General features: G+C 46.3%; 58 protein-coding genes (1 of these 58 only partly in view). 34 read left to right on the top strand and 24 right to left on the bottom strand.

Annotated elements, in window-relative coordinates:
• Both atpD and atpC read left to right on the top strand, forming a co-directional pair.
• Positions 1-350, top strand: the final stretch of a protein-coding gene (gene atpD, locus BC343_RS21445) for a F0F1 ATP synthase subunit beta (protein ID WP_078349831.1). Its footprint begins 1,156 nt before the window's first position; 350 of the gene's 1,506 nt are visible here — the last part of the coding sequence; its start codon lies off the left edge, out of view; the stop codon is at positions 348-350.
• Between the two features lie 83 nt (positions 351-433).
• Complete coding sequence (gene atpC, locus BC343_RS21450) at positions 434-682, top strand: ATP synthase F1 subunit epsilon (RefSeq protein WP_078349832.1); 249 nt, start codon at positions 434-436, stop codon at positions 680-682.
• Between the two features lie 69 nt (positions 683-751).
• Here atpC and BC343_RS21455 read toward each other — a convergent pair whose 3' ends face one another.
• The gene (locus tag BC343_RS21455) at positions 752-1,672 is read right to left on the bottom strand and encodes a DUF6263 family protein (RefSeq protein WP_078349833.1); all 921 of its coding nucleotides are present in this window, start codon (positions 1,670-1,672) and stop codon (positions 752-754) included.
• Between the two features lie 538 nt (positions 1,673-2,210).
• Here BC343_RS21455 and ilvD point away from each other — a divergent pair.
• The 11 genes from ilvD to ilvA all read left to right on the top strand — a co-directional run bounded on the left by ilvD (position 2,211) and on the right by ilvA (position 15,274).
• Positions 2,211-3,920: a dihydroxy-acid dehydratase gene (gene ilvD / locus BC343_RS21460; protein ID WP_202909839.1), complete on the top strand. Its 1,710-nt coding sequence runs from the start codon at positions 2,211-2,213 to the stop codon at positions 3,918-3,920.
• Between the two features lie 140 nt (positions 3,921-4,060).
• Positions 4,061-5,845 (top strand): biosynthetic-type acetolactate synthase large subunit, encoded by a 1,785-nt coding sequence (gene ilvB / locus BC343_RS21465; protein ID WP_078349834.1) that lies wholly within the window; start codon positions 4,061-4,063, stop codon positions 5,843-5,845.
• 27 nt (positions 5,846-5,872) lie between these two features.
• Positions 5,873-6,475 carry an acetolactate synthase small subunit gene (gene ilvN / locus BC343_RS21470; protein WP_078349835.1) on the top strand — a complete coding sequence of 201 codons (603 nt, stop codon included), beginning with the start codon at positions 5,873-5,875 and terminating at the stop codon, positions 6,473-6,475.
• A gap of 176 nt (positions 6,476-6,651) precedes the next feature.
• Entirely contained in the window at positions 6,652-7,710 is a 1,059-nt protein-coding gene (gene ilvC / locus BC343_RS21475) for a ketol-acid reductoisomerase (RefSeq protein WP_078349836.1), read from the top strand.
• Positions 7,711-7,794: 84 nt separating this feature from the next.
• Positions 7,795-9,210 carry a 3-isopropylmalate dehydratase large subunit gene (gene leuC / locus BC343_RS21480; RefSeq protein ID WP_078349837.1) on the top strand — a complete coding sequence of 472 codons (1,416 nt, stop codon included), beginning with the start codon at positions 7,795-7,797 and terminating at the stop codon, positions 9,208-9,210.
• On the top strand, positions 9,207-9,797 hold the full coding sequence (gene leuD, locus BC343_RS21485) for a 3-isopropylmalate dehydratase small subunit (RefSeq protein ID WP_078349838.1): 591 nt from the start codon (positions 9,207-9,209) through the stop codon (positions 9,795-9,797). Before leuC ends, leuD begins: the two co-directional genes overlap by 4 nt.
• A gap of 74 nt (positions 9,798-9,871) precedes the next feature.
• Positions 9,872-10,672 carry a methyltransferase domain-containing protein gene (locus tag BC343_RS21490; RefSeq protein WP_078349839.1) on the top strand — a complete coding sequence of 267 codons (801 nt, stop codon included), beginning with the start codon at positions 9,872-9,874 and terminating at the stop codon, positions 10,670-10,672.
• A gap of 52 nt (positions 10,673-10,724) precedes the next feature.
• Positions 10,725-11,795 carry a 3-isopropylmalate dehydrogenase gene (leuB, locus tag BC343_RS21495; protein WP_078350106.1) on the top strand — a complete coding sequence of 357 codons (1,071 nt, stop codon included), beginning with the start codon at positions 10,725-10,727 and terminating at the stop codon, positions 11,793-11,795.
• A 161-nt stretch (positions 11,796-11,956) separates the two neighbouring features.
• On the top strand, positions 11,957-12,715 hold the full coding sequence (locus BC343_RS21500) for a class I SAM-dependent methyltransferase (protein WP_078349840.1): 759 nt from the start codon (positions 11,957-11,959) through the stop codon (positions 12,713-12,715).
• A 138-nt stretch (positions 12,716-12,853) separates the two neighbouring features.
• Positions 12,854-14,020 (top strand): 2-isopropylmalate synthase, encoded by a 1,167-nt coding sequence (locus tag BC343_RS21505; RefSeq protein ID WP_078349841.1) that lies wholly within the window; start codon positions 12,854-12,856, stop codon positions 14,018-14,020.
• Positions 14,021-14,023: 3 nt separating this feature from the next.
• A complete protein-coding gene (ilvA, locus tag BC343_RS21510) occupies positions 14,024-15,274 on the top strand; it encodes a threonine ammonia-lyase IlvA (protein WP_078349842.1) in 1,251 nt (416 codons plus the stop codon).
• A 356-nt stretch (positions 15,275-15,630) separates the two neighbouring features.
• Here the strand turns inward: ilvA and BC343_RS21515 are convergent, their stop codons facing one another.
• Positions 15,631-17,109, bottom strand: a complete 1,479-nt coding sequence (locus BC343_RS21515; RefSeq protein WP_078349843.1) for a phytoene desaturase family protein — start codon at positions 17,107-17,109, stop codon at positions 15,631-15,633.
• A gap of 70 nt (positions 17,110-17,179) precedes the next feature.
• Here BC343_RS21515 and BC343_RS21520 point away from each other — a divergent pair, with 70 nt between their 5' ends.
• From BC343_RS21520 to BC343_RS21535, 4 genes are read left to right on the top strand one after another with little or no spacing between them, the layout of a single operon-like run.
• A complete protein-coding gene (locus BC343_RS21520; protein ID WP_078349844.1) occupies positions 17,180-18,013 on the top strand; it encodes a phytoene/squalene synthase family protein in 834 nt (277 codons plus the stop codon).
• 7 nt (positions 18,014-18,020) lie between these two features.
• Positions 18,021-18,587 (top strand): hypothetical protein, encoded by a 567-nt coding sequence (locus BC343_RS21525; RefSeq protein WP_143822300.1) that lies wholly within the window; start codon positions 18,021-18,023, stop codon positions 18,585-18,587.
• A gap of 1 nt (position 18,588) precedes the next feature.
• Positions 18,589-19,266, top strand: a complete 678-nt coding sequence (locus tag BC343_RS21530) for a lycopene cyclase domain-containing protein (protein ID WP_078349846.1) — start codon at positions 18,589-18,591, stop codon at positions 19,264-19,266.
• Complete coding sequence (locus BC343_RS21535; RefSeq protein ID WP_078349847.1) at positions 19,263-19,499, top strand: cytochrome b5 domain-containing protein; 237 nt, start codon at positions 19,263-19,265, stop codon at positions 19,497-19,499. The genes BC343_RS21530 and BC343_RS21535 overlap by 4 nt, the downstream gene beginning before the upstream one ends.
• A 224-nt stretch (positions 19,500-19,723) precedes the next feature.
• On the opposite strand, the gene BC343_RS21540 is transcribed toward BC343_RS21535, so the two are convergent.
• The 4 genes from BC343_RS21540 to BC343_RS21555 all read right to left on the bottom strand — a co-directional run bounded on the left by BC343_RS21540 (position 19,724) and on the right by BC343_RS21555 (position 23,572).
• Positions 19,724-20,260: an RNA polymerase sigma factor gene (locus tag BC343_RS21540; RefSeq protein ID WP_078349848.1), complete on the bottom strand. Its 537-nt coding sequence runs from the start codon at positions 20,258-20,260 to the stop codon at positions 19,724-19,726.
• Positions 20,261-20,530: 270 nt separating this feature from the next.
• Positions 20,531-21,550: a UDP-N-acetylmuramate dehydrogenase gene (murB, locus tag BC343_RS21545; RefSeq protein ID WP_078349849.1), complete on the bottom strand. Its 1,020-nt coding sequence runs from the start codon at positions 21,548-21,550 to the stop codon at positions 20,531-20,533.
• A 402-nt stretch (positions 21,551-21,952) separates the two neighbouring features.
• Positions 21,953-22,609, bottom strand: coding sequence for a hypothetical protein (locus BC343_RS21550; protein ID WP_078349850.1), 657 nt, complete (start codon positions 22,607-22,609; stop codon positions 21,953-21,955).
• A 9-nt stretch (positions 22,610-22,618) separates the two neighbouring features.
• Positions 22,619-23,572, bottom strand: coding sequence for an ArnT family glycosyltransferase (locus BC343_RS21555; protein ID WP_143822301.1), 954 nt, complete (start codon positions 23,570-23,572; stop codon positions 22,619-22,621).
• Between the two features lie 175 nt (positions 23,573-23,747).
• On the opposite strand from BC343_RS21555, the gene BC343_RS21560 reads away from it, so the two are divergent.
• A complete protein-coding gene (locus tag BC343_RS21560; RefSeq protein WP_078349852.1) occupies positions 23,748-24,320 on the top strand; it encodes a hypothetical protein in 573 nt (190 codons plus the stop codon).
• Positions 24,317-25,099 (top strand): hypothetical protein, encoded by a 783-nt coding sequence (locus BC343_RS21565; protein ID WP_078349853.1) that lies wholly within the window; start codon positions 24,317-24,319, stop codon positions 25,097-25,099. Before BC343_RS21560 ends, BC343_RS21565 begins: the two co-directional genes overlap by 4 nt.
• An 8-nt stretch (positions 25,100-25,107) precedes the next feature.
• Here the strand turns inward: BC343_RS21565 and BC343_RS21570 are convergent, their stop codons facing one another.
• A complete protein-coding gene (locus tag BC343_RS21570; protein WP_078350107.1) occupies positions 25,108-26,088 on the bottom strand; it encodes a glycosyltransferase in 981 nt (326 codons plus the stop codon).
• A gap of 111 nt (positions 26,089-26,199) precedes the next feature.
• On the opposite strand from BC343_RS21570, the gene BC343_RS21575 reads away from it, so the two are divergent.
• Both BC343_RS21575 and BC343_RS21580 read left to right on the top strand, forming a co-directional pair.
• A complete protein-coding gene (locus BC343_RS21575) occupies positions 26,200-27,492 on the top strand; it encodes a sugar MFS transporter (protein ID WP_078349854.1) in 1,293 nt (430 codons plus the stop codon).
• 181 nt (positions 27,493-27,673) lie between these two features.
• A complete protein-coding gene (locus tag BC343_RS21580; RefSeq protein WP_078349855.1) occupies positions 27,674-28,270 on the top strand; it encodes a hypothetical protein in 597 nt (198 codons plus the stop codon).
• Between the two features lie 38 nt (positions 28,271-28,308).
• Here BC343_RS21580 and BC343_RS21585 read toward each other — a convergent pair whose 3' ends face one another.
• From BC343_RS21585 to BC343_RS21605, 5 genes are all read right to left on the bottom strand, one after another.
• Positions 28,309-28,755: a sterol desaturase family protein gene (locus tag BC343_RS21585; RefSeq protein ID WP_078349856.1), complete on the bottom strand. Its 447-nt coding sequence runs from the start codon at positions 28,753-28,755 to the stop codon at positions 28,309-28,311.
• A gap of 78 nt (positions 28,756-28,833) precedes the next feature.
• Entirely contained in the window at positions 28,834-30,237 is a 1,404-nt protein-coding gene (gene lpdA, locus BC343_RS21590; RefSeq protein ID WP_078349857.1) for a dihydrolipoyl dehydrogenase, read from the bottom strand.
• A gap of 150 nt (positions 30,238-30,387) precedes the next feature.
• On the bottom strand, positions 30,388-31,002 hold the full coding sequence (locus tag BC343_RS21595) for a hypothetical protein (RefSeq protein WP_078349858.1): 615 nt from the start codon (positions 31,000-31,002) through the stop codon (positions 30,388-30,390).
• 121 nt (positions 31,003-31,123) lie between these two features.
• Positions 31,124-32,170: an alpha/beta hydrolase gene (locus tag BC343_RS21600; protein WP_078349859.1), complete on the bottom strand. Its 1,047-nt coding sequence runs from the start codon at positions 32,168-32,170 to the stop codon at positions 31,124-31,126.
• A gap of 324 nt (positions 32,171-32,494) precedes the next feature.
• The gene (locus BC343_RS21605) at positions 32,495-33,343 is read right to left on the bottom strand and encodes a helix-turn-helix domain-containing protein (RefSeq protein WP_078349860.1); all 849 of its coding nucleotides are present in this window, start codon (positions 33,341-33,343) and stop codon (positions 32,495-32,497) included.
• Between the two features lie 853 nt (positions 33,344-34,196).
• On the opposite strand from BC343_RS21605, the gene BC343_RS21615 reads away from it, so the two are divergent.
• From BC343_RS21615 to BC343_RS21625, 3 genes are all read left to right on the top strand, one after another.
• Positions 34,197-36,059: a CocE/NonD family hydrolase gene (locus BC343_RS21615; RefSeq protein ID WP_078349862.1), complete on the top strand. Its 1,863-nt coding sequence runs from the start codon at positions 34,197-34,199 to the stop codon at positions 36,057-36,059.
• 236 nt (positions 36,060-36,295) lie between these two features.
• On the top strand, positions 36,296-37,951 hold the full coding sequence (locus BC343_RS21620) for a M1 family metallopeptidase (RefSeq protein WP_078349863.1): 1,656 nt from the start codon (positions 36,296-36,298) through the stop codon (positions 37,949-37,951).
• Between the two features lie 83 nt (positions 37,952-38,034).
• Positions 38,035-38,739 carry a head GIN domain-containing protein gene (locus BC343_RS21625; RefSeq protein ID WP_078349864.1) on the top strand — a complete coding sequence of 235 codons (705 nt, stop codon included), beginning with the start codon at positions 38,035-38,037 and terminating at the stop codon, positions 38,737-38,739.
• Positions 38,740-38,866: 127 nt separating this feature from the next.
• Here BC343_RS21625 and trxA read toward each other — a convergent pair whose 3' ends face one another.
• Entirely contained in the window at positions 38,867-39,187 is a 321-nt protein-coding gene (gene trxA / locus BC343_RS21630) for a thioredoxin (RefSeq protein WP_078349865.1), read from the bottom strand.
• Between the two features lie 181 nt (positions 39,188-39,368).
• On the opposite strand from trxA, the gene BC343_RS21635 reads away from it, so the two are divergent.
• Both BC343_RS21635 and BC343_RS21640 read left to right on the top strand, forming a co-directional pair.
• Entirely contained in the window at positions 39,369-39,698 is a 330-nt protein-coding gene (locus tag BC343_RS21635; RefSeq protein ID WP_078349866.1) for a hypothetical protein, read from the top strand.
• 2 nt (positions 39,699-39,700) lie between these two features.
• Complete coding sequence (locus BC343_RS21640; protein ID WP_078349867.1) at positions 39,701-40,036, top strand: hypothetical protein; 336 nt, start codon at positions 39,701-39,703, stop codon at positions 40,034-40,036.
• 43 nt (positions 40,037-40,079) lie between these two features.
• Here BC343_RS21640 and BC343_RS21645 read toward each other — a convergent pair whose 3' ends face one another.
• Together BC343_RS21645 and BC343_RS21650 are read right to left on the bottom strand one after the other, a co-directional pair.
• Complete coding sequence (locus BC343_RS21645; RefSeq protein ID WP_078349868.1) at positions 40,080-40,364, bottom strand: type II toxin-antitoxin system RelE/ParE family toxin; 285 nt, start codon at positions 40,362-40,364, stop codon at positions 40,080-40,082.
• A complete protein-coding gene (locus tag BC343_RS21650) occupies positions 40,364-40,591 on the bottom strand; it encodes a hypothetical protein (RefSeq protein ID WP_143822302.1) in 228 nt (75 codons plus the stop codon). The genes BC343_RS21645 and BC343_RS21650 overlap by 1 nt, the downstream gene beginning before the upstream one ends.
• 162 nt (positions 40,592-40,753) lie before the next feature.
• Here BC343_RS21650 and BC343_RS21655 point away from each other — a divergent pair, with 162 nt between their 5' ends.
• The 5 genes from BC343_RS21655 (at position 40,754) to BC343_RS21675 (ending at position 45,498) form a co-directional block, all read left to right on the top strand.
• Positions 40,754-42,049: a nucleotide sugar dehydrogenase gene (locus BC343_RS21655; protein WP_078349870.1), complete on the top strand. Its 1,296-nt coding sequence runs from the start codon at positions 40,754-40,756 to the stop codon at positions 42,047-42,049.
• Between the two features lie 273 nt (positions 42,050-42,322).
• Positions 42,323-43,258, top strand: a complete 936-nt coding sequence (locus BC343_RS21660; protein ID WP_078349871.1) for a KpsF/GutQ family sugar-phosphate isomerase — start codon at positions 42,323-42,325, stop codon at positions 43,256-43,258.
• A 6-nt stretch (positions 43,259-43,264) separates the two neighbouring features.
• Positions 43,265-44,005 (top strand): 3-deoxy-manno-octulosonate cytidylyltransferase, encoded by a 741-nt coding sequence (gene kdsB / locus BC343_RS21665; protein WP_078349872.1) that lies wholly within the window; start codon positions 43,265-43,267, stop codon positions 44,003-44,005.
• Positions 43,992-44,771 carry a 3-deoxy-8-phosphooctulonate synthase gene (gene kdsA, locus BC343_RS21670; RefSeq protein ID WP_078349873.1) on the top strand — a complete coding sequence of 260 codons (780 nt, stop codon included), beginning with the start codon at positions 43,992-43,994 and terminating at the stop codon, positions 44,769-44,771. The genes kdsB and kdsA overlap by 14 nt, the downstream gene beginning before the upstream one ends.
• Positions 44,772-44,898: 127 nt before the next feature.
• A complete protein-coding gene (locus BC343_RS21675; RefSeq protein ID WP_143822303.1) occupies positions 44,899-45,498 on the top strand; it encodes a hypothetical protein in 600 nt (199 codons plus the stop codon).
• A 150-nt stretch (positions 45,499-45,648) separates the two neighbouring features.
• Here the strand turns inward: BC343_RS21675 and BC343_RS21680 are convergent, their stop codons facing one another.
• Positions 45,649-46,236 (bottom strand): thymidine kinase, encoded by a 588-nt coding sequence (locus BC343_RS21680; protein ID WP_078349875.1) that lies wholly within the window; start codon positions 46,234-46,236, stop codon positions 45,649-45,651.
• A gap of 76 nt (positions 46,237-46,312) precedes the next feature.
• Here BC343_RS21680 and BC343_RS21685 point away from each other — a divergent pair, with 76 nt between their 5' ends.
• Positions 46,313-47,590: a hypothetical protein gene (locus BC343_RS21685; protein ID WP_078349876.1), complete on the top strand. Its 1,278-nt coding sequence runs from the start codon at positions 46,313-46,315 to the stop codon at positions 47,588-47,590.
• Here BC343_RS21685 and rodA read toward each other — a convergent pair.
• From rodA to purH, 6 genes are all read right to left on the bottom strand, one after another.
• Entirely contained in the window at positions 47,581-48,855 is a 1,275-nt protein-coding gene (gene rodA, locus BC343_RS21690) for a rod shape-determining protein RodA (protein WP_078349877.1), read from the bottom strand. The two genes, BC343_RS21685 and rodA, sit on opposite strands and share 10 nt — an antisense overlap.
• Positions 48,848-50,848 carry a penicillin-binding protein 2 gene (mrdA, locus tag BC343_RS21695; RefSeq protein ID WP_078349878.1) on the bottom strand — a complete coding sequence of 667 codons (2,001 nt, stop codon included), beginning with the start codon at positions 50,846-50,848 and terminating at the stop codon, positions 48,848-48,850. The genes rodA and mrdA overlap by 8 nt, the downstream gene beginning before the upstream one ends.
• On the bottom strand, positions 50,845-51,363 hold the full coding sequence (locus BC343_RS21700) for a rod shape-determining protein MreD (protein ID WP_078349879.1): 519 nt from the start codon (positions 51,361-51,363) through the stop codon (positions 50,845-50,847). The genes mrdA and BC343_RS21700 overlap by 4 nt, the downstream gene beginning before the upstream one ends.
• Positions 51,356-52,192 carry a rod shape-determining protein MreC gene (mreC, locus tag BC343_RS21705; RefSeq protein WP_078349880.1) on the bottom strand — a complete coding sequence of 279 codons (837 nt, stop codon included), beginning with the start codon at positions 52,190-52,192 and terminating at the stop codon, positions 51,356-51,358. Before mreC ends, BC343_RS21700 begins: the two co-directional genes overlap by 8 nt.
• Before the next feature lie 91 nt (positions 52,193-52,283).
• Positions 52,284-53,306: a rod shape-determining protein gene (locus tag BC343_RS21710; RefSeq protein ID WP_067054626.1), complete on the bottom strand. Its 1,023-nt coding sequence runs from the start codon at positions 53,304-53,306 to the stop codon at positions 52,284-52,286.
• Positions 53,307-53,513: 207 nt separating this feature from the next.
• Positions 53,514-55,040: a bifunctional phosphoribosylaminoimidazolecarboxamide formyltransferase/IMP cyclohydrolase gene (gene purH, locus BC343_RS21715; RefSeq protein WP_078349881.1), complete on the bottom strand. Its 1,527-nt coding sequence runs from the start codon at positions 55,038-55,040 to the stop codon at positions 53,514-53,516.
• Between the two features lie 186 nt (positions 55,041-55,226).
• Between purH and BC343_RS21720 the strand changes: the two genes are divergently transcribed.
• Positions 55,227-55,661: a lipocalin family protein gene (locus tag BC343_RS21720; protein ID WP_078349882.1), complete on the top strand. Its 435-nt coding sequence runs from the start codon at positions 55,227-55,229 to the stop codon at positions 55,659-55,661.
• 53 nt (positions 55,662-55,714) lie between these two features.
• Positions 55,715-56,263, top strand: a complete 549-nt coding sequence (locus BC343_RS21725) for an STM3941 family protein (RefSeq protein ID WP_078349883.1) — start codon at positions 55,715-55,717, stop codon at positions 56,261-56,263.
• A 79-nt stretch (positions 56,264-56,342) separates the two neighbouring features.
• Here the strand turns inward: BC343_RS21725 and purN are convergent, their stop codons facing one another.
• Together purN and BC343_RS21735 are read right to left on the bottom strand one after the other, a co-directional pair.
• Complete coding sequence (gene purN, locus BC343_RS21730; protein WP_078349884.1) at positions 56,343-56,921, bottom strand: phosphoribosylglycinamide formyltransferase; 579 nt, start codon at positions 56,919-56,921, stop codon at positions 56,343-56,345.
• A 45-nt stretch (positions 56,922-56,966) separates the two neighbouring features.
• Positions 56,967-57,476 carry a hypothetical protein gene (locus BC343_RS21735; protein WP_078349885.1) on the bottom strand — a complete coding sequence of 170 codons (510 nt, stop codon included), beginning with the start codon at positions 57,474-57,476 and terminating at the stop codon, positions 56,967-56,969.
• Between the last annotated feature and the right edge of the window lie 68 nt (positions 57,477-57,544).

Below are 57,544 nucleotides of genomic sequence, written 5' to 3' on the forward strand. Positions count from 1 at the left end.
GCGACGAGCACTACAACACTGCTCAGCGCGTTAAAGAAACCCTGCAACGTTACAAAGAGCTTCAGGATATCATCGCCATCCTGGGTATGGACGAGCTATCTGAAGAAGATAAATTAGTTGTAGCACGCGCACGCCGTGTTCAGCGTTTCCTTTCTCAGCCATTCTTCGTGGCCGAGCAGTTCACCGGCTTAAAAGGTGTATTGGTTGATATTAAAGATACCATCAAAGGCTTTAACATGATCATGGATGGCGAAGTAGATGAGTACCCTGAGGCTGCATTCAACCTGGTGGGTAGCATTGAAGACGCTATTGAAAAAGGCAAAAAATTATTAGCTGAAGCTAATTCTTAATAGAATTAAGAAATAAGAGTCAAGAATCAGGACAGGAAAATAAATCTTGCATCTTGATTCTCGACTCTTGAATCTAACAATACATGACTTTAGAAATTCTTACTCCCGATAAAAAAGTTTTCGAAGGCGATGCTACCTCGGTTACATTGCCCGGTGCTTTAGGCTCTTTCGAGATACTGAACAACCACGCCCCTATCATCTCTACCCTGAATGATGGTAAGCTAACCGTAAGAGAAGGCGGTAAAGAAGATATCTTTTTTATTAAAGGCGGTGTGGTAGAAGCTTTAAACAATAAAGTAACCGTACTGGCAGAAGGCATTACCCACAAGTAATAGTTTTTGCACTAATATTGAAAAGGCCCGAACGAATGTTCGGGCCTTTTTTTGTTTTCCTTTTTCAGCTTACTTATCACTCCCCGTAAACTTCATTGCTATTTTCATCGGGTACGATAATTCCACCGGCCCGGTCGCAGTTTTCTTAGCTTGCATAGTCGCCGATATATTTTTGGTGATATGGCTTTCGGTAACCCAACCTGTAGTTTTATCTATTTTCAGTTTAGCGGTGTAATTGCCGGTTGCCTGTGTAAGGCGCATAAAATACCCATTTGACTGTTTAAACGCAGGCACTTTATCAGGTGTGATCACTGCGGCACCGCTAACCTGGTAATACTTATCGGTAATAGCATCAAGCGTATATTTGGTCAAGGTTTTTACAGATATAGCGGCCGCGTCCATAGTGGTTAATGTTGTCCACATTCCCGTAACTGATACCGGCGCCTTTGGGAATATTACAAATGTTTCCTGCAAGTTACCCTTAATGCTTTTCTCGCCGAACGACTGCTTCATTTGCGCCATTATTTGTGTTAACTGCAGCTCGCCCACTTGAGGAAACTCTTTGGCCATACCCGAAAACAGGCTGTCGATATTCTTAACCTCTACAATTTGCCCTCTCTTACTCATGGTAATAATGAATGGTTTATTGATCATTATCTTTATTACTTTAGACATCAGGTCGTCTGCTCCTGCCTCGCTGCTAAAACCCATCTCTTTATCTCCCATTTGTATGTGCATACCTAATTTTTTGTAGGTAACCTCCATTTCATAAAGGGTATCTTTTATTGCGGTTACTTTATGGGCAGTTGTACCGGTCACCGTTGTTTTTACTAATTGATGTGCACCGTTCAGCAATTGGTCTATATCCATATCGGCAGCCACGCTTAAAAGGTAAGTACTATCTTTCTGAAGGTTCAGTTCGAGTTTTGCCTTTTGGGCGTAAGTGTGCAGGCCGATGAACAGCAGCGATAAGGTTAGGATCTTTTTCATTTTTATGTTTTGTTAAATATGCTGGAGGTTTTCGAGATGGTCAACAGTCTTTCTGTTTATTATACCCCTCCCGCCTATTCGTAAATAAAAAATTCCATTAAATTTGGCTTAAGCTATTCAGAGCATGGATCATTCGGTAAACGATATAGTGGTAATGGCGCAAGTGGTTATTTGTACATAAACTTTTATACTGATCATATAAAGGGCCCGGTCAGTATTGTTCGGGTTTTTTTATGAACTTTTTTGGGCAAGGCCCCTGTTTCAGGCAGAATTTCGGCAACTTATTATGCATGCATAAAAACTGTACCGAATACCGTTTTTAACTTTGGTATAAATTGATAAAAATTAAATTTTATTAATTAATATATTTGCAAACTTTAATTCTTTAAAATAAAATTTTAAAATACATTATACTTTTTAAAAATATTTTTATAAAGTATTGCCATTCGCGATCGCTATATCTACCTTACATAAACCGATCGCAACCTAATTATATATAAACAAATTCAGCGTTTACGTTCAGCGTAAAATTTATAAAATGAGTTCATCAGCAGACACCACAGCAGCTATAGAATTAAACAAGTATAGCAAAACCTTCACCCAAGACCCTACACAGCCTGCCGCACAGGCCATGTTGTATGGTATTGGCCTTACCGACGAGGACATGCAAAAAGCACAAATCGGCGTGGCCAGCATGGGTTACGATGGTAATACCTGCAACATGCACCTTAACGATTTGGCCAAACTGGTTAAACAAGGTATTTGGGATCAGGACCTGGTGGGCCTTATTTTTAACACCATTGGCGTGAGCGATGGTATGGGCAACGGTACCCCGGGTATGCGTTACTCGCTGATAAGCCGCGACGTTATTGCCGACTCGATAGAAACCGTAGTAGGCGCCCAATATTACGATGGCGTTGTTACCCTGCCCGGCTGCGACAAAAACATGCCAGGCTCAATTATAGCCATGGGCCGCTTGAACCGCCCTTCAATAATGGTATATGGTGGTACCATTGAACCCGGCCATTGGAAAGGCGAAGACCTTAACATTGTTTCGGCGTTTGAAGCCCTGGGCAGAAATATTGCCGGCACCATTACTCCGGAAGATTTTAAAGGCATCATCAAAAATGCCTGTCCAAGCGCAGGTGCCTGCGGTGGTGTATATACTGCTAACACTATGGCTGCTGCCATTGAGGCTTTGGGCATGAGCTTGCCTTACTCATCAAGCAACCCCGCGTTAAGCGACGAGAAAAAAGCAGAATGCTTAGCCGCCGGTAAAGCCATCAGGCATTTGTTAGAAAAAGATATTAAGCCAAGCGATATCATGACGCGCAAGGCCTTTGAAAACGCAATGACCGTTATTATGGTTTTGGGCGGAAGCACCAACGCTGTACTGCACATGATAGCCATGGCAAAAAGTGTGGATGTACCGCTTACGCAAGATGATTTCCAGGAAATAAGCAACCGCATACCGGTACTGGCAGATATGAAGCCAAGCGGTAAATACATGATGACCGACTTACACCATGTTGGTGGTGTACCTGCGGTAATGAAATACTTATACGCGCAAGGTTGGTTGCATGGCGATTGCCTTACCGTTACCGGCAAAACATTGGCCGAGAACTTAGAGGAAGTAACTCCGCTTGATTTTAGCAAGCAGGATATTATATGGCCGGTTGAAAAACCGGTTAAAGCTACCGGCCACTTACAAATACTTTACGGCAACCTTGCCGAAGGTGGCAGCGTGGCCAAAATTAGCGGTAAAGAGGGCGAGCGTTTCTCGGGCCCGGCACGCACATTCAACAGCGAGGCCGAACTGATGGACGGTATCATGACAGGCAAAGTAAAAGCCGGCGACGTGGTGGTTATCCGTAACGTAGGCCCTAAAGGAGCACCGGGCATGCCCGAGATGTTGAAACCAACATCGGCCATTTTTGGTGCGGGCTTAGGTGCATCGGTAGCGTTGATTACCGACGGCCGCTTTAGCGGGGGTACCCACGGCTTTGTGGTAGGCCATATTACACCTGAGGCTTACGAAGGTGGTGCAATAGGTATAGTACAAGATGACGACCTGATAGAGATAGATGCTATCAGCCGCACCATCAACCTTAAAATAAGCGACGAAGAACTGGCCGCACGTAAAGCAGCATGGCTGCAACCGCCGCTAAAAGCAAGCAAAGGCCTGCTATATCGCTACGCAAAAACCGTACGCTCTGCAGCAGAAGGTTGCGTAACGGACGAGTTTTAGTCATAGCCCCCTAACCCCGTTAAGGGGAACTTATATCGGATAATAAATCGGTGAAATCGAATACAAATCGGTGGAGTCGGTGAAAGCAAAATAAACTAATCGGTGAAATCATAAGTAATCGGTGTAATCATAACAACAAAATGGCAACAGAAACAATCACACAAGAGATCGAGCCGCAATCGGTGGAATCCGCAAAAGAGATCAGTGTAATCGAACAAAAAGCAGTGGAATCGGTCAAAGAAGTCTCTGGTTCGGTCGCTTTGCTGGAAGCTTTGATCGTGGAGGGTGTGGATACCATTTTTGGTTACCCCGGTGGCGCTATTATGCCTATTTATGATGCCCTTTACGATTACAGCGAACAGTTGAACCATATCCTGGTTCGCCATGAACAGGGCGGTATACACGCCGGCCAGGGTTATGCCCGTACGTCAGGCAAAGTGGGTGTGGTATTTGCTACCAGCGGCCCCGGCGCTACCAATTTAGTTACCGGTTTGGCCGATGCACAAATAGACAGTACTCCTTTGGTATGTATCACCGGGCAGGTATTTGCGCACCTGTTGGGTACCGATGCTTTCCAGGAGACGGATGTGATCAACATCACCACCCCTATCACCAAATGGAACTACCAGGTAACTGATGCGAACGAAATACCCGAGGTTATTGCCAAGGCATTTTATATTGCTAAAAGCGGCCGCCCGGGCCCTGTACTTATCGATATTACCAAAAACGCCCAGATACAAAAATTCAACTACCTGGGTTATACAAAATGTAACCATATCCGTAGCTACAGGCCAAAACCTATTGTTCGCCCGCAGTACATACAAGAAGCCGCCGAACTGATCAACAGCGCTAAAAAACCATTCATTATTTGGGGCCAGGGTGTAATATTAGGCAGTGCCGAAAAAGAATTTAAAGCCTTTGTTGAGAAAAGCGGTATCCCCGCAGCATGGACCGTTTTAGGTGCAGGCGCTATCCCAACAGACCATCCGCAAAACGTGGGTATGCTGGGCATGCACGGCAACTACGGGCCAAACGTTTTAACTAACGATTGCGACGTGCTGATTGCCATAGGTATGCGTTTTGACGACCGTGTAACCGGCCGCCTTGATAAATATGCCAAACAGGCAAAAGTGGTGCATTTAGATATTGACCCTGCCGAGATAGACAAAAACGTAATGTCGACAGTACCGGTATGGGGCGATTGCAAAGAGACCCTGCCCATGCTTACCGCTTTAGTTGAGCAACACGACCACAGCGAATGGCTGCAGGTTTTTGCCGACCATACCAAACAGGAAGTTGAATCGGTTATCCATAACGAACTGAACCCAACCGGCGAACAAATGACCATGGGCGAGGTAATAAAACACCTTAACGAAATTACCGGCGGCGACGCAGTTATAGTTACCGACGTGGGCCAGCACCAAATGGTGGCCTGCCGTTACGCTAAACTGAACAAAACCCGTAGTAATGTTACCAGCGGTGGTTTGGGTACCATGGGCTTTGCCCTACCGGCTGCCATAGGTGCTAAATTTGGCGCGCAGGAACGCGATGTTGTAGCTATTATAGGCGACGGCGGTTTCCAGATGACCTTACAGGAGTTGGGTACCATTATGCAAAGCAAGGTTGATGTAAAGATCATCATCCTAAACAATAGCTTTTTGGGCATGGTGCGCCAATGGCAGGAGTTGTTTAACGAGCGCCGTTACTCGTTCGTGAACATCGAAAGCCCTGATTTTGTAATGGTGGCCAAAGGCTACGGCATTGAGGGCCGCTCGATAGACCAGCGTACCGATCTTGTGCCTGCCCTTACCGAAATGATGAACCACAAAGGCGCTTACCTTTTAGAAGTAATGGTAACCAAAGAGAATAACGTATTCCCGATGGTGCCACAAGGATGCAGCGTAAGCGAGATCAGATTAAAGTAAGCCTAACCCTTTCAAAGAAGCAACAACATGGAAACCATCAACCAGAAGCAGGAGTTTAATATAACGGTATATACCGAGAACCAAATTGGGTTACTTAACCGAATTGCTATTATATTTACACGCCGAAAAATAAACATCGATAGCCTGAATACTTCTCCATCGGAGATAGAAAGCATACATCGTTTCAACATCGTGATAACCGAATCTGAAGAGGTAGTGCGCAAGCTTACCCGCCAGATAGAGAAACAGGTGGAAGTATTAAAAGTATACTACCATACCAACCAGGATGTGGTTTGGCAGGAAATGGCGCTTTATAAAATGAGCACCGATGTAATTGCCGAGAAAGTAAGCGTAGAGCGTTTGCTGCGCGAGAACGGCGCACGTGCGGTAGTTATCCGTAAGGACTACACCGTATTTGAAACTACCGGCCACCGCGAGGAGACCGATAACCTGATCAAGATACTTCAGCCATACGGGCTGATAGAATTTGTTCGCAGTGCACGCGTGGCCATTATCAAAAAAAGCGATGGCTTCAACAGCAAGCTCCGCGAATTTGAAAGGCTTGAACCGGGCGAAGATGTGGTGGAAAACGAATATTTGAATAAAGGGCAGAAAGTGTTTACGATGTAAGTGTTTCTGAACCATGATTCGCCTGATTTAAGGATTATCCGATGCAAATCAAGTAAATCCTAAAATCCAACAAATCAAGGTTCAGAAAAATCGGTGAAATCAAAAAATTAAAATAAAACATCAATCGGTGGAATCACCCCTAATCGGTGGAATCACAAAAATCAAAAATCAATACAATGGCAAAATTAAATTTCGGCGGTACTGAAGAAAATGTAGTAACCCGCGAAGAGTTCCCACTATCAAAAGCTCAGGACGTTTTAAAAGACGAAGTTGTAGCAGTAATTGGCTACGGCGTACAAGGCCCGGGCCAGGCGCTCAATCAAAAAGACAACGGCATTAACGTAATTGTTGGCCAGCGTAAAAATTCAAAAACCTGGGATAAAGCTATTGCTGATGGCTTTGTACCCGGCGAAACCCTTTTTGAAATTGAAGAAGCTTTAGAGCGTGGAACCGTTATTTGCTATTTATTGAGCGATGCTGCACAGATAGCTTTATGGCCAACCGTTAAAAAACACTTAACCCCGGGTAAAGCATTATACTTTTCTCACGGTTTTGGTATCACTTTCAACGAGCAGACCGGCATCGTTCCTCCTGCAGATGTTGACGTATTTTTGGTTGCCCCTAAAGGTTCGGGTACTTCATTGCGCCGCATGTTCTTACAAGGCCGTGGCTTGAACTCAAGCTACGCTATCTTCCAGGATGCAACAGGCAAAGCTTTCGAGCGTGTTATCGCTTTAGGTATCGCTGTAGGTAGCGGTTACCTGTTCGAAACTGACTTCCGTAAAGAAGTATTCAGCGATTTAACCGGCGAGCGTGGCACTTTGATGGGCTGTATCCAGGGTATTTTTGCTGCTCAGTACGAAGTATTGCGCTCAAAAGGCCACTCTCCATCGGAGTCGTTCAACGAAACTGTTGAAGAGTTAACTCAATCGTTGATGCCATTAGTTGCAGAGAACGGTATGGATTGGATGTACGCCAACTGCTCTACTACTGCACAACGCGGTGCATTAGACTGGTGGAAAGCCTTCCGCGATGCTACTAAACCGGTATTTGAAGACCTGTACAACAGTGTTGCAACCGGTGTTGAATCACAAAAATCTATCGATAGCAACAGCAAACCAGATTACCGCGAGAAACTGGATGCCGAATTAGCTGAATTACGCGAAAGCGAATTATGGCAAGCCGGTAAAACCGTACGCAGCTTGCGCCCTGAGAACCAGGCTGTAGAAGCATAATTCCAAGTATTAAGTCTTAAGTCGCCTGTAGTAAGTCCTATTGGCGGCTTAAGACTTAAAACTTTTATACTAAAGACTTAAAAAATGGCACAGACATTATTCGACAAAATTTGGGATGCGCACGTCGTCAGTAGCAGCGAGGGTTTCCCCGATATTTTATACATCGATACACATTTTATACACGAGGTAACCAGTCCGCAGGCATTTGATGGTTTGCGCAAAAGAGGGCTACCCGTTTTCAGGCCAAAACAAACTGTTGCCACGGCCGACCACAACGTCCCCACTTGGGACCAGCACCTCCCCATTAAAGAAGAACTTTCCCGCTACCAGGTAGATATGCTCACCAAAAACTGTGCAGAGTTCGGCATCGAACTTTACGGTTTAGGGCATCCGTACCAGGGTATCGTCCACGTTATAGGCCCCGAACTGGGCATCACCCGTCCGGGTGGTACTTATGTTTGCGGCGACAGCCACACCTCTACGCATGGTGCGTTCGGCGCTATTGCCTTTGGCATTGGCACCTCGCAGGTAGAGCAGGTTTTGGCTACACAATGTTTACTGCAATCGCGCCCTAAAAGGATGAAGATAGAAGTGAACGGCAAATTACAGGCAGGCGTTGGTGCAAAGGATATCATCCTTTACATTATTGCCCAAATTTCTGCAGCAGGCGGCACAGGCTACGCGGTAGAATATGCCGGTGATACTATCCGTGGGCTGAGCATGGAAGGCCGCATGACCATCTGTAACATGAGCATCGAAATGGGTGCCCGTTGCGGATTGATCGCTCCTGACGAAACCACCATCAACTACGTAAAAGGCCGCGAATTTGCCCCTAAAGGCGAAGAGTGGGATAAGGCAGTTGCTTACTGGCAAACTTTGTACTCTGATGAAGATGCAGAATTTGATGCCGTATTAAGCTACCGTGCCGAAGATATTGAACCAATGATAACCTACGGTACTAACCCGGGTATGGGCATTGGCGTTACACAACACGTTCCGGAAACCGCATCATTCGAGCACAAGGAACAGGCATCATACAAAAAAGCCCTCGATTATATGGGGCTGCACGATGATGAGCAATTATTAGGCAAACCTATCGATTATGTTTTCATTGGCAGCTGCACCAACAGCCGCATTGAAGACTTGCGCCAGGTAGCCGATTTTGTAAAAGGAAAACACAAGGCCGATAACGTAACGGTATGGGTTGTACCCGGCAGTAAGCAGGTACAAGAACAAGCCATCCGCGAAGGCCTCGACAAAATATTCAACGCCGCAGGCTTCCCGCTGCGCGAACCGGGCTGCAGCGCTTGCCTGGGCATGAACGAGGATAAGATACCTGCAGGCAAATACTGCGTATCAACCTCTAACCGCAACTTCGAAGGCCGCCAGGGCCCCAACAGCCGCACCTTTTTGGCCAGCCCGCTAACGGCAGCCGCCAGTGCGATAACGGGTGTCGTTACTGACATTCGCGAATTTCTGAAAGAGGAGGAATTAGTATGAGTACCAAAATATTCAAACACGTACAAACCAGCGTAGTGCCGCTGCCTATCGAGAATATAGATACCGACCAGATAATACCGGCCAGGTTTTTAAAGGCCACTACCCGCGATGGTTTTGGCAACAACCTCTTCCGCGATTGGCGCTTTGATAACGACGGCAACCCGAAAGCAGATTTTGTGCTGAACGAACCTATCTACAGCGGCAAAATACTGGTGGCTGGCAAAAACTTTGGTTGCGGCAGCAGCCGCGAGCACGCCGCCTGGGCTATTGCCGATTATGGCTTTGATGCTGTAGTAAGCAGCTTTTTTGCCGATATTTTTAAAGGCAACGCCCTTAACAATGGCTTACTACCCGTACAGGTTAGCGAAGATTTTTTAGCAAAAATATTCGATGCAGTTTATGCCGATGCTCACGCTGAGGTAGAGATAGACCTGGAAGGCCAGTACATCAAAATAGCCGGCACCGGCGAGCAGGAAAGCTTTGAGGTGAACGCTTACAAAAAAGCCTGCATGATAAACGGGTACGATGATATCGATTACATCCTCAGCCAAACCGAAAAGATAGAGGAGTTTGAGGAAGCGAGATAGTGAGTGGTAAATAGAGAGTGGTGAGTGATTAGATATTCTGACCATTCAAAATGACTCAATGACCTAATGACTCAATGACAACAAATCAAAAAGAGATAAAACGCGAAGGCAAGGGCACTGCAAAACTATTCGATGAGCGTAGTTTGGAGATAGATTATGCTACCCTGCCACCGCTGCTGCAACCGGGCTGGAAAGTGTTGGATGTGGGCTGCGGTACCGGCGCTATCTCTAAAGGTATTGCATTAGCCGTTGGCGAAGAAGGGCATGTAACGGGTATTGATAACACCGCCTACTTTGTGGAAAGCGGTAACGAAACCTATGCCGATATCCGCAACCTGAAGTTGGAGCACGCCAGCCTGTATGATTACCAGCCCGAAGAAAAGTTCGATCTGGTAACATCGGCACGTACGCTGCAATGGCTGAGCACGCCGCAGAAAGCAGTGGTAAAGCTGAAAACCCTGCTGAAGCCCGAGGGCATATTATCTGTTTTGGATTATAACCACGAGGCATTAGAATGGCAGCCCGAGCCACCTGCAAGCATGCGTAAGTTTTACGCCACATTTTTGCGCTGGCGTGGAGATGCAGGCATGAACAACCACATTGCCGAAGACCTGCCGGAGTATTTTGCCGAAGCAGGCTTAAGTGATATAGAAGTATTGGAAGCTAACGAGGTTTACAAAAAAGGTGACGCCAACTTCGAGCACAAAATAGGCATCTGGTCGTCTGTGGCGCAGATGACGCAGATGGTAGACGAAGGCTACATCAGTAACGAAGACCGCCTGCTGGCTATAGAAGAATATAACAACTGGATAAAAACCGACGCGCAACTGATGGTAATGAAACTAAAAGAAGTGCGCGGGATCAATAAAATATAAAAACAAAAAAGTCCCCCCTTCAGGGGGTTAGGGGGCTAAAGATTATATGGGCATTCAAAAACACATCTTAATAATACCGGGCGACGGTATAGGCCCCGAGGTTACCACCTGGGGTAAAGCAGTTTTAGAGAAGATCGGCGAAAAATACGGCCACGAGTTTACTTTCGACGAGGCACTGATGGGCCACGCAGGTATCGAAGCAACAGGCAGCCCGCTGCCCGATGAAACTTTGGAAAAAGCCAAAGCCAGCGATGCTATTCTTTTCGGCGCTATCGGCCACATTAAATATGATAACGACCCATCGGCAAAGGTTCGCCCGGAGCAGGGTTTGCTGAAGATACGCAAAGAGCTTGGCCTGTATGCCAACCTGCGCCCTATTATGCTTTTCGATGAATTATTGGATGCATCGAGCCTGAAACCGGAAATATTAAAAGGTACTGATATTCTTTTCTTCCGCGAATTGACCGGCGACGTATACTTCGGCGAGAAAAAACGCAGCGAAGACCGCAACACCGCATCCGACCTGATGGTTTACAGCCGTTACGAGGTTGAGCGCATCGCCATAAAAGCTTACGAAGCAGCAATGGTGCGTGGCAAAAGGTTATGCTCGGTTGATAAAGCCAACGTACTGGAAGCATCGCGCCTGTGGCGTGAGGTGGTGCAGGAAATTGCCAAACAATATCCCGAAGTAGAAACCGAGCACATGTTTATTGATAACGCGGCCATGCAACTGGTTAAAAACCCTAAAAAGTTTGATGTGGTATTAACCGCTAACCTTTTCGGCGATATCCTTACAGATGAGGCCTCGCAAATTGCGGGCTCTATGGGTATGCTGGCTTCAGCTTCAGTTGGCGATGGTACGGGCTTCTTCGAGCCTATCCATGGTTCGGCACATGATATTGCAGGACGAGACAAAGCTAACCCGCTGGCCTCTATCCTATCGGTTGCCTTGATGCTGGAAATTAGCTTCGGCCTGAAAGATGAAGCAAAAGCCATTACCGATGCTATAGACAAGGCACTAAAAGACGGCTACCGCACCGGCGACATTGCCGATGCCCAAACCGACAAAGCCAAAATATTAGGCACAACCGCCATGGGCGAAAAGGTGTTGAGCTACTTGTAGGCGAAGCCCCCAAGCCTCCGCTGGTTAGCGGAGGAGCTTTTGAGAGGCAAGACTATTAGAAATCAAGAACCAAGAAAAATCGGTGGAATCATCGCTGAATCGGTGGAATCCCCCCAAATAAAATCGGTGGAATCAATCCCCATCGGTGTAATCAAAAAAATATGAAATGGAACGCTGAATTATACGACGACAAACACTCCTTCGTGTTTCAATACGGAGAGAACGTGTTGGAACTGCTGGACGTTGCGCCGGGCCAGCGTGTTCTTGATCTGGGTTGTGGTACCGGCTACTTAACCAGCCAGATACAACAAAAAGGCGCGCAGGTTACGGGTATTGATGCCTCGCCCGATATGATAGCTAAAGCGCAGGCAACCTACCCCGAGGTAGATTTTTTTGTGAAGGATGGTACCGATTTTCATTTCGATGAAAAATTTGATGCGGTATTCTCTAACGCTACCCTGCATTGGATAAAAAATGCAGATGCGGCCATTAAATGCGTTTACGATGCGCTTAAACCCGGCGGCCGCTTTGTTGCCGAAATGGGTGGCAAAGGCAACGTACAAAAACTAATAGCCGCCACCCGCCAGGTATTGCGCAAACACGGCTACAACCGCCAGGCCGAAACCGAAGTATGGTACTTCCCGTCGCTGGCAGAGTACACCAGCCGTTTAGAAGCACAGGGCTTCCGCGTAGCTTTTGCGTCGCACTTTGATCGTAAAACACCGCTGCAGGATGGCGACGAAGGCGTGGCCAAATGGATAACCATGTTTGCCCCGCTATATTTGCTGGGCATACCGCAAAGCGAAAAACAGGAGCTGTTAAAAGAAATAACTACCTTGCTTGAACCGGCTTATAACGAGAACGGGCAATGGTATGCCGATTACGTACGTTTAAGATTTATAGCAGTAAAAGAGATTTGAGTATTGCGATGTGAGATATGAGATTTCGCCCCCAAACTCAATTGAAATAATAAAATAATAAAACCGATGCAGGATCTGAGATCGGCAGGCTTCAAAGAGTCTCCTATCGCAGATCTAACATCTCAAATCTAAGAGTATATGTTACACGATCCCAACCGCGTTTATGTTTTTGATACCACGCTTCGCGATGGCGAGCAGGTACCGGGCTGCCAGTTAACAACACCCGAAAAAGTTGAAATTGCCCGCGAGCTGGAACTGCTGGGCGTGGATATTATAGAGGCAGGCTTTCCGGTAAGCAGCCCCGGCGATTTTATGAGCGTGGTAGAAATATCAAAAGCTGTAAAAGAGCCCACCGTTTGCGCCCTTACCCGCGCCAACAAAATGGATATCGATGTTGCGGTAGAGTCGCTGAAGTATGCAAAACATCCTCGTATTCATACCGGTATTGGCTCGTCGGATATGCATATTAAGCATAAGTTCAACAGTACCCGCGAGGAGATATTAGAACGCGCTGTAGATGCCGTTAAATACGCCAAGAAGTCGGTAGAAGATATTGAGTTCTATGCCGAAGATGCCGGCCGTGCGGATGTGGTTTACCTGGCGCAAATGGTTGAAGCCGTTATTGCTGCCGGTGCTACGGTAGTAAATATCCCTGATACCAACGGCTACTGCCTGCCCGACCAGTACGGAGCGAAGATCAAATTCCTTAAGGAGAACGTAAAGAATATTGATAAGGCTATTATTTCGGTACACTGCCATAACGACCTTGGTTTGGCTACCGCTAACTCTATCGCCGGTTTACAAAACGGTGCCCGCCAGATAGAAGGTACCATTAACGGTATTGGCGAACGTGCCGGTAACACCGCCATTGAAGAGGTAGTGATGATCCTGAAAACACACCAGGTATTGGGCTTACATACCAATATCGATTCGAAGAAATTCTTCGAGTTGAGCCACATGATACGTACGCAAATGCGTATGCCGGTACAGCCTAACAAAGCTATTGTGGGTGCCAACGCCTTCGCACACAGCTCGGGCATTCACCAGGACGGCTTCCTGAAAATGCGTGAGAATTACGAGATTATTCGCCCGGAAGATGTGGGCTTCCCAAGCGCAACTATTGTGTTGACCGCCCGCAGCGGCCGCCATGCTTTAAAATTCCATTTGGAAAGGCTTGGCCACAAATTAGATAAAGACGAACTATACGAAGCGTATAAACGCTTTTTAACACTGGCCGATGCCAAGCTCGACATAAACGATGATGACTTGCAGCAACTGATGGCAGAACCACTGGTAAAGAACTAATTAATGGATACCGAAACGCAAAGCCATTTGGATTTTGAAGGGGCATATGAGCGATTGAGTGGTGTGGTAAAACACACACCCTTAGAGCATAACGAGCGCCTCTCGGCAAAATACGAATGCGAGATATATTTAAAACGCGAAGACCTGCAGGTGGTGCGCTCTTACAAATTAAGGGGCGCCTACAACATGATAAGCAGGCTGAATACCGAACAACTGAGCCGCGGCGTGGTATGCGCCAGTGCGGGTAACCATGCCCAGGGCGTAGCATTCTCGTGCCGCAAACTGGGCACCAAGGGCGTAATTTTTATGCCCGAAATTACCCCCAAGCAAAAGGTAAAGCAAACTGAAATGTTCGGCAACGGCAACGTAGAGCTGGTGCTGGTAGGCGACACCTTTGACGATTGCCTGCGCGAAGCACTTGCCTACACAAAGGAACATAACATGACCTTCATCCCCCCTTTTGATAATGAACAAATTATTGAAGGGCAGGGTACGGTAGGCGTAGAAATATTTGAGGCATTGCCTGATGTTGATGCCGTTATTATGCCCGTAGGTGGTGGCGGTTTAGCAGCCGGTGTAGGTACTTACCTGCGCCAACAAAACCCTGATGTGTTGCTGATAGGTGTTGAACCCGAAGGTGCCCCATCCATGCTTACCGCTATTGAAAAAGGCGAACCCGTTGCCTTAGGCAATATCGATCGCTTTGTTGATGGCGCTGCCGTAAAACGCGTGGGCGAAAAAACCTTCCGCGTTTGCCGCGACATATTGGACGATATGCTCACCGTAGCCGAAGGCAAGGTTTGCACAACCATACTAAAGCTTTACAACGAAGATGCCATTGTGGTAGAACCGGCCGGTGCCTTATCGGTAGCTGCGCTGGATGCGGTAAAAGACCAAATAAAAGGCAAAAATGTAGTTTGTATCGTTAGCGGTGGCAATAACGACATCGAGCGCATGGCAGAGATAAAAGAAAGGTCGCTGCTGTATGAGGGACTGAAGCATTACTTCATCGTCCGTTTCCCGCAACGCCCTGGTGCTCTGAAGTTATTTGTAACCAATGTGCTTGGCCCCGGTGATGATATCACCCGTTTCGAATTCATCAAAAAAACGGCTAAAGAGAATGGGCCTGCACTGGTAGGTATTGAGCTTAGCAATGCCGGTGATTATGATGCTTTACTGAAACGCATGGAAGAGAACCGTTTTGAGGTAATTGAGATAAATAAGGACGCAACCTTGTTTGAGTATTTGGTGTAAGATTTATTTTAACCGCGGAGAAAGCAGAGGTTACGCGGAGGTTCACAGAGATTTTTAAGAGACGCGATGGCACGCGTCTCTTTTTTTATGCCCATATATCCCACTTTGTCATTGCGAGGAGCAGCGCAGGAATCGTGCGGGAGAGCGACGTGGCAATCTCGTTATAAAGCATTACCGCAATGTATCACCGTCTACTTTGCACACTTCAATGTCCTATGAGATTGCCACGTCGCGCCCTCTCTCTACCCAGTCCTTCTGCTCCTCGCAATGACATAGTTTGTTATTTAACCGCTCATTGCTCACGCAAGCTTCCCCGCTTGTAGGCCGCATGCAAGGTAATCAACATGCAGATCAGCCTACTCCCCCATCATCTTCATTGCTTCCATCGCCGCAACCTGCCCCGATATCAGCGCAGGCGGCACACCCGGACCAGGAACGGTTAGCTGACCTGTGTAAAGCATATTCTTCACATGCTTGGCCCGCATAGAGGGTTTAAAAAACGCGGTTTGGGCGAGGGTATTGGCTAAACCGTAAGCATTGCCCTTAAAAGAATGATAATCGGCTTTGAAATTATCCATGGCGTAGCTGCGTTTTACTACTATACTATCGCGCAGGGGTTGGCCGGTCACCTGCTCAAATCGGTCTACCATTATATCAAAGTATTTTTCGCGCAGGGCATCGCTATCCTGTAAACCCGGAGCCAGTGGCATTAAAAAGAAAAGGTTTTCGCATCCTTCGGGAGCCGCACCCGGGTCGGTTTTAGATGTGCAGCAAACGTAGAATAGCGGCTTGGTGGGCCATTGCGGATCGGTGTATATCTCGTTGGCGTGTTGCTCAAAGTCCTCATCAAAAAATAAGTTATGATGCTGAATACCCTCTATTTTTTTATTCGTGCCGATGTAAAATAATAAGCTGGATGGCGACATTACACGGCTATCCCAATACTTTTCGGTGTAGTTGCGATGCGGTTGATCAAGCAGATGCTGGTCGCCGTGGTTGTAGTCGGCACCGGTTATTACAAAGTCGGCTTTTATATCACCTTGCGTGGTTTGGATGGTGTTTACCTGCTTGCCGGCTACTTCTATTTTGGTTACTTCGGTATTCAGCCTGATATCCACACCATAACTCTCGGCAATGCTAACCATGGCTTTTACAATTTCATTCATGCCACCCATAGGGTACCAGGTGCCGAAGGCAAGGTCGGCGTAGTTCATCATGCTGTACATGGCTGGCGTATCCTGCGGGCGGGCACCAAGAAACAGCACCGGGAATTCAAGTAGTTTGATCAGCTTCGGGTTTTTGAAATATTGGCGTACATGCTTACTCATATTGGTAAGCAATTGCATACTAAAGCTTTTGCGGATGAGGTTAAGATCAATAAACTCGGTAATAGAATGCGAGGGGCGAAACACATATTCCCCCATGCCCACTTTGTACTTATAGGCGGCCTGCTCTAAAAACTGTTTCAGGCCCTTGCTGCTGCCCGGTTCAATACTTTCGAACAAGGCTTCCAATTCAACCATTTCTGCAGGGACATCCAGTGTATCATCCTTACCGAAATAAACACGATAGCCCGGGTCGAGGCGTTTCAGGTTGTAAAAGTCGGACGGCTTTTTGCCGAACAGGGCGAAAAAGTTTTCGAAAACATCGGGCATCCAATACCAACTTGGGCCCATATCAAACTTAAATCCATCCTTTTCCCATATACGGGCGCGCCCGCCGGGCTGGTCGTTCTTCTCTACAATGGTGACCTTATATCCCTCTTTTGCCAGCACACATGCCGAAGCCAAGCCTGCAAAACCTGCCCCTATTACTACAATTTGCTTATTCTTCATCCGAAACCAAATGTAAACATTACTACGCGGGCAAAAACAATACGCCGTTGGTTTTGTACATTTGAGGGAAATGAATTTATTCGACGAAACGTGTTTTGAATGCAGCAAGCTGATCACCGAGAAGTATAGCACCTCGTTCAGCCTCGGCATCAAAGCATTCGAAAAACATTTGCGTTACCCTGTTTACGCCATTTACGGCTTTGTGCGCTATGCCGACGAAATTGTTGACACCTTTTACGGGCACGACCAGCGCCAACTCATCGACGATTTCCGAACTGAAACCTTCAAAGCCATAGAGCGGGGCATCAGCACTAATCCCGTACTGCAATCGTTTCAGCAGGTAGTAAACCAATACAGCATCGAAAAAGAATTGATAGATGCCTTCCTCACCTCCATGAAAATGGACCTCGATAAAACCAAGTACGACGAAGGCGGCTATAAAATATACATCTACGGCTCAGCCGAAGTAGTTGGGTTGATGTGCCTGCGTGTATTTTGTGCCAACAATGGTATGCTGTATAACCAGCTTATCCCAAAGGCGCGTAGCCTGGGTTCGGCATTTCAGAAGATAAATTTCCTGCGGGATATTAAGGCCGATTATGAAGACCGTGGCCGCACCTATTTCCCCGATGTAGATTTTAAAAATTTTACCGCGCACGATAAAAGCGTCATTGAAACCGATATTAAAAAAGACTTTGACGACGCTTTGTTAGGCATAAAACAATTGCCCAAAGGCGCCCGCTTGGGGGTATACGTGGCCTATGTTTATTACCTGCAATTGTTTAAAAAGATACGCCGTACGCCCGCCAAAACAATTATGCAGAAACGCATCCGCATATCCGATCCGCGCAAGCTGAGCCTTTACGTAAAGGCAAAACTCCACCAAAAGTTAAACCTGATATAACCTGCCGATGCTATTCAGCCTATCCCGTTTCCAATTACGTTATGTGCTGTTAACCCTGTTGGCAGCTGTGTGCCTTTCGTTCAAAAGCGCGCCTGAAACAACAGAACCCGACGTACATGTTATCCGCAAATTGCTTGTAACAGCGCTCGAAAGTAAGAAAACTACCGACTCGCTTTATAAAAGCCTCACTGCCATTAAAAACCGCTCGGGGTTGATAAATGCTTACATCGGCACACTGGAAGCACTAAAGGCTAAGCATGCCTGGAACCCTTATTACAAGGTGAAGTACCTGAACGATTGCGAAAAAACTTTTAAAACTGCCGTAGCGGCCGACCCTCACAATATCGAAATACGTTTTATGCGTTTCTCGATCGAGCATAACGTGCCTAAGTTCTTAGGCTACACCAAAAACCTGGTGGACGACCGCGAGGAGATAATTAAGCAGTTGGATGCGAAGAATTACACCTCGGCAGATAAAACCCTGCAGAGAACCATTATTAAATTCCTGCTCGAGTCGAAACGTTGCACTGCCGAAGAGCAGCATAAACTTAACCAATATTTAGCCGCCCTATAGCGTGAAGTACACCTATCTCATCATTAACCTGCTCACGGTAGTTTTCCCGGTGGCATTGTCGTTCGATAAGCGGGTGGCCTTTGCCAAAAGCTGGCGTTACCTTTGGCCGGGCATGGCAATTACGGGGCTGGTGTTTTTGTTTTGGGATGTGCTGTTCACTATTTACGGCGTTTGGACTTTTAATGATAAGCATATCACCGGCATTAAATTCATTGGCTTGCCGCTGGAGGAGATACTCTTCTTTTTGACCGTTCCCTTTTCCTGCGTGTTTATTTATGCCTGCCTCAACTACTATGTAAAATGGCAGCCCAGCCGTTTGTATAGCCGTTTAGTATCTAACTTGCTTATCGGCGCTTCGGCGTCGTTACTGGCTTACAATTACACCCGCCTGTACACAGCAGTTACGTTCGGTTTATTGATCGTGTTGTTGGTGGCCCTGGTTTACTACTTTAAAGTAAATTGGTTGGGCGGGTTTTATATGGCTTTTGTGGTATCGCTTATACCCTTTTATATTGTGAACGGCATATTAACCAGTTGGCCGGTGGTGCTGTACAATGATGCGCAGAATATGGGTATTCGGGTAGGCTCCATCCCTTTCGAGGACCATTTCTACAGCATGGCGCTATTACTGATGAACATAGCTTTTTTTGAATACTTTAAACAGCGCAAAACCACATGAGCGAATTGCCTACCTATACCAAATCGCAGCTGGCCCTGCGCAACGGGCAGGATAAACCGCAGATATGGGTTGCCCTGCGCGGTATAATATATGATGTTACCGAAAGCCGCCTCTGGCGCAACGGCAAACACTACGAACACTGGGCCGGGCAAGACCTTACCGAAGAGCTTGCCGATGCACCGCATACGGAGAGCGTATTCGCGAAATTTGAGGTGGTGGGGAAATTGGGTTAATTTAGGCGTTTCCGCCCATATGTCATTGCGAGCGATAGCGCGGCAACCTCGTAGCCAATGCATGAACGCTTTGCATCACGACGAGATTGCCACGTCGCTCCTCCGCTCCTCCTTTCACGCTGCTCCTCGCAATGACAAATCGGAATAAGTGGCTAAGAGAGCACAAAAAAACCCGCCTTATCTAAAGCGGGTTCTCCATTTATATTGTTGATGAGTTTATTGGCTTAGTTTTCTGCGTAAACAGGTTTCGCAATACCGTTATCGTAAGCCTTCAGGTTTTTCTTAAGCAACTTGCGGGCTACGTGTATGCGGGTTTTCACGGTGCCGATAGGGATAGTTAAGTGGTCGGCAATTTCGTGGTATTTGTGGCCTTCAAAATACATGGTGAAGGGAACATAGTAATCGGCTGGAAGGCGGTCTAAAGCGCGTTTGATGTCGTCCATTACAAACTTGGCTTCGCCTTGGTTTTTTGTTGAACTGAATACCAGGTTCGGCGAAGATATTTCATCGCTCTTGGTAACAAAAGTGCTCATTTTAACAAAACGGCGGTAATTGTTGATGAAGGTATTTTTCATGATGGTGTATAACCATCCTTTCAAATTAGTGCCTTCTTTAAACTTATTGTAATAAGTTATGGCTTTCAACATTGTATCCTGAACAAGGTCGTTAGCATCGTCTGCGTCGTGCGTAAAGTGTAAGGCGTATGACCTTAATGAACTTGCTTGACGTAATACCAGGGTGTTAAACTCAATCTTTGTCATTCTGTTAATGTTTTGTACCGAGTATTATTCAAACATGGTACCACAAAATGAAAAGTGTATGAAAATCAGGATTGGCCTAAAAAACGCCCTCAACAGCGAAAAAAAGGCACTATATGGCGAAAAATGACACAAACAGCTATAAATCAGCGGTGTAACACCTAAAAACATTGTCTATTTTTTGCCACAAGGGTGCAAAACAATTTAAAACAAATGCGTTTTTAAATGCTTAGGGGATAGCGAGTTGAGAAAATATAGTATTAATTAAGCAAATTAACTAATAATATTCACCTCACGTTGTAGGGTAACGCCAAATTTAGCGTACACAGTGTCTATAATTTGCGACGAAAAACTGTACACTTCCTGTCCGGTAGCCCCTCCGTGGTTCACTAATACCAGCGCCTGGTTCTTCCAGGTACCTGTATTGCCCACTACTTTGCCTTTCCAGCCGCACTGTTCAATGAGCCAGCCGGCCGCCAGTTTCACCAGCCCATCGCCTGCAGGATAATTAACAACATCGGGGAAGTTTTGTTTAATAGGCTCAAATTCGGCAATGGTTATTACCGGGTTTTTAAAGAAACTGCCTGCATTGCCAATGGTTGATGGGTCGGGCAGTTTTGATACGCGGATGTGCGATACCACTTGGGAAACATCCTTCAGCGTTGGCTCGGTGATACCGCGCGCCGCCAGTTCCTGCTCAATGGCACCATATTTTAAATTGAAGTGCGGCGTTAACGAAAGTTTGAATTTTACCGAAACGATGATGTACTGCCCCGCAAGTTCGCCCTTGAAAACACTTTCGCGGTAGCCGAATTTACAATCTTCTTTGCTGAAGGTTTTAATTTCGCTTGTAGCTATCTCAAAGGCCCGGCAGCTTTCAAAAACATCTTTCAGTTCTACGCCGTAGGCACCAATATTTTGGATGGGCGATGCACCCACCGAGCCCGGTATAAGGCTCAGGTTCTCCATTCCGGCATAACCATGGTCTACAGCGTAATTAACCAATCCGTTCCAAATTTCGCCGGCACCGGCTTCTACAAAAACATCATCGTGGCTAATGCGATGCTCAATACCGCGGATGTTGAGGCGAATAACCAAACCATCGAAATCTGCCACCATCAGCATGTTGCTGCCGCCGCCTAACACCAGGCGCGGCATCTGCTGCCATAGCGGATCGGCAAAAAGTTCGGTCAATTCATCGGCATGGTTTATCTCCGCAAAGTAGCGGGCATTAGCATCTATACCAAAGGTGTTGAAGTTTTTGAGCGATACGTTTTCCTGAATTTGCAGCATGGTGGCGAATTTCGGAAAATTATTCGGGATGGTGGGGTATAGATTTTACCGCAAATTGAGTGAACACGAATGGCGCGAATTAAAAAGAATTTCACAAATCGTAGCGACGAGACTATCTATACTCGCTCGTTTCGTTCACAATTGAGTGAACACGAATGCTTCGAATTAAGAAAAATTTCACAAATCGTAGCGACGAAAGTAATTCTACCGAAACAATAGAAATTCGCGTAATTCGATACAATTAGACAAATTAGTGTTAACTCATTTAACCGAAAAGGGAGTGAACACGAATGGCCCGAATTAAGAAAAATTTCACAAATCGTAGCGACGAAAGTAATTATATCGAAACAATGGAAATTCGTGTAATTCGATACAATTAGACAAATTAGTGTTAACTCAAATCTAAACGGATGTTATTTCTACTCGTATCAAATAAAAATGTGTCAGCGCCTGCTCGCGGGTAGCTTTGTTGATGAATTTCATGGTGATATTTTCCCCGAAGTAATTATCGAATACCTTTATCACCTGCATGCGCAGCTTACTTTTCTTTAATTGCTCCATGGAGGCATCATTGGCAAACACCAACGCGGGCTGCGGGCTCTTGATGATAGCATCCACTGTTGCATAAGCCACTGGCTGTTTCATATAGAAATCGAATCTATCGGCCATGGGTGCGGTAGATATGATCTGTTGGCCGGGATAATGGGTGTTTACATACTCTGCGGCTACGCCATCGCCTTTGTAGTTGGCCATGGCGGGATAAAATGCCAGTAGGAACCAGGCGTTCACCATTAATACCACAATGCCGCTAAGCAGTAAGGCGGGTTGGTAACTATTACCCAAGTTTCGGAAAATGAAATAAGTCGAGATAACACTTATCAACAATAACAATATGGCTATCCAAAGTTTCTCAGTATCGAACAGGATAGCTACGGTTATAAATACAGCTAACAACAATCCGCAAATAACGTATTGACTTATTTTGAAAAAGCGCAGCTCGGCAACTGTTGTTAGTTGGATGATAAATCCCGCCGTAATAATAGCAAAGAACGGGAACAAAATATTCGTTTAAAATGGCAGTTGAAATTTGGATATAGAGAATATCAACAGCATTACTATGGATGCCGATACACCCAGGTATTCGGGCTGAGGGCGGCGTTTGATGATCTCCCATAGCTTTTTGCCCAGCGCATAATAAAACACAATGGCCCATGGCGCAAATGCCCAAAGCAGGGTATGCAAAAAGAAAAACACATCGCCATGCGAATTGGTGATGTAGCCATTATTATTAAAACGCCCAAACTGGCTATCCCACAAAAACCATTTTACGCCGGAGATATTAGTGCGGCCAAAAACTACCTTTTCGGGGTGCCGGTCGAACTGGGTGTAAACGGTATAAACCTCGGGCAGGACAAAAACGCATACTAATAAAAAAGCGAACAGCCAGCGCCATTGGAATAGTCCTTTGACATCTCCTTTGAACAGGTAGTCTCCTATGATAGCACTTCCTATCGGGACGAGCAGGTAAATACCTTTTGTCATAACCGCACAGGCGGTAAAAAGACTGCCGAGCAGCAGGTGCTGCAGGGTGAACTTTTCTTTCAGTTGATAAAAGTGGAACACGCTTCCCATCAACAAACCCATCAGGTAAGGCTCGGCACGCACGTCGGTGTTCGACATGATGGCGTGTTGTGCGGTAAGCAATATCAAAACCGCCCGCAGAGCGGTTTGCCTACCATAGAATTGCAACGCAAGCTCGTAGGTGTAAAATACCGACAGAAAGAAGAAAAGCAGCGCGGGCAACTTATAGGTAACGGTACTAACGCCGAATAGCTTAAAACTTAGGGCCGCCACCCAGAAGGGGAAATGCGGTTTATCCAACCAGCCGCGCCCGTGGTACACCAGATCGGTAAAGTTGTTGCTTTGGGCCATGTTGCGAGCCAGGATGCCGTACAGCGAGGGGTCGTCGGTAAAAAAGCGAATACCTATGCCGGCAAGGTTTACCAGAATGGCAGCTATCAATATAAAATAAAATAGCGGTTGAAGTTCCGCTGATGCCGGGGAGGTTATTGCTTTCTTCACCAAGTTACCAAACACAGGGGTTAAGTTCCCTTTATGCAAATTTAACCTGCCGATATTGGGGCCTTGTTAAGCCAATATTATTATATTGCACTGTAAACCTTATCAAAAAATTGTTATGTCCCCACGTTCGTTTTGGATACTATTATTAAAATTAGTTGGTGTTTGGATATTGTTTCACGCCATAGATGTTGTACCGCAATTCCTCACGCTGTTTTATCCGTCTAACTACTCACAACTCCGATACGATAATTGGGGAATAATACTTATCTCACTCATCATCGTTTTAATTTATATATCCATAGTTCGCCTGCTTGTTTTCAGGCCCGACATTGTTATTGATAAACTTAAGCTGGATAAACGTTTCGACGAGGAGCAGTTCAGCTTTAACATCCATCGGTCAACGGTTGTAGGTATAGCTATCATAATTATAGGTGCATTAATGATTATGAATACCTTACCGGTGTTTTTTAGAGAAGTGTATTTTTATTACAGATCGGAAACCATCGACAAAATGGGGCCAGGCATTGATTTAACATCGACGTTTGTAGACCTCTGCAAAATAGTTATTGGGTATTTGCTTGTGGTGAATAACAGGCAGGTGGTGAATTATATCGAAAAAACGAGAAGAGCGCCTGCTTTAGATACAGAGCATAGCGAGAACATTGATAACGATCAAACTAAACCATGAGAAATATATTCTTTTTGGCCCTTTGCTGTACATTAGCAGCTTGCGGCCCCGGCAAAACCGACACTGTTGAGGAGACCATAGCCGATACCACCACGGTGCCCGGCAAATCATATACAGCTGACCTGGTAACTGCAACCCCGATACAGATAGACAGTTCGGAATACTTTATGTACCCTATGCCTAACGGACACCCGGAAAAAGACGAGGAAGGCGGTTCTTTTTTGAGCAAAGATGTTCCCAACCTTACCTATTGGAACGTGGCCTTTTATAATACACTTACAAAAAAGATCCATTTGCTCTCGGATAGAAAGATGGTCATCAATTCTTACAATGCTGCGTATTCACGCTATGACTCCTCGTCGTCTTACGAATACCCCTCCTCAGATTCGCCAAACGAAAGAAACCGCGTAAACGCCTCCCAGGAGGATGGGCACATATTCTATTCGATAATTGTTGACGACTATAACAAAGACAATAAATTGGACAGAAAAGACCCTACCTACCTGTTTATGAGCGACAACCAGGGAAATAATCTTAAACAAATATCACCCGCGGGTACCAACGTAAGGAGCTGGGAACTCATCAAAAATTCGGGCGTTGTGCTGATGCAAACTCAACGCGACAGTACATACGACGGAGAGGCTATAATAGTGCCGGAAGTACCATATGCCTATGACCTTAAAAAAGGCGGTGCCCCCGAATTAGTGTTCAATACAGAGTTTGGTACAATGGTTAACAAGCTTTATAAAAAGCAATGGCCCGTTAAAAAGAAAAATTAGCGTATCCGCTATTCCTCCCAGGGCAAATACTTCGGTTGGTTATGCTCCAACAGTACAGGCGCAACTTTATTTAAGGTACCCCCACCCAACACAACTTCGTACAGCTTCAAATAATCTGCAGCCATTTTTGCTATGCTGAAATTATCCATACAGTATTCGTGGCAATGCTGCCTGCTATAGCTATCGGCATTTCGCAACGCTTCGGTTAAAACGCTTTTACTGGCGGATAACAGTCCGACTTCGGCAGGCACAAGTTCGGGCAGTGAGCCGTAGGGTGTGCCGAAAACGGGGCAGCCAAAGTACAGGCTTTCGGTAATAGCTACGCCGAAAGGTTCGTACCATAGCACGGGGAACAGCAGGCCTTTCGAGGCGTTCATTACCGCGCCTTTCTGTTCGTTGTTTACCATCCCCTTAAAACGCACATTCAAATTGGGTGTAAAGCGAAGGCCCATTTTAAGGTTGAGGCGTGTGCCGCCCATTACTACCAGTTTGTTGTGGCTGCGGGTGGCTATATCAATGGCTCCTTTTACATTCTTAACCTTCCATGCGGCTTTGGCCAAAAAGTGGAAGTGCTTACGGGGCTGGCTTAAGTTTGGTCGCGGGTAGTCGTCGGCATCCAGTCCGTTGTACACATAAACATCCGAGCCGTTGCGTGCTGCATGATTGGCAGATACAAATACCGAATTATTATCCATCTCTCCTTTGCCCGAATTATTGTGCACCGTACACAAGTATGGCTTTTTAGTAAACCCATGCACCTGGAACTGGAAGTGCACCACGTCTATATCATCGGGCACCTGCAAATTCATATCCTTTGTTGCATCGTAAATGAGTATATTAGCAAAAGGGCATTCCGAACCGGCATCTACCAAATAAGTTACTTTATGCCCCTGCCGCGCCAGCTCTTTACCGAGCCACCAAATTACGCGCTCGGTACCCCCATAAGTGGTAGCGGGTATGCGGGTATCATTCACTAAAAGGATATTCATCGATACAAAGTTAGCTTTCGTCGTAAATAAAATGTTGAAATTATAAAACATCAACTTTTTTAATTATTTTAGGAACTAAATTAACTTATTAACATTTTTTAAAATCATTATATGGCAGACGTTTCCATATCCGCAATTTCATCGGTCAAGAAAAAAGGAATAAACCCTATCATCATCATCGGCTCCCTGTTCTTCATCCTCGGATTTGTAGCATGGCTCAATTCGGTATTGATACCTTACTTGAAGATCGCCTGCCAGTTAACCAACCTCGAATCGTACCTGGTAGCCAGTTCGTTCTACATTGCCTGTTTGGTTATGGCCAAACCATCCGCATGGTTGCTGAAATTATTGGGCTTTAAAAACGGCATGGTTGCCGGGTTGGTATTAATGGGCCTTGGCGCACTCATATTCATCCCTGCAGCGCTTACCCGCACCTACGCCATATTCTTATTAGGCTTATTTGTGCAAGGTAGTGGTTCTGCAGTTTTACAGTCGGCATCAAACCCTTACATCACCATTGTTGGCCCCGCCGAAAGCGCCGCCAAACGCATCAGCATTATGGGTATCTGCAATAAATTTGCCGGCGTGTTGGCTCCTTTAGCGTTAGGCGCAGTTATTCTAAGCAATCTTGATGGTTTTGACGCTAAGCTTGCCCTCATGAGCCCAACAGATAAGGACCTTGCCCTTAACGAACTTGCCTCGCGCGTAATTGTGCCATACATTTTAATTGTAGTTGTATTAGTTATCCTGTCGGTACTTATTTACTTCTCGGGACTGCCCGAAATTGACACCGACCACGAGGACGAAACCGTAGCGGCTGCCAACTCGGGTAAAACCAGCATCACGCAATTCCCGCACCTGGTGCTGGGTGTAATTGCTTTATTCTTTTACGTGGGTGTAGAAGTTATAGCCGGCGATACTATTATAAGCTATGGCGCATCGCACCAAATCCCGCTGGCAACTGCCAAATACTTTGCGTCAGGCACGCTAAGCTGCATGGTTATTGGTTATATAGCGGGTATTGCCTTTATCCCCAAATACATCAGCCAGCAAAAAGCATTGGTATTTTGCGCCATACTCGGCGTACTGTTAACCATCGGCGCGTTGGTTACACCAAAATACGCATCTATCACTTGCATTGCCTTGTTGGGTTTAGCCAACTCTTTGATGTGGCCCGCAATTTGGCCATTGGCATTATCTGGTTTGGGCAGGTTCACCAAAATAGCATCGTCGCTATTGGTAATGGGTATAGCCGGTGCCGCAGTATTCCCACCAATGTATGGTTTGCTGGTTGATAAAATATCCGCCCAAACAGCTTATGTAATTTTGATACCGTTATACCTTTTCATCCTTTACTACGCCACATTGGGGTATAAGGCAGGTAAGAAAGTAGCGGCCGTTTAAATACTTCTTCGATAGCTTTGACAACTTTTCAAAAAGTTGTCAAAGCTTATTTAGTTTTCCCTAAACCATTCCCTCCCCACCACCAACAAAATCAAACTCCTCAGTTGTGGTATAAACTAAATCAGAACGATACGAAGAAGGCATAAAAACTGTATCATTGCAATAGTAAACATAAGCTACTATGCCATCTCCACACGAAGCCGCCTGGGAAAATTTAGAGCAAACATTGAATGCGGGCCTAACGCTTAGGCAAGCCTGGGATCTGGTTATCGATTTCCATTCCGGCACAAGCCCTGCCGATTATTGGGACAAGGTAAGAGCATTGAATGTAGATGCCGACCAGCCCGCACTGGCTTCATGGATGGCGCAAATAATATCCGATTCGCCCTTGCCGGAAAACATCATAGCGATTTGGTTAGGCATTACCAAATTCTGGGACGAGGAGGAAGAAAAGGAGTATTACGCTGTTTACCTCGCCGGAGCAGATAGCTACGATGCGGATGATGCCGAATGGGCTTGCGACGCGGCATACCGGCCAGCAAATAAATACATCATACCCGATATACCGAACGATGTGGACGAGCTGATCAAAACAGACGAAGAAAACTACTCTTTTCTTGACTGGATCTTACCACTTGCCTACACGGCACTTGCTTTTAACGATATCATAAAAACCCGGTTGGATAAATCAGGCTTTTTGAAAAATCAAACATCTTTACCGGTAACCGTTGGCTTCGATGATGGCGATTTTATAAGCATCCAACCCTTAAGTAAATGAATTTATAGCTTTGACAACTTTTAAAAAGTTGTCAAAGCTTATGCGGTTTTCCTAAACCACTTCTTCCCTACCACCAACAAACCAAATTCTTCCGAAGGGTTCTTCTCAGTCGACTTATGGTGAATTTTATGCGCCCTGCGGATAGCGTTTAAATAACGATTGTTGCTTTTGAATGCTTTGAAACGGTTATGGATGAACCAATCGTGAAAGATGAAGTAGATAGTGCCGTACGTGCTGATGCCGGTGCCTATCCAAAAGCGATAGTCTAAAGTGATATGCCCTAACCACATTAGCCACAAAGCGAAAGCGGCAAAGCCGATGCTGAACAGGTCGTTTAGCTCGAACCAGCCGTGGCGTTGCTGATGATGAGTTTTATGGATGAACCAGAGCGGTCCGTGGAAGAGGTATTTATGCATTGCCCACGATAGCGCTTCCATCAGCGCTATCGTGAATAATACAATGGATACGTTTAATAAAAAAATCATCAACACACCCCTAACCCCTCTCAAGAGGGGAACTATTAGTCCTTATATCCGAAATCGAAGATTCGAATTCCGAAATTCTTAAATATGTATAGCGCGATTCTCCGTTGCTGCCAAACAAGCCTCCCTCATTGCTTCGGTGTAGGTTGGGTGGGCGTGGCTGGCGCGTGTTACGTCCTCTGCGCTGGCACGGAACTCCATGGCTATTACGGCTTCTGCTATCATATCGGCAGCACGCGGGCCTATCATATGTACCCCTAAAATTTCGTCGGTAGTTTTATCGGCCAATACTTTTACAAAGCCGTCAACATCGTCGCTGGCGCGGGCACGGCCGCTTGCCTTGAACGGGAACGAACCTACTTTATAGGCAGTGCCTTTTTCTTTCAGTTGTTCTTCGGTATAACCTACAGCAGCAACCTCAGGCCAGGTGTACACAACACCCGGTATCAGGTTGTAGTTGATGTGCGGTTTCTGGCCGGCTATAAGTTCGGCAACAAAAGTACCTTCGTCTTCGGCTTTGTGGGCCAGCATAGCGCCTTTTATTACGTCGCCAATGGCGTATACGCCTTTCACGCTGGTTTCCAGGTGCTCGTCAACGGTAATTTTACGGCCACGCTCTTCTACCGTGATACCAATTTTATCTAAACCCAAACCATCGGTATAAGCTACACGGCCAACGGCTACCATGCAGTAGTCGCCTTTTAGTTCCATTTTTTCGCCTTTTGGGGTATCGGCAGTAACGGTTACTTCTTTACCTTTTACGGTAGCACCGGTTACTTTGTGGCCCAGGTAAAAGTCCATACCCAGTTTCTTCAGTACCTTTTGCAATTCGCGGCCTAAGCCTTTATCCATAGTAGGGATAATGCCGTCCATAAATTCAACAACCGATACCTTGGCACCCAAACGGGCGTATACCGAACCCAGCTCCAAACCAATAACACCGCCACCGATCAGTATCAGGTGTTTTGGCACTTCGGTAAGGGTTAAAGCTTCGGTAGAAGTAATGATGCGTTTTTTATCGATCTTCAGGAAAGGCAGGCTCGATGGTTTAGAGCCGGTAGCAATGATCACTTTAGCAGTGGTCAGCTCGGTTGCGGTACCATCGGCTTTGGTTACAATGATGGTGTTTTTATCTTTAAAAGAACCAACGCCCTGGTGAACGTCGATCTTGTTCTTCTTCATTAAATAAGTAATGCCGCTGGTGTTGGCATCCACTACTTCCTGCTTGCGTTTTATCATCTGGCCAAAATCGATACCCAGGTTATCCAGCTTTATACCGTGCGTGGTAAAAGTGTGGGCAGCATTGTGGTAATGTTCGCTCGAATCGAGCAATGCTTTCGAGGGGATACAGCCCACATTAAGGCAGGTACCGCCAAGGGTATTATATTTTTCGATAATGGCGGTTTTCATGCCCAACTGTGCGCAGCGGATAGCAGCAACGTACCCACCCGGGCCCGAACCTATTACGATAACATCATATTGCATAGTAGTTGTCTATTTTATTGAGCGCCAAAGTTAAGGATTATTAAAACCCCGTTAAACAGCTTTTTTAATTAAAGTATGGTTTCAACATCACATTTTAAACGGCAAAATAATCCGCCGCAAAGCGCATTTGTAATTAACCTTTATTTGTTATCAGCCCCCCCCCAGGCAAAACCTGTTGTAAAAATTTAAAAAGTTATTCGTTAGGTTAGCAGTCCCCCCGCTCATGTCCCTTGGGTTATCATAAGAACTAACATATTTGCGGTTAGTGTTTAATACAATCAAGCCAAAACAGCCCGGTACATAAAACCGATAAAACGTGCGCACCATTTTTGAAATTGAAATATAACAATACGGTATATCCCAACGCTTAGCAATAGCGTCGGCCGGTTGCTGCCTGGCATCCACAAAAAAAACATCCACTTTGCGCTTTCCGCCCAATCGTTTCACAAATTGTTTCACCCAGGCCTCTCTGCACTTATCCTCGTTACAGTCGGTAACGCCACAGTAGCCTGATTCAAGAGCAGGGGCATTAATTATAAGTATCTGTTTACTTCCGTCGACGGGTTTATGCGCCGCTTCGCTTAAATAAGAAAGTATTTGTTGATACCTGAGCGAATCTAATGTAGTGGCAGTCATTGGTTCAAACCGCTGAACAGGTTTACTTTCGGTGGTATCTCCGCCTTTTTCGCCGGCTACCTGTGCCGAAACAGGGGGAGTAAAGGCAAGCAATAACAAAAAAGCAAGCAGGTAATAAATTGGTTTCATTAGCTAACAAGGTAATCATTATTTCTAATACCACGCTTTAACATGGTTCAAACAAAAAAAGCGGGAGCCGGCTTCATCAGCCGGCTCCCGCTTTTGCTATATATTGTGTTGCTTGCTTTAATTATTTGGCGAGGGCTTCTTTAATTTCGGCAGCGGCTTGCAGCATTGCAGCTTCGGTACCGGGTACGGTGGCCAATGGGTTTAGCAAGCCCCAATCGTGTATCATACCGTTGTAGCGTACCTGGGTTACTTTCACGCCGGCTTCGTCCAGTTTGCGGGCGTAGGCTTCGCCTTCATCGCGCAATATGTCGTTTTCAGCGGTTTGAACGAAAGCGGTTGGCAGGCCTTTCAATTGTTCTAAAGTAGCTTGCAGTGGCGATGCGTATATTTCTTTACGTTCGTTAGCATCGGTGGTATAATTATCCCAGAACCATTTCATCATGTTTTTGGTAAGGAAACGGCCGGTAGCAAATTGGTTGTATGATTCTGTTTCGAAATTAGCATCAGTAACAGGCCACAGCAATACTTGTAATTTCAATTCGGGGCCTTGTTTGTGTTTGGCCAATAGGGCAACTACAGCGGCCATATTACCACCAACGCTGTTGCCAACCACGGCTAAACGGCTTGCATCTACACCAAACTCTTCGCCATGGGCGGCTACATATTTAGTAGCAGCATAAGCCTGGTTAATAGCGGTTGGGTATTGTGCTTCGGGCGATGGGGTGTAGTTTACAAATATGGCGGCAGCACCCGAGTTAACTACTAAGTCGCGCACCAAACGCTGGTGAGTAGGGAAATCGCCCAGTACCCAGCCACCGCCATGGAAGAATATAAACACAGGCAGTGTGCCTTCGGCATTGGCTGGTTTTACAATGTGTAACAAGATATCGCCAACTTCGGTACCGATAGTTTTTTCGGCGATGGTGATATCCGAGTAATCAAACTTAACCGATTCTTGTGCGCCGGTTAGTACTGCACGGGCATCAACCGGCGAAAGTTGTTCAAGCGGTTTACCATCGCCCGAGTTAAGCACATTTAAAAATGCTTTTACATTGCTTTCGATGTGGCTGTCGGTAGCTGGGTCGATGGGTTGAACAGCAGTTGTATTGGTGATGGTAGTTGCAATTATGGCGGCTACTTGGTTGTTAGTGTTTGATAGAGTTTTCATGGTTTGTATATGTTTGATTTTTTGTTTTGATTAATTGAACAATACAAAGGTATGGCGCCAAATAACGTGCCTCAATGCACCATTGTAGACAGGTATAGCACAATTTTCCCCTGATGAGGTTTCTTTTGTGATTTAATAGCCGCGGAGTTGACTCACCCCGGGTTCGCTACCGCTGCCCGCCCCTCTCTTCCCGCGGAAAAGCGGGTGAATTGCATTGAGAAAGTATAATTTTCTTCACCCTCTTTGCGAAGCAGATAGGGTCGACGCCCGCGAATTGCGGGCCGTCGGGGTGAGTTAAATAGGGACGCGAGAAATAGCCAAAGCCTACCCTGCCATCCCCAACTGATATTGCTGCCTGAAATTAAGGGGCGAGAGTTCGGCCTGGTTGGTGAATAGCCGTACGAAGTAATTAGGATCATCGTAGCCGAGCTTGTAGCCTATCTCTTTTACCGATAGGGCAGTATGCACCAGCAGGCGTTTAGCTTCCAGCATAATGCGGTTCTTGATGATGTCGTTGGGCGTGGCATCGCTATAGCGGGTGATGCGTTTATTGAGCGCCTTGGGGCTGATGTTGAGTATGCCGGCATAATCGGCAACGGTGTGGTATTGGTTGTAATGCTTGTCGACCAGTTTGCTAAAGCTACGCAAAAACTCCACATCGCTGTGTGCATCTTCGCCAGCCACGTGGTGCACTTGTTTCCAAATGCGGGTGGCTTTAATAATAATGCGTTTAAGCAGCAGGCGCAGCATTTCTTCTACGCTGCTGTCGTTAAGTTCCAGTTCGGCCTTTATCTCCGTAAAAATGCTTTCCAGCGCAGGGGCGCGTTCTGGCTCTATAAATACCACAGGCACTTCATACACATTGCGGAACAGGATACCATCGCAGGCAACTTCATGGTCGTGCATTTCAACGCAATAAAAATCGCGGTTGTAGTACAGCATGGTACCGCTGCAGTTATCATTAACCTTGAGTACCTGCGCCTCGTGCACAAAAAACAAGGCATCCTGCCCGAGGTCGTATTCTTTAAAGTCAACGATCACACGCCCGCCTGCCTTTATGTAGAGTACCTTAATATATTGCTCGTATTCCGCAGCAGCAGTAGGCGCAGGCGTACCGGCAACAATATCAATGTATCCGAATTTTTTAAAGGAGAATTGTTTGAATGCGGGCATTTTTCAATATGGGTGATGTGGGAGCAAAAATAGGGAATTTCCAAGGGCGTTTTTTATCTTTCGGTTATTCCGTCCTGAACACCTTTTATACAAAATGAAAGCGTCCGCTCGCTCATTCGCCGCGAGGGGCTGTTACTTTTTCTTGATAAAAAGTAACCAAAAATCAAGGCAGCAAGGAGGCTTCTTTGCCGCACACGCCTTTGCCCTGCAAACCGGCCAGAACCACGGGCTGGGAAAATTTGCCCCTTGCTTCGCCGCGCCGATTCCCCCCCGCTTCAGCAAACATTCCCTATGCCCTCGCAGCCGCACCGTCCACAACGTTCTGCCCGCTTTCGCCCGAAGCTTCCCTGCTGCCATTAGCCAACAGTAGCAAATGCTATGCATTTGCCGATCCCGTCCTTGTATTAGTCGGCGATCGCTGTGCGATCGCCACTGTTTAAAAGCGCGAGCTGAGTGTCAGAGCGGGCGGGCCAAGCGGTGGCGGGAATGCCGGTTTAGCTTTTTTCCGACCGGTACGACGCGCAGCGAGATACCAAGGAAAAAGCGTTAAGAACCGGCAGGGAGCGGGGGAAGCATTCGCTCTGACTTGATTTTTTTGTTACTTTTTGTATCAAGACAAAACGGCGCAGCCCTCTTGAGCACCAAAAGAAATAAACAAACCGCGAAAAAAGTAATAGCCCAGCGGCAATGAGCGGCGGATGCTTTCAATTAACAACGAAAGCTTTTCAAAGACTGATAACTTACAAATCCTACCCCTAATCCCCCATTTCTTACCCCCTTTTGTAACACTCCCGCAACAGTTGGTAAATTATTGATTTACTTGCTAAATTAGCCTCAGCTAATACTGATCTTTATGAAAAAACTCTTCGCCGCTTTAGTACTATTTACTACGGCATGCAGCGCAACTTTTGCGCAAACCTATGATGTAAAGGAACATTACACCAAAAAGGATGTATACATTACCATGCGCGATGGCGTGAAACTCTTCACCTCCATCTACATCCCTAAGGATGCTTCCAAACAAAACAAGTACCCCATGATGATGCAGCGCACCTGCTACAGCGTTGCCCCTTATGGCGAAACGAAATACCCCGGCCAGCTTGGCCCATCAAAATACATGATGCAGGAGGGTTACATTTTTGTGTACCAGGATGTGCGCGGCCGCTGGAAAAGCGAAGGCACCTGGACCAACATGACCCCGGTTATCGACAATAAAAAAACTAAAAAGGATGTAGACGAAGGCTCGGATACGTACGACACTATCGACTGGCTCATCAAAAACATAGAAGGCAACAACGGCCGCGTAGGCCAGTGGGGTATCAGCTACCCGGGCTTTTACACGGCCGCGGGTATCTTATCAAACCACCCTGCGCTAAAGGCATCATCACCGCAGGCACCTATCTCCGATTTCTTTTTTGATGATTTCCATCATAACGGTGCTTTCCTGGAGAGTTACTTCTTTACCTTCCCTGTTTTCGGTGTGCAGAAAACCGATACCACTACTAAAGCATGGTACAACAATACCATGATAAACACCGGTACACGCGATGGTTTCCAGTTTTTGCTGGATATGGGCCCGCTTAAAAACGCCGACAAATATTACCAAGACAACTTTTACTGGCAGGAAACCATAAACCACCCCAGCTATGATGAGTTTTGGCAAAAACGTGGCCTGCCTAAGCACTACGGCAAAACTAAAACCGCGGTAATGACCGTTGGCGGTTGGTTTGATGCGGAAGACCTGGCCGGCCCGCTTACTATTTATAAAACTATCGAGAAAAAAGACCCTAATGCTTACAACACCATCGTGATGACACCTTTCGGCCACGGCCGCTGGTCGCGCGAGACGGGGCACACCATGCACAGCAACATTTACTTTGGCGATAGCATTGCTACCTTCTACCAAAAAAATATAGAGCAAAAGTTCTTCAACCACTTCCTGAAAGGCGATGGCAGCAAACAAAGCGGCCTGCCCGAAGCATACATGTTCAACACCGGCAAAAACGAGTGGAAAACCTTCAACAAATGGCCTTCGCCAGCTGCCGAGCACGTTAAATATTATTTAGGTGCCGATGGTAAGTTGCCAACCACACAACCTGCGGATGGCTCTACCAGCTACGTGAGTGACCCGCTGAAACCGGTACCTTACACCGAAGATCTGCCTACCACCATGGGCTTCACCCCGCATAACTACATGAGCGAGGATCAGCGCTTTGCCGGCCGCCGTACCGATGTGGTAGTTTTTGAGACGGATGTATTAACGGATGATGTTACCCTCGGCGGCGAAATTATGGCGCACCTTAAAGTAGCCAGCACCGGTACCGATGCGGATTTCTTTGTAAAGCTAATAGACGTTTACCCGGCCGACGAGCCCAACAACCCATACATGCCCAACAAAAGCATCACGCTAAACAATTACCAGCAAATGGTGCGTAGCGAGGTGATGCCGGCTCGTTTCCGCAACAGTTTTGAGAAACCGGAGGCTTTGGTGGCCAACCAGAAAACCGATGTAACTTTCCGCCTGCAGGATGTGCTGCACACCTTTAAAAAAGGGCACCGCATAATGGTGCAGGTACAAAGCACCGCTTTCCCGCTGTTTGCCCGCAACCCGCAAAAATTCGTGGAGAACCCGTACAAGGCAGAAGCAAGCGATTACGTCAAAGCAACTGAGACTATTTTTAGCGATAGTTATTTGGATGTTGAGGTGTTGAAGTAGTGATTGGAGAATGGTGAGTAGAGAGTTGTGTGTGGTTTTTATAGTCGTAAATAACTCACAACTTTCTACCTATTAATCCCCTGCTCACCACCATGTCATTGCGAGGAGCGGCTGGGGAGTGAGCATCGGGAGCGACGTGGCAAACTCGTCGTTAAGTATTACAGCAATACTTAACCACTAATTTACAGCGCCTTGCAACGACGAAATCGAAATAGAATATTGAAAATTAAAATATAATGAAACTACGCCTGTTATTCCCCCTATTGTTATTAGGCAGCCTAAGCGCACACGCCCAATTAGGCACCCACAAAGAAACCTTTACCCGTGCCGATACGCTGCGTGGCTCCTTAACCACGTCGCTACGCACTTGTTACGATATCAATTACTATCACCTGGATGTGAAGTTTGATATCGATAAAAAATTCATCAGCGGTAACGTACTGTTCAAGTTTACGGCTGAATCGGATTTTACTAAACTGCAGTTCGACCTGTGGAATAACCTGAAGATAGAGAAGGTGGTTTACAAAGGGCAGGAACTGAGTTATACCCGCGAGTTTAACGCGGTGTTCCTCAGCTTCCCCAAAACCATCAGCAAGGGCAGTAAAGAAGAGTTCAGGGTTTATTATAGCGGCAACCCTACCATTGCCAAACGCGCTCCTTGGGATGGCGGCGTGCAATACGCTACCGACTCGTTGGGTAAACCCTTCGTAGCTACCGCTTGCCAGGGCATGGGCGCAAGCGTTTGGTGGCCAACCAAAGATGTGCAGGACGACGAGGTGGATAGCGCCATGGTAAGCATCAGCGTGCCAAACGGATTGAAAGATGTATCTAACGGCCGCCTGCGCAAGGTTACCAAGCTGAAGGATGGTTACACCCGGTTCGATTGGTTTGTTTCGCAACCTATAAACAACTACAATCTTGAAGCTAATATTGGCGATTATGCGCATTATACCGGCACTTACCAGGGCGAAAAAGGTAAGCTCGACCTTGATTTTTGGCCGTTGAGCTACAATGTAGAAAAAGCCAAGAAACAATGGGGGCTTGATGCGCCGCGCATGCTGAAGTCCTTCGAAAGCTGGTTTGGACCCTACCCTTTTTACGAGGATGGCTACAAACTGGTTGAAACCCCGCACCTGGGTATGGAACACCAAAGTGGTACAGCGTACGGTAACCACTACCGCAACGGCTATCTGGGCCGGGACTTATCGGGCACCGGCTGGGGCATGAAATGGGATTTTATTGTGGTACACGAGAGCGGGCACGAGTGGTTTGGCAACAACATTACCAGCAAGGATTTGGCCGATATGTGGATACACGAAAGCTTTACCAACTACAGCGAATCCCTTTTCATCGAAACTTTCTACGGTAAGCAAGCCGGGCAGGAGTACGTGCACGGCACCCGCATGGCCATCCAGAACGATGGGCCTATAGTTGGCGCGTATGGCGTTAACAAAGAGGGTAGCGGCGATATGTATTACAAAGGTGGCAATATGCTTAACATGATACGCACCATTATTAATGATGATGATAAATGGCGCAACATACTGCGCGGGTTAAACAAAACCTTTTACCATAAAACCGTAACGTACGATGATGTGGTGGGCTATATCAACACCCAAAGCGGAATAGATCTGTCGCTTGTTTTCGAGCAATACCTGAAACACGCTAAACTGCCCGTGCTGGAGTTTAACACCATACAAGGTAAGCTAATGGCCCGCTGGGTTGCTGAAACACCCGGCTTTAATATGCCGGTGAAAGTGAGGGTTAAGGGCGGCGAGAATGTGTTCATTAAACCAAACACGCATTTTGCCCCGGTAGCTATTAATGGCGCTACTAAAGACAATATTGAGGTAGACACCTTTAACTATTACATAGGCGTATTGGTAAATTAAAAAATGCAACAATATTTTAGCTTATGTGCAACGTATTGGCAGGTGATAGCATCTAATAGTTGAACATAAACTAAAACCCCAATATGAAATCACTAAAGAAACTAATACTGGCAGCCGTGTTGGTAGCCGTAAACGTTGTTGCATTCGCTAAAAACGTAACCGAAGACCGTCACCTTACAGGCTTCAGCGCTGTAAATGTTGCAGGCTCTTTCGATGTATATATCACCCAGGGCTCGTCGGAGTCGGTAAAAGTTGATGCGCCATCGGATATCATAGGCCGTATTGTTACAGAAGTTGAAGGAGGTACGCTGAAAATTTACACCAAGCGCGACGAGGACAACAACTGGAGCTGGCACGATAAAAAAGTGGTTATTTACGTAGCCCTTAAAGATGTGAACAATATCACGCTCAGAGGCAGTGGCGACGTTTTCTTTAAAGAAGGTTTAAAAGCCAGCTCGCTACAATTGAAATTGGTTGGCAGCGGCGATATCACCGGCAAACTGAACGTAAAAAATTTAGATAGCAGCATACAAGGCTCAGGCGATATTACCATCAGCGGCAGTGCTGATACTTCGTTAGTTAGCGTAGCCGGCAGCGGCGATTTCACCGGCCAGGGCTTAACTACAGGCACCACCCAAGTTATGGTACGCGGCAGCGGCGATGCAAGGGTAAACGCATCAGAAAAAATTGATGCATCAGTAGTTGGCAGCGGCGATGTACATTACACTGGCTCGCCAAAAACCATCAACACCTCAAAAGCAGGTAGCGGCAGCGTAAGCCGGATGTAAGTAAAAAGTCGAAAGTCTTAAGTCTGAAGTTTTAAGAAACCAACTTCGGACTCAAGACTTTCGACTTAAGACTATAAAACAAGAAGGCCCCGCAAATTTGCGGGGCCTTCTTGTTTTATATGATAGCTTATGCTAATTGTTTATCTAATTTACCGGCCAATACCGATTTTGGAACTGCGCCGATCTGTTTGTCAACAATTTCGCCGTCTTTAAAGAAAAGTAGAGCAGGGATATTACGGATACCATATTTAACCGAAATACCGGGGTTGTTATCTACGTTTACTTTACCTACAACGGCCTGGCCATCGTATTCTTTAGCAATATCTTCTACTACCGGGCCAACCATTCTACAAGGGCCGCACCACTCTGCCCAAAAATCAACTAATACGGGTTTATCTGATTTAAGAACAAGTTCTTCGAAGTTTGCATCTGTTATTTCTAAAGCCATGATATTTTATATTTAAAATTTTTGTGTACAAATATATACTATTCAAATAGCTTGCCACAAGCGGGGGTATGACAATGTGACAATTATATTAACAATGTTGATAATATTGACAGATGTGCAATAATCGAATCACCTGCAGGTTACCTTCTGGCGCTCCGCAGTATCAATTAAAAAGTTAACGATGGAACTTGTGTTATTGTTTGCAGCGCCGGTTATTCAGCTCATACTCTCGGTATTAAAGTTATGTCGCAGTATCAGCATTCCGTTAGCGGCCATTTATATGGGGGCTGTATTTGCAGGAGCCATTTGTTCATTCATTGGCATGAAGATCATGTTAAGTCAAATGGCTGTAGCATCACACGGTCAAGGTTTTTGCGGCATGCCCGCACTTGGCTTTCTATTTGGCGGCGCGTTCATTACGCTAATTTCAACATCGCTTATAGCGGGTATATGCGCAATAATTGAAGTGAGAAATAAGAGGAGAAATACAAGGTATCAATTGAACAATTAGTTATGAAACTTCTGCTATCATTCATGGAACTTCTGATATTATTTACTGCACCCATTATTCAACTGGTTTTGTCGGTAAGGAGGTTATCCGGACGGACCCGACTTCCGCTTTGGAGCATTGTCATCATCACATATGCATCGGGGATTCTCTGCACATCCCTTGCCGGCTATATAATGTCGATAAGGCTATCGGCTTCCGGCTTCCGCTGCGGTGTACCGATGGTAGGTGGTATATTCTTTGGAGGATTTATAACCGTAGTAGTTACGCCGGTTATTGGTATTATTTTCTTTTTTATTAGCCAGTCGAAAAAGAAAAGGGCGGTAACTTTAAATTCTTAGATAGCCTTACAGCGCGTCATAAAAGTTCAGCGGGCCTACGAATCTAAAAACGCGACGGGTTACGGCTTGTATGAAAAACCGAGTTCACTCTAACTTCGTCACCCACGATTTCAAAAACAATTAAGAAGGGGAACACATCTACCTGCGCAAACCTAAATTGCTCAGAGAATTTTACAGCGTATAAAAGTGGATTTCTTTGAACGTTGTTTAGCTTATGTAATACTTGGCTTTTAAACCTTTTACCCAAGCCTTCCTTTTGTTCCTCGTACCATTTCGCCGACTCTTTTATATCTTCGGCAGCACTTTTCAAAACAACGAGGCGGTACATTAATCCTCTGTATACTTTAGAAAAATTTTCAATTCATCTAACGAGTAGGCTTCCATATTTCCGGAGTTATATGCCTGTTGCCTGCTTAAGACGATCTGCTTTTGCTCATCAGATAAGTACAGATCATCTTCGCCGTTTAAAACAGCTTTCAGTTGTTCTTTTTCAACTGGGTTTAAGGCTTGTACGGCCTCAATTAATTGCCCCATAGAAAGGTTTATCGATATCATGGCAAATAATTTTGATGTATTTCAAAGTTAAGGATAAAAATGCAACCAAGCCAACTGCGCCTCAACTTCGCCCTCCCCCCCTACTTTACCATTTTATCGCTACTTTTGCCTTTTACCCTCATCTGCCACACAAAATGCGGCGGATGGGGTTAAGCTATCTACATGAAAAACACCTACCCCGGCGATGATACCCGTATTGCAATAATTGGTTTGGGCTATGTCGGCCTGCCGCTTGCTATAGAATTTGCCAAGAAATATAATGTACTGGGTTTTGATATAGACACCCAACGCATCCTCGAACTCAGCCTCGGTACGGACCGTACCCAGGAGGCCAATATTGACGACCTTCAAAACGTACTAAAACACGCTACCGATTCGGGACTTAAATTTTCTGCCGATACCGAAGAACTACGCAACTGCAACACCTATATCGTAACAGTCCCTACGCCTATCGACCAATTCAAGGCGCCCGATCTTGGCCCTTTACTCAAAGCATCGCAAATGCTGGGCGAAGTACTAAAACCCGGCGACCTGGTGATATACGAGTCTACCGTGTACCCCGGCTGCACCGAGGAAGACTGTATACCTGTTTTGGAGAAGGCATCGGGACTGAAATTTAACGAAGATTTTTTTGCAGGCTACTCGCCAGAGCGCATTAACCCCGGCGATAAGGTTAACACCCTCGCCAAAATAAAAAAGGTAACCAGTGGCTCTACACCCGAAGTAGCCGATAAGGTTGATGCCCTATATGCTTCCATCATTGAAGCCGGCACGCACAAAGCCCCAAGCATCCGCGTAGCCGAAGCATCTAAAGCGATAGAGAATGCCCAGCGAGACGTGAACATCTCTTTTGTGAACGAACTTGCGCTGATATTCGACCGTATGGGTATCGATACCAACGATGTGCTCGAAGCCGCAGGCACCAAATGGAACTTTCTGAAATACAAACCCGGCCTGGTTGGCGGGCACTGCATAGGTGTAGACCCTTATTACCTTGCCCACAAGGCCGAAGCGCTGGGTTATCAGCCACAGGTCATTCTCTCGGGACGCAGGGTGAACGATGTTATGGGCGAATTTGTGGCAGGCAAAGTGATCAAGCTGCTCATTGCAAAAGGGAACGAGATCAATACCGCCAATGCGCTGGTGCTGGGCATCACCTTTAAAGAAAATTGCAGCGATGTGCGCAACAGCAAAGTAGCCGATATTTATACCGAGCTAAAGGCCTTTGGTGTAAACGTTGATGTGCATGATCCGCGTGCTGATGCCGAACGGGTAGAAAAAGAATACGGCATTACGCTTATTCCGTCGATAGATAAAAAGTACGATGCCATCATACTGGCGGTAGCGCACAGCGAATTTTTAACGCTCGACTATGCCGCTATTACCAATGGTGAAGCAAGCGTTATTTACGATACCAAATCGGTATTGCCGCGGGATATTGTGGATGCGAGGTTGTAGAAACCGCGTTGCCATCCGAGGGAAGCGAAGTGACGAGGAATCTTGCGCGGCGTAGCATTACCACTCAGCATGGTGGCATTGCATAGTGTCGAAGTTTTCTCTTCGCGCTTTCGCACCTCCCCCGCATGCTCATCGAAATGACAAAATTGCTTTGGGTACTCCACAGCCACATGTGTACAAACATCAATCTTCCATTTTTAGTAGTACCTTTGCAAACCAAAATACACCAAACGTTCCCTGCAGGGTCTCCTGAAAGGGGCCCTGCGGAAATAAATGAAAAGTATAGCCCAAAAGGTATTTGATATTGAGATAGAGTCGTTACAGCATGTGGCGGCCATGATAGACGAGCAGTTTTCTGACGCTGTTGCAGCCATACTGCAATCGAAAGGGAAACTGGTGGTTTGCGGCATGGGGAAATCGGGCCATATCGGCCGTAAAATATCGGCCACGCTTACCAGCACCGGTACCCAAAGCTTTTTTATGCACCCCGCCGAAGCCTTCCATGGTGACCTGGGTATGGTGAGCGAGCACGATATCCTGCTCATCCTCTCCTACTCGGGCGAAACCGAAGAGGTGCTAAAACTGATGCCCTTTTTAAAATGGCATAAAAACCTATCGATAGCTATTACCGGCAACCCAAACTCTACCCTCGCCAAAAATGCCACCTACCATCTAAACGTGGGTATCAAACAAGAGGCCTGCCCGTTGGAACTGGCGCCAACATCGTCTACCACGGCAACGCTGGTAATGGGCGACGCACTTGCTGTAGCTTTGATGACCGAACGGGGCTTTAGTCCCGATGATTTTGCACGTTTCCACCCCGGTGGCCGTTTAGGGCGTAAGCTTTTGGTAAGAGTAAAAGATCTGATGCGTACCGATGCCCTGCCTTTTTTGGATGCAGGCGCTACGTTTACCGAACTGATCATCCGCATGTCGGAAGGGAAACTGGGGATGGTATTGGTAGGCACAGCAGATAAGGTTTTTGGCGTGATAACCGATGGCGACCTGCGCCGTGGTTTGTTAAAGCATACAGATATAAACCAGTTGCCTGTATCGGAACTGATGAACCCCAACCCTATTATAGTGGACGAGGACGAATTAGTTTACGACGCCGAAGCTATCATGCTGGAGCGTAAAATAACTACCCTGTTGGTGAAGAACAGCAGTGACAAAATAGCAGGTGTTTATCAAATATTTAACCAGGCCTAAGGCGCTATGAAAACCATAATTGTTATACCCGCCCGCCTGAGATCGACCCGGTTGCCCGAAAAGGTATTGCTTGATCTTGGCGGCAAACCCGTTATACAATGCGTTTACGAGGCCTGCATAAAGGCAACCTTGCACCAGGAGGTTTGGATAGCTGCCGACAGCGAGGTTGTTTTTAACCTTTGCAAAACTTTTACGCCAAATGTATTAATGACCGCAGAAACACACCCCAGCGGTACCGACCGTATTGCCGAGGTAGCGGCCAAAATACCCTGCGACCTGGTGGTTAACGTACAGGGCGACGAGCCGTTTTTCGACGCGGGTATTATAGACAAATTGATCAGCGCCATGCGCGAAAGCGATGCGGCCATGGCCAGTGTTTGCGCACCAATAGCCACTTTGGACGAACTGCACAACCCCAACCTGGTTAAAGTGGTTACAGATGTAAATGATAATGCCATTTATTTTTCGCGTTTCCCGGTACCCTACTCGCGCGATGTGGTTTTAGAGAGTGCCGAAGGGTATAAAAAACACATGGGGGTATATGCCTACCGGGCAGATTTTTTAAGCAAATTCGTTCAACTACCAGTGTCGTTCCTGGAGCGGTCGGAGAAGCTGGAGCAGTTGCGCGCCATAGAGAATGGCTACAAAATAAAAATGATAGAGGTTGCAGGTTTCGAAAAAGGGATAGATACCCCGGAGGACCTGGAACATGCACGTAAAAAATTAGAAGACAATGGCACTGTATAAAGATATTACCGAGAAACCCTTTTTTATTGTTGGCCCCTGCGTAATGGAAAACCAGGAGTTGCTTTACACCGTGGCCGAAAAGGTTGCTGATATCAAAAGCAAATACCCCATTACGGTGGTATTCAAATCATCTTTCGATAAAGCCAACCGTACCAGTATACACGGCTACCGCGGCCCGGGCATTGAGAAAGGCATGGAGATGCTGAACAACGTAAAAGAGAAATTCGGGCTGGAGGTTACTACCGATATTCATGAGCCATTCCAGGCGGCTATTGCTGCCGAGGTGGTTGATATTTTGCAGATACCGGCCTTCCTGTGCCGCCAAACCGACCTGCTGGTAGCTGCCGCGCAAACCGGTAAAGTGGTAAATGTAAAGAAAGCTCAATTCCTATCGGGACAGGATATGTTCTATCCTGCGCAAAAAGTAAAAGAGGCCGGCAACGAGCAAATCATTTTAACAGAGCGCGGCAACTCGTTCGGCTATAATAATTTGGTGGTAGATTTCCGCAACATTGCCGATATGAAAGAATTTGGCTACCCCGTTTGTATGGATTGCACCCACTCGGTACAACGCCCGGGCGGTGCAGGCGGTAAAACCGGCGGCGACCGCAAATTTGTACCCAACATGGCCCGCGCGGCCCGCGCATTCGGAGCATCAGGCTATTTCATAGAAACCCACCCCGACCCGGACCATGCCCTTAGCGACGGCCCGAATATGCTTTATTTGAGTGATTTGGAGGAGTTGATCGTTTCGCTGGTAAACTAATACCTATCTATTCCGATAGGAACACCGGAATAGTAGATAATAATTCCTGAATAAATTACTTATTTGCTTGTAACAAACCGCCTTGCGCCTCCGTCAATAGGGTGTACTAAACATCACAACGGAAAACATGGGGCCAAGCAATAAATTATTAGGGATAGGCGGAATGGTAGGCGCACCGTTTTTGGCCATCGAGATGCTGGGCAGCAATGTTGCCGGACAACAGGTACCGCAGGTAACCACCGACTGGGCCGCTATTGCAGATGTAGTATACATGCTCGGCTGGATGTGCAGCATTTATGCCCTGCTACGCGCAGGTGCCGCCGGCGAACGTAAATGGGCGAACATTATTCTTAAAACTCAACTCATCCTCCTCGGCATAGCCAATATTTATAACCTGTGGGGCGCAACCGGTATAGGTACCGATTCTATCTACTTCCAAATTCTCGACCTCAGCTGGCCCATCAGCAACGCCTTCATGCTGGCAACAGGCATAGCAATTATTAAAGCCGATGTATTAAGGGGATGGCAAAAATATGCAGCATTGGTAGTTGGCTTTTGGCTTCCGGTGGGCATGCTTGTCATGATGCTATTCGGCCGGGTAAATGCTACTTTGTATTTTGGTGTTACTTATTCGATTTTAGCATGGGGTGCCCTTGCCATTGTAGCCTACAAGGCCCACGAACCAAAGGTGGTTTATAACAGGTTTGGTATACCGGAGATAGCTTAATTCCTGAACCTTGATTCGCTTGATTTTAGGATTCTCTGATGCTAAACCTTAATTTTTTCTCTTTGCGCCTTCGCGTCTTTGCGTGAGATAACTAAATGCAAACTAATCATACTGTTTACTGCGAACTGTAAACTGCCCACCGCAAACCGCCTAACCCGCCAGTCCGTCTAAATTGAAGCAATTACGGCAACGGGGTTCGTAACTTTCTTTTTCACCGAGGAGTATTTGGTTCTCGTTGGGTACCAGGCGGTACGAGTTGAGGGCCGGGCTACCGCATACTACGCAAACAGCATGCAATTTGGTTACGGCTTCGGCCATGGCCATTAGCTCGGGCATGCGGCCAAAGGGGCGGCCTTTAAAATCCATATCCAGGCCGGCTATAATTACCCTCACACCGGCATTGGCAAGTGTACTTACTACCTGCGGCAATTCGTCATCAAAAAACTGGGCTTCATCTATCCCCACCACCTGCGTATTACCCGCAACAAGGGGTAAAATAGATGCAGCTTTATCTACCGCTTTTGATGGGATGGAATTAAGGTTGTGCGATACCAGGGCGCTTTTATCGTAACGGGTATCGGCCACCGGGCTAAATATTTCCACGTTCAGTTTGGCAATGCGCGCGCGGTTCACCCGGCGGATAAGTTCCTCGGTCTTACCCGAAAACATTGATCCGCAGATCACTTCTATACTCCCACCAACCTCGTTATGCCTTCTGAAAACTTCCTCTGTGTACAAACCTCAAAACTTTTGTGAGGGGCTAATATCAGAATTTTATACTATTTTTGATTAGCAATTTCCTAACATAATACATATGAAGCAACAGGAGGTATTTAAAAAGATAGGTGTAATTATACAAGAAATAAACGAGCAATACGAGTACCTGCAAAGTTCGGTAGAGAACCTGAACGACCTGGAGCTTGAACTTTTTGTAGCCAACACCCACTTTTTAAAAGACCATGCCGAGATACTTCGCAAGCTGAATGCTATTAAGAGCCAGCCTGTTGCCAAAACCAGTATCAAGGATGAACCAAAATGGTTCGAGCCGATGGTGCAGCCCGCCAAACCGGCGCCTGCCCCCTTCAAAGCTGATACGCCCAAGCCTATTAATAATGACAGCATCAAGTTTGAGATAGTACCGCCTGCAGATGAAGAAGAACTGAAATTTGAAACGCTGGGAGAGTCGGAAGTCGAAAGTCTGAAGTCTGAAGTTGAAAGTCCTCAATCCGTACAAGAAAAAGAAGAAACCGAAGCTATCCGCCACGAATTGGTTTTGGATGAAGCCGATAACTTTGAAGACGAAGAAGAAGGGCAAAGCCAGGATGAATTACTGTTAACACCTGTTGCGGAGATAGAGGAAGAAGAGCAGTCTGAAGTTGAAAGTCCGAAGTCTGAAGAAAAAGAGGAGCAGTCTGAAGTCGAAAGTCTGCAGTCGGAAGAAGAAAGTATTGAGCCGGAAGTTGAGGAAGTGCCCGAGGTTGAAGCCGAAGCAGAGCCCCAACCAGAGCCTGTAATAGAAGAAGAACCTGTTGCGGAAGAGCCGGAGCCTGTAATTGAAGAAGTACCGGAGCCGGTGGCAGAAGTTGAACAGGAACAGGAACCGGAAAGCGAACCTGAAACTACGCCCGAGCCTGTAATTGAAGAGGAAGAAGAATCTGCTCCGCTTACCTTATTTGATGCGCCTAAGGTAAAAGGCAAAAAGGCTTTGGCCGAAAGTATGGAAGATATCCAACTGGAAAGCTTTAAGCCGAAAGAAGAAGAAAAAGAGCAGGTGCTTACGTTGAACCAGCGCCTATCGGCACAAAAGAAAGAGGCCAAACCTGCTGCCACAGCCGAACCTGCCGAGCATATTGAGCCACTATCAGACATTAAAACGGCTATTACGCTGAATGATAAACTACTGTTCGTAAAAGACCTGTTTAAAGGTTACAACCTGGCCTACACCGAGGCTATAGAAATTGTTAACCGTTTCAGCAATTTTGAAGAGGCCGACCGTTTCCTGAAAAACAACTACGTTACCAAAAACAATTGGGAAGGCAAAAAAGAAACCTCGGATAAATTCTACGCTCTACTGCGCAGGCGTTACGCGTAAATAATACCCATCCGGTTACTATCCAGCTTCAACAATATGAAGAGTAGGATGGTGAAACTCCATAACGATGATCCGCCGTAGCTGATGAATGGCAGCGGTATACCTATCACCGGCATCAACCCTATGGCCATAGCTATATTAATAAGCACGTGGCAGAAGATAATAGATGCTACCCCATAGCCATAAATGCGCGAAAACGGTGCGCGCTGCCGCTCGGCTATCAAAATGATACGCAGCAATAAAAACAGGTACAACCCCATTACTACCACCGAACCTGCAAAGCCCCACTCCTCGCCTATGGTACAAAAAATAAAGTCGGTGCTTTGCTCGGGTACAAAGGCATACTTGGTTTGCGTGCCCTGTAAATAACCCTTACCCCATAAACCGCCGGAGCCTATGGCTATTTTAGATTGGTTTTGGTTGTAGCCCACATGCTTTTTATCCTGCGTTAAGCCCAGCACTACATCAATACGTTTGCGCTGGTGGTCTTTAAGCCCTTTATTGTAAAGCGGTTTCACGGCAAAAACAAAAGCCATGCTAATGATAGCGCCGATGATAATTTTAAACACCAACGGGCGGTTGCGTTTGATGCTTAAGACAATAAGTGTGGCTACTATCGCAATAGCAATAACCACGTACCACGAATTGAATATAAGCGACGTGATGAAAAGGGTAACCAATAAACCGCCCACAATTAGAAAATAGGGCGACAACCCTTCGCGGTAAAGCACAAATATCAGCGAGCAGAATACCAGCGTAGAGCCATCATCCGGCTGTAGTTTAATAAGCAGCATAGGCAGGAAAATAATGCCCCCCGCTATCAGGAAGGATACCGGGTCTGTAACTTTTACGTTGGTACCGCTGAGGTATCGCGCCAGCAGCAAACAGGTAGCAAACTTGGCGAACTCGGATGGTTGCAGCCTGAAACCGCCCCCCATATCTATCCAGGCCTGGTTACCACCTACCTTGTGCCCTGCAACTAAAACCACCATCAGCAATAGTACCGTCACAACATACATTGCCGGTGCCAGCGATGATAAAAAGCGGCTCTCTAACAGCAATATCACTGTACCTATTACCAGGCCGGTAATTATAAATATGAACTGCTTGCCATATTGCGTACTCGAATCGATAAGGCTCGGGTTATTCTCATCGTACACCGCCGCATGGATATTGAACCAACCGATAACGCATAACGCAAGGTATAGCAGAATGGTAACCCAATCTACATTTGCAAAAAAACCGCGCTGCTGGTAGTTATTCATTGTCCTTGCGTTTTGGCAGCATAGCAGTTGCCTTGTTCACCCGTGGGCTGTCTGTTGGTTTATTGTTCGATGCTGCTTTCAGCTTCAGTTTGTTGACCGAATCGGCCTGAGTTTTCTTAAGACTATCTAACTTCAGCTGCCTTTTATCTGCTGCCGATAATACAGGTGGCGGCAACAGGTTAGCGTTCATGTAATACTCGGGGTATATGCCCGATGAGCGTTTGGATATTTTGCCTGTCAAATATTTCTCTACAATAAAGCTGGCTATTGGCGCGGCCCATGTAGCGCCCTGGCCCGAGTTCTCTACCACTACGGCAATGGCTATTTTAGGGTTATCGCGCGGGGCGAAAGCCACAAATACCGAGTTATCGTTTTTATTTTTCACCTCCGCGGTACCGGTTTTTCCGCACATAATAATACCCGGTATTTTTGAGCCATATGCCGTACCTTGGTCAACCACCTGCTGCATGCCATCAATAGCGGGTTTAAAATATGCCGAATCTACCCCTACGTAATTACGTACGGTGTATTCGTGTTTAATAACCTGTTTATCGCCTATCGATTTTATGAGATGGGGTTTATAAAAATACCCTCTGTTAGCAATTACTGCTTCAATATTAGCCAACTGCAAAGGCGTGGCCAGCATCTCGCCCTGCCCTATACCCAGCGATATAACGGTGCTTGAACGCCAGCCGCCTTTTTTATATAGCTTGTCGTAAAAAGTTGCTTTTGGTAAAAGGCCCCGGCCTTCGCTCGGCAGGTCAAGATCAAGCCGTGTTCCTAAGCCAAACTTCATCACGTTTTGGCGCCATGCACCGTAGCCTGTATCAATATTTCGTGCACCATACTTGTTAACCAATTTCTCGAAAACCATATCGAAATATCCGTTGCACGAATGGGCAATGGCCTGGGTTAGGTTAACCGGGCCGTGTACCTCGCCGTGGAAACATTTTATGCGGCGGTTACCCGATGTGTAGTACCCCGGGCATACATAAACCGATTGCGGGTTTATCATCCCCTCCTGCATAGCTATCAAAGCATCTAAAGGCTTAAATGATGAACCTGGCGGGTACAAAGCCTGCACAGGTCGTGTAAAGAAGGGTTTATATGGGTCTTTATAAAGCTTGGCGGCATTGTTACCGCGTTCTTTACCTACCAGCAAATTAGGATCGTAGGTAGGGCTACTTACAAAGCATAATATCTCACCGGTTGATGGTTCAATGGCTACGATACTACCTACTTTGTTACGCATCAAAGCCTCGCCGAATTTTTGGATATTCATATCTAACGACGATACTAAACGCTCACCAGCTACTGCACTGGTATCAAAAGCACCGTTAGCGTATGAGCCCTTCCGCACGTTGCGCGAATCTACCATCCAGTTCTCTACACCGCGCTGGCCGCGTAGAACAGGCTCGTAAGAGCGCTCTACACCAGTAATACCTACGTAATCGCCGGGGCTGTAATAACCGCCCGACTTTTTGATCATAGGATCGGTAACCTCACCAATATAACCTAAGAATTGTGCCGCTGCCGAATCGGGATAGGTACGTACCGGCCTTTGCTGCGGGAAAAAGCCAGGGAACTCCGATAGACGCTCCTGGAAGGCTGCGTACAATTCTGCCGTAAGCTGCTTTTCAAATACCGATGCGCGGTATGGCGAGTACTTGCGGGCTTTGATCATCCGTTTATCGTACCCCGCCCTGTCGATGCTGAGTAGCTTGCAAAACTCCACGGTATCAAATGCGGTTACCTGTTTCGGGATAACCATAATATCGTAAACTGGTTCGTTCTGCACCATTACCTTGCCGTTGCGGTCTAATATAGGGCCGCGGGCAGGGTATTGTATCATTTTGCGCACCACGTTTTGGCTGGCATAGGCCACATAGCGGTCGTCAACCACCTGTATGTAGAACAAGCGGCCAAGCAGCACTAAAATAAAAGCTATGAAAATACCGGCGACCACATAGCGCCGTTCAAAAAAACTATTCATTTACGCTCTTTTCTCCTGAAAAATAACAGACCCGAAACCAACATCAAAAATACTGTAAATATTGAACTCGATAAAAAGCGGGTTAGTGTATATTCTATTTCAGTTAAGCGAAAAACTTCCAGATTGAACAGGAAGAAGTGGTGAAAAAGTGTAAGTATAAGCGCGTAGGTAAAAAACCAGCGGAAGCCCATAATGCTCAATGTTGGCTCGGGTTCGTTATCAAAGCCATCTTTTTGCACCGTAATGCTGATGAACAGTACACGCACCAGCGCCAGCAAGGTACAGGCAGCAGCATGCAGGCCCGGCGTATCGTAAAACATATCGATAGTTAACCCGATACCGAACGACAACAGGAACAGCACAATATTAGGCGTTTCGAAGGGCAGCAGCAGAATGAACAATATGTAGAGGTACGGCGTGGCCATATCATACAAGGCAATGTTTTTTAACAGGAAAACCTGCAAAAACACCAGCATTATAAAACGTACGATATTGGTAAGGAAAACCCTAATCATCTTTCTTTTCCTGGGCCTCCAATCCCGCTTGCTCGGTGGCAAACTTGTTATCTATTACATAAACATATTCCAGCTTGCTGAAATCTACCGCCAGCGCCACTTCCATGTTCAGGAAAAAGCCGGCACCTTTTGCATTCAATTTGCTTACTTTACCAATAGGTATCCCCGCCGGGAACAATGATGAAAGCTGCGAGGTTACCACCGCTTCGCCAACACGCGGGCGCGCGGTGTTAGATACATCTACAAGTAAACCTTTATGCGGGTCAAGGTCCTCGCCCCATTGCAGGTAGCCTATCTCTTTGTTATCGGCCAGCATAGCACTAAACCGCGAATCTTTATGGAGTAACGATTGCACTATGGCTACGTGCTCGCCCACCAACACCACCTTGCCAACAGTACCGGTGCTGCAAATTACGCCCATACCCTTGGCCACGCCATCTTTACTGCCCTTAGTTATGGTGAGGTAATTGTTACGCTTGTTAACCGAGTTATTTATCACCTTGGCATCAATATACTCGTACTGCTGCTTGTAAATGGTATCGTTCACCACATGCTTGGAAACCGAGTCGGCGTATTTGGCCGAGCGCAGTTGGTTACGCAATGCAGCATTTTCCTGAGCCAGTTTGTCGTTCACTTCGCGCAGCGAGAGGTAGCCCTTCAGTTCGTCGGCGCGTTGGTAAAACTGGCCGGTCACCTGGTTGGTACTGTTTATTACGCTGGCTTTTTGAAACGAATTGTATTTGATGTAGATGATAAGCGCGCTTACCTCAAAAATAAGGAACAGAAAGAATGCGTTGTACTTAGTGATAAATATCAGGAGGTTGCGCATCTGCTGGTGAGTGGTTGATAAAGAGAGTGGTGAATAGTTATGAAAGCGGTAAAACCACTCACCTAATCAACTATTCACCACTCACTAATGCTTATTGCATCAAAAACTTAAAGTTACCTATATTTTTAAGGGCGGTACCGGTGCCGCGTACTACGGCGCGAAGCGGGTCTTCGGCTACGTGTACAGGCAATTTGGTTTTAGCAGCTACACGCTTATCTAAGCCGCGCAGTAACGCACCACCTCCGGTTAAGTAAATACCGGTTTGGTAAATATCGGCCGAAAGCTCGGGGGGAGTTATCTCCAATGCTTTCAATATCGCTTCTTCGATCTTCGAGATAGATTTATCAAGACAGTGTGCTATCTCGGTGTATGATACGGTGATCTGTTTTGGCACACCGGTCATTAAGTCGCGGCCTTGTACGGCAAAATCTGCTGGTGGCTCCGAAAGCTCGGGCAATGCAGCACCTACTTCAATTTTTATCTTCTCGGCAGTACGGTCACCGATCATGATGTTATGCTGGCGACGGATGTATTGTACGATGTCCGAATCGAAGTTATCGCCTGCTACGCGGATAGATTGGTCGCAAACGATACCCGAAAGGGCAATAACGGCGATCTCGGTAGTACCACCACCAATATCAATGATCATGTTACCCATTGGCTCTTCCACGTCGATACCGATACCCACGGCAGCAGCCATTGGTTCGTATATCAGGTACACTTCTTTAGCACCGGCAATTTCGGCGCTGTCGCGCACCGCACGTTTCTCTACCTCGGTAATACCCGATGGGATACAGATAACCATACGCAACGATGGGAAGAACCATCCTTTACCCTGGTTTATCATTTTTATCATACCGCGTATCATCAGCTCGGCAGCGTTAAAGTCGGCTATTACACCATCTTTAAGCGGGCGCACGGTGCGGATGTTATCGTGGGTTTTACCCTCCATTTGCATGGCCTGGCGCCCAATGGCAATAACTTTATTGGTAGTACGGTCAAAAGCAACTATCGACGGCTCGTCAACAACTACTTTATCGTTATGTATAATGAGGGTATTGGCAGTACCCAGGTCAATGGCGATCTCTTGTGTGAAAAAATTAAATAAACCCATGTGGCGTTATTTCAAAATATTTTTGCAAAGTTAATAATAATGAGCACGAATTATCACGAAACTGATCGCGTTGATACGAATTTCACGAATTAAAACTAATTAATAGTTAATAACTCCCGATTTGTTTAAATCGTATCGTTAGAGGCATTTTAAAGTAGCTTCAATGCGCTAACCAACCTCTGTTCTCCGCTCTCTAACCTCTAACCCTTAGTGCTTAAAGTGCCTTACGCCGGTGGTAACCATTGCAATGCCTTTTTGGTTACACATGTCTATCGAATCCTGATCTTTGATAGAACCACCGGGTTGCAATACGGCAGTGATACCCGCTTCGGCAGCTATCTCCACGCAATCAGGGAAAGGGAAGAATGCATCAGATGCCATAACAGCACCTTTCAGGTCGAAACCAAAGCTTTCAGCTTTGATAATAGCCTGCTTCAACGAATCTACCCTCGAAGTTTGGCCAACGCCGCTCGACATTAACTGGTTGTTTTTAGCGAAAACGATGGTGTTAGATTTGGTGTGTTTAACCACTTTATTGGCAAAGAACAGGTCTTTCAACTCCTCGGTGGTAGGTACTTTTTCGGTAACCGGTTTCATTTGTGCCGGGCCTTCTATCACCTGGTCTTTATCCTGCTCAATAACACCGTTCAGCAAGGTTTTAAATTGCTTGCTTGGCAGTTCCACTTTATTGCGCAAAAGCACGATACGGTTCTTTTTGGCGGTTAATACTTTCAGCGCATCCTCTGTAAAGGCCGGTGCTATCAGTACCTCGTAAAATATCTTGTCTATCTCAATAGCGGTTGCTTCGCAAACTTCGGCATTGGTGATCAATACACCGCCAAAAGCCGAAACAGGGTCGCAAGCCAAAGCATCGGCCCAGGCCTCTTTGGTATGCAGGCGACTGGCAACACCGCAGGCGTTGGTGTGTTTCAGGATAGCGAAGGTTGGCTCGGTAAACTCGTTGATCAGATCAACAGCAGCATCAACATCTACCAGGTTATTGTACGATAATTCTTTACCGTTCAATTTGGTGAACATAGCATCAAGATCACCGTAGAAGGTACCTTTTTGATGCGGGTTTTCGCCGTAACGCAGGGTTTGGCTGGTTTGTATGCTTTGTTTGAAAACCGGCATAGGTTCGGTTTGGTCGAAATACTTAAAGATATGCGTATCGTAGTTCGATGATATGTTAAATGCTTTTTGCGCAAAAGTGCGGCGTTGATCAATAGTGGTAGCACCTTCCTGTGTTTTCAGGATATCTTCTAAAATACCGTAATCGTTCTTAGAAGCAACGATAACTACATCCTTAAAGTTTTTAGCAGCTGCGCGAATAAGCGATATACCGCCGATATCTATCTTCTCAATGATATCCTCTTCGCTTGCGCCCGAGTTCACGGTCTCTTCAAAAGGATACAGGTCAACAATAACCAGGTCTATCTCGGGGATAGCGTATTGCTCCAGTTGCTGTGCATCGCTTGCTAACCCACGGCGCGATAAAATACCGCCAAATACCTTAGGGTGCAGGGTTTTTACACGCCCCCCCAGTATAGATGGGTACGAGGTAAGGTCCTCAACAGCTATCACGTTAACACCAAGGTCGCGGATAAAAGTTTCGGTACCACCAGTAGAATATATGTTAACACCAAGGCGGTTCAGCTCGTGGATGATCGGCTCGAGGTTGTCTTTGTAATAAACAGAAATAAGGGCGTTTTTGATTTGAACAGATTGGCTCATTTGCAGGGCATTTTTTGAGCCGCAAAGGTAATGATTAGTGAGCAGAGAACGGTGAATAGAGAACAGTTTTTTTTAGGTGGCTTTTTGTTGATGCTTAGGCAGATAAAAAGTCGTTAGTTGGCAAAAAATCGGCGCTAAATTGTAGCGTAACCGGGCAGGCTTGCGTAAGGTTAAAAAACGCCAACAATGAAAACCATAACAAAATTATCTGCCTGCATTTTCTTCTTATTTGCAGCCGCCTGTACCAAAATGCAGGAAGTAGTATTAACCAACGCATCTATAGCCGGCACCTGGAAACTCGATGCCACTTATGCGGACCCGGGCGATGGCAGCGGCACCTACCACCCGGTAACCATAGCAACCACCAACACCATCACCTTTAAACCCGATGGTAAGATAGAAACCGTGGGGTTGGACGATTCGGAGAACTTCCTGATGCATTTTTCGCAATACACAACCTTTGCTATAAAGGATAGCACCACCCTGATATTTAAAGAGCCTACCGATACTACCAGCCAAAAATACCTTTACAAAATTGAAGGCGATAAACTAACGCTGATACCTGCCGGGCCGGTGATGTGTATAGAAGGCTGTGGCACTCGTTTTCAAAAACAAAAATAATTTGCTTGGGAGCGGGAAGTCGTTGTAACTTAGGGCATCACAATTAGATAGCCATGGCCAGCACCCTGCAAGCAAATAATACGGTAGAAATACCGCTAAGCAAAACAAAATTAGCATTACTACTAATAGGCTCGCTTGCCTTTGTGGCAGCGGGCCTATGGTTTGTTACGCATCCGGATATCCGTTTGTTCGGCAACCGCCCGTACCCTGTTTTCACTTACACTATAGGCGTTTTGGCCATAGCTTTATTCGGCTTTTGTGCTTATTGCCTTTTCAAAAAAATGTTTGATACCCGCCCCGGGCTTATCGTAAGCGATGAAGGCATAACCGACAATGCCAGTGGTTTCACTTTCGGGCTTATACCCTGGGCAGATATTGAAGATATCAACGCAATGGAAATGGGCAAGCAAAAACTCATTATGGTTTTTGTAAGCAATCCCGAAGACTACATTGGCACCCAAACCAACGGCATCATGAAAAAAATGGCCGCCATGAACTACCGCTCGTACGGAACGCCAATAAGCATAACCGCCAATACCTTGCAGTACGATTTTGAGGAATTATATAGGTTGCTGAGGGGGAGGATGGAGTCGAGAGCCTAATGTCGGGAGTATGTAACTTCTAATTCATTTATGAGTAGAGAGACTAACTAACCTCTAAACACCAACCTCTAACCTCTGTCTACGACCTCATCTTCTTCAGCAAATTCTCAATAACCTTGGGGAAATGCTGATGTTCCAATTGCTGTACTTTAAATTTCACCATCTCTAAGGTATCATCCGGCTCTATCTTAAAGCGTGACTGATGGATAATCTCGCCTTCATCGAATTCGGCATTAGCAAAGTGGATGGTAATGCCCGATTCTTCTTCGCCGGCTGCTAAAACAGCCTTATGCACGTTATCGCCATACATGCCTTTGCCACCAAACTTAGGTAACAATGCGGGATGCAGGTTAATGATCTTATTAGGGAATGCGTTCAACAAAGTTTTAGGCACCAACCACAGGAAACCGGCCAATACAATAATATCAACCTGCAGGTTTTTTAATAACGATATTACATCGTCGGTTTCGTAAAACTCGTGGCGGGTAAATATATGCGAGGGCACTTCAAAATTATCGGCACGCTGCAGCACGTAGGCTTGCGGGTTATTGGTTAGCACCAGTACAACCTCGGCATCGGCGTTACGCTTAAAGTGCTCCATTATTTTTTGGGCGTTAGACCCCGACCCGGAAGCAAAAATGGCTATTCTCTTTTTCAAAATGGCTGGTAGCTTTGTTATTGCAAAATAAAAAAATTTTACTACTTATCTGGTAGTTACTTCACTTTGGCGTATAAAACCCCACCTGTAAATAGTACGGGGTTGGGTTGATGTATAATAGGGCTGCGTATCGCCGGTTTGCAGCACCATCGAAAAATCGCCCAGGGTATATATCTGGGCATTGGCAAAAGGCCTGGCTCCACCGGCCAGCGCTGTGTCGGCAAATGCAATATCGGCGTGCAGCACCAATTTGGTATCACTCAGGCTATAGGTGCCCCTTGCTACAGGCTCGGCGCAACTGTAATTGGTGTAGCTGCAACTGCCGTCTTTAAAAAACTTAAACACCTGCGTGGTATCGCAATCGGCATTCAAAGTATCGGCAGTACCTACCTGGCTATCTCCCACATAATTATACACCAACACCGAAGCTAATTCCCATTGCCTTGTTGTAAGCAGGTTAGGCACATTGCTTTGATCGGTTTTCTTGCATGAGTTAATGCCAAATGCAGTAAACAATACAACAGGGAGGCACCAAAAACTTATTTTTCTCTTCATTAGTTTTTCTACGGCAAAAATAGAAATTCCCGCTATATGGCGGGCTATCCCTATAACTCTATTATTAC

The sequence above is a fragment of the Mucilaginibacter pedocola genome (assembly GCF_002013915.1).
GTDB classification, from domain to species: domain Bacteria; phylum Bacteroidota; class Bacteroidia; order Sphingobacteriales; family Sphingobacteriaceae; genus Mucilaginibacter; species Mucilaginibacter pedocola.

Excerpts from the sequence above, each read along its gene's own strand:
- lpdA (WP_078349857.1), bottom strand. The coding sequence starts at position 30,237 with ATGCAATATGATGTTATCGTAATAGGTTCGGGCCCGGGTGGGTACGTT.
- BC343_RS21650 (WP_143822302.1), bottom strand. The coding sequence starts at position 40,591 with ATGATATCGATAAACCTTTCTATGGGGCAATTAATTGAGGCCGTACAA.
- BC343_RS21725 (WP_078349883.1), top strand. The coding sequence starts at position 55,715 with ATGGCCAGCACCCTGCAAGCAAATAATACGGTAGAAATACCGCTAAGC.
- BC343_RS21580 (WP_078349855.1), top strand. The coding sequence starts at position 27,674 with ATGCCATCTCCACACGAAGCCGCCTGGGAAAATTTAGAGCAAACATTG.
- BC343_RS21700 (WP_078349879.1), bottom strand. The coding sequence starts at position 51,363 with ATGATTAGGGTTTTCCTTACCAATATCGTACGTTTTATAATGCTGGTG.
- BC343_RS21655 (WP_078349870.1), top strand. The coding sequence starts at position 40,754 with ATGAAAAACACCTACCCCGGCGATGATACCCGTATTGCAATAATTGGT.
- BC343_RS21525 (WP_143822300.1), top strand. The coding sequence starts at position 18,021 with ATGCTATTCAGCCTATCCCGTTTCCAATTACGTTATGTGCTGTTAACC.
- BC343_RS21710 (WP_067054626.1), bottom strand. The coding sequence starts at position 53,306 with ATGGGTTTATTTAATTTTTTCACACAAGAGATCGCCATTGACCTGGGT.
- BC343_RS21635 (WP_078349866.1), top strand. The coding sequence starts at position 39,369 with ATGGAACTTGTGTTATTGTTTGCAGCGCCGGTTATTCAGCTCATACTC.
- BC343_RS21575 (WP_078349854.1), top strand. The coding sequence starts at position 26,200 with ATGGCAGACGTTTCCATATCCGCAATTTCATCGGTCAAGAAAAAAGGA.
- BC343_RS21735 (WP_078349885.1), bottom strand. The coding sequence starts at position 57,476 with ATGAAGAGAAAAATAAGTTTTTGGTGCCTCCCTGTTGTATTGTTTACT.
- BC343_RS21505 (WP_078349841.1), top strand. The coding sequence starts at position 12,854 with ATGTTACACGATCCCAACCGCGTTTATGTTTTTGATACCACGCTTCGC.
- murB (WP_078349849.1), bottom strand. The coding sequence starts at position 21,550 with ATGCTGCAAATTCAGGAAAACGTATCGCTCAAAAACTTCAACACCTTT.
- BC343_RS21595 (WP_078349858.1), bottom strand. The coding sequence starts at position 31,002 with ATGAAACCAATTTATTACCTGCTTGCTTTTTTGTTATTGCTTGCCTTT.
- BC343_RS21685 (WP_078349876.1), top strand. The coding sequence starts at position 46,313 with ATGAAGCAACAGGAGGTATTTAAAAAGATAGGTGTAATTATACAAGAA.
- BC343_RS21535 (WP_078349847.1), top strand. The coding sequence starts at position 19,263 with ATGAGCGAATTGCCTACCTATACCAAATCGCAGCTGGCCCTGCGCAAC.
- BC343_RS21585 (WP_078349856.1), bottom strand. The coding sequence starts at position 28,755 with ATGATTTTTTTATTAAACGTATCCATTGTATTATTCACGATAGCGCTG.
- mrdA (WP_078349878.1), bottom strand. The coding sequence starts at position 50,848 with ATGAATAGTTTTTTTGAACGGCGCTATGTGGTCGCCGGTATTTTCATA.
- BC343_RS21455 (WP_078349833.1), bottom strand. The coding sequence starts at position 1,672 with ATGAAAAAGATCCTAACCTTATCGCTGCTGTTCATCGGCCTGCACACT.
- kdsA (WP_078349873.1), top strand. The coding sequence starts at position 43,992 with ATGGCACTGTATAAAGATATTACCGAGAAACCCTTTTTTATTGTTGGC.
- BC343_RS21720 (WP_078349882.1), top strand. The coding sequence starts at position 55,227 with ATGAAAACCATAACAAAATTATCTGCCTGCATTTTCTTCTTATTTGCA.
- BC343_RS21540 (WP_078349848.1), bottom strand. The coding sequence starts at position 20,260 with ATGACAAAGATTGAGTTTAACACCCTGGTATTACGTCAAGCAAGTTCA.
- BC343_RS21615 (WP_078349862.1), top strand. The coding sequence starts at position 34,197 with ATGAAAAAACTCTTCGCCGCTTTAGTACTATTTACTACGGCATGCAGC.
- ilvD (WP_202909839.1), top strand. The coding sequence starts at position 2,211 with ATGAGTTCATCAGCAGACACCACAGCAGCTATAGAATTAAACAAGTAT.
- BC343_RS21640 (WP_078349867.1), top strand. The coding sequence starts at position 39,701 with ATGAAACTTCTGCTATCATTCATGGAACTTCTGATATTATTTACTGCA.
- BC343_RS21570 (WP_078350107.1), bottom strand. The coding sequence starts at position 26,088 with ATGAATATCCTTTTAGTGAATGATACCCGCATACCCGCTACCACTTAT.
- BC343_RS21660 (WP_078349871.1), top strand. The coding sequence starts at position 42,323 with ATGAAAAGTATAGCCCAAAAGGTATTTGATATTGAGATAGAGTCGTTA.
- ilvC (WP_078349836.1), top strand. The coding sequence starts at position 6,652 with ATGGCAAAATTAAATTTCGGCGGTACTGAAGAAAATGTAGTAACCCGC.
- BC343_RS21490 (WP_078349839.1), top strand. The coding sequence starts at position 9,872 with ATGACAACAAATCAAAAAGAGATAAAACGCGAAGGCAAGGGCACTGCA.
- kdsB (WP_078349872.1), top strand. The coding sequence starts at position 43,265 with ATGAAAACCATAATTGTTATACCCGCCCGCCTGAGATCGACCCGGTTG.
- BC343_RS21625 (WP_078349864.1), top strand. The coding sequence starts at position 38,035 with ATGAAATCACTAAAGAAACTAATACTGGCAGCCGTGTTGGTAGCCGTA.
- BC343_RS21645 (WP_078349868.1), bottom strand. The coding sequence starts at position 40,364 with ATGTACCGCCTCGTTGTTTTGAAAAGTGCTGCCGAAGATATAAAAGAG.
- leuD (WP_078349838.1), top strand. The coding sequence starts at position 9,207 with ATGAGTACCAAAATATTCAAACACGTACAAACCAGCGTAGTGCCGCTG.
- purH (WP_078349881.1), bottom strand. The coding sequence starts at position 55,040 with ATGAGCCAATCTGTTCAAATCAAAAACGCCCTTATTTCTGTTTATTAC.
- BC343_RS21620 (WP_078349863.1), top strand. The coding sequence starts at position 36,296 with ATGAAACTACGCCTGTTATTCCCCCTATTGTTATTAGGCAGCCTAAGC.
- ilvN (WP_078349835.1), top strand. The coding sequence starts at position 5,873 with ATGGAAACCATCAACCAGAAGCAGGAGTTTAATATAACGGTATATACC.
- ilvA (WP_078349842.1), top strand. The coding sequence starts at position 14,024 with ATGGATACCGAAACGCAAAGCCATTTGGATTTTGAAGGGGCATATGAG.
- rodA (WP_078349877.1), bottom strand. The coding sequence starts at position 48,855 with ATGAATAACTACCAGCAGCGCGGTTTTTTTGCAAATGTAGATTGGGTT.
- ilvB (WP_078349834.1), top strand. The coding sequence starts at position 4,061 with ATGGCAACAGAAACAATCACACAAGAGATCGAGCCGCAATCGGTGGAA.
- BC343_RS21560 (WP_078349852.1), top strand. The coding sequence starts at position 23,748 with ATGTCCCCACGTTCGTTTTGGATACTATTATTAAAATTAGTTGGTGTT.
- trxA (WP_078349865.1), bottom strand. The coding sequence starts at position 39,187 with ATGGCTTTAGAAATAACAGATGCAAACTTCGAAGAACTTGTTCTTAAA.
- BC343_RS21675 (WP_143822303.1), top strand. The coding sequence starts at position 44,899 with ATGGGGCCAAGCAATAAATTATTAGGGATAGGCGGAATGGTAGGCGCA.
- mreC (WP_078349880.1), bottom strand. The coding sequence starts at position 52,192 with ATGCGCAACCTCCTGATATTTATCACTAAGTACAACGCATTCTTTCTG.
- leuC (WP_078349837.1), top strand. The coding sequence starts at position 7,795 with ATGGCACAGACATTATTCGACAAAATTTGGGATGCGCACGTCGTCAGT.
- BC343_RS21520 (WP_078349844.1), top strand. The coding sequence starts at position 17,180 with ATGAATTTATTCGACGAAACGTGTTTTGAATGCAGCAAGCTGATCACC.
- BC343_RS21500 (WP_078349840.1), top strand. The coding sequence starts at position 11,957 with ATGAAATGGAACGCTGAATTATACGACGACAAACACTCCTTCGTGTTT.
- BC343_RS21600 (WP_078349859.1), bottom strand. The coding sequence starts at position 32,170 with ATGAAAACTCTATCAAACACTAACAACCAAGTAGCCGCCATAATTGCA.
- atpC (WP_078349832.1), top strand. The coding sequence starts at position 434 with ATGACTTTAGAAATTCTTACTCCCGATAAAAAAGTTTTCGAAGGCGAT.
- BC343_RS21565 (WP_078349853.1), top strand. The coding sequence starts at position 24,317 with ATGAGAAATATATTCTTTTTGGCCCTTTGCTGTACATTAGCAGCTTGC.
- BC343_RS21605 (WP_078349860.1), bottom strand. The coding sequence starts at position 33,343 with ATGCCCGCATTCAAACAATTCTCCTTTAAAAAATTCGGATACATTGAT.
- BC343_RS21515 (WP_078349843.1), bottom strand. The coding sequence starts at position 17,109 with ATGAAGAATAAGCAAATTGTAGTAATAGGGGCAGGTTTTGCAGGCTTG.